Source organism: Flavobacterium sp. NKUCC04_CG (assembly GCF_019345525.1).
GTDB lineage: Bacteria > Bacteroidota > Bacteroidia > Flavobacteriales > Flavobacteriaceae > Flavobacterium.
On the sequence record NZ_JAHKRA010000006.1, the window covers coordinates 115,343 to 173,013 of the forward strand.

The 57,671-nt window shown below is 34.3% G+C and carries 52 protein-coding genes and 1 tRNA gene (2 of these 53 running past the window's edge); 37 read left to right on the forward strand and 16 right to left on the reverse strand.

Annotated elements, in window-relative coordinates; genetic code table 11:
• From KO524_RS06645 to KO524_RS06655, 3 genes are all read left to right on the forward strand, one after another.
• Positions 1 to 252, forward strand: partial view of an FAD-dependent monooxygenase gene (locus KO524_RS06645; protein ID WP_219292106.1) — the final stretch only. It extends 900 nt beyond the left edge of the window; only the last 252 of its 1,152 coding nucleotides appear in the window; its start codon lies off the left edge, out of view; it ends in the stop codon at positions 250 to 252.
• Between the two features lie 53 nt (positions 253 to 305).
• A complete protein-coding gene (locus KO524_RS06650) occupies positions 306 to 1,454 on the forward strand; it encodes a DNA polymerase III subunit delta' (protein WP_219292296.1) in 1,149 nt (382 codons plus the stop codon).
• A gap of 321 nt (positions 1,455 to 1,775) precedes the next feature.
• The gene (locus KO524_RS06655; RefSeq protein WP_255555169.1) at positions 1,776 to 2,165 is read left to right on the forward strand and encodes a DoxX family protein; all 390 of its coding nucleotides are present in this window, start codon (positions 1,776 to 1,778) and stop codon (positions 2,163 to 2,165) included.
• 66 nt (positions 2,166 to 2,231) lie between these two features.
• Here the strand turns inward: KO524_RS06655 and KO524_RS06660 are convergent, their stop codons facing one another.
• The 5 genes from KO524_RS06660 to ybeY all read right to left on the reverse strand — a co-directional run bounded on the left by KO524_RS06660 (position 2,232) and on the right by ybeY (position 9,372).
• A complete protein-coding gene (locus KO524_RS06660) occupies positions 2,232 to 4,502 on the reverse strand; it encodes a helix-turn-helix domain-containing protein (RefSeq protein ID WP_219292109.1) in 2,271 nt (756 codons plus the stop codon).
• A 91-nt stretch (positions 4,503 to 4,593) separates the two neighbouring features.
• A complete protein-coding gene (locus tag KO524_RS06665) occupies positions 4,594 to 5,178 on the reverse strand; it encodes an OmpH family outer membrane protein (RefSeq protein WP_219292112.1) in 585 nt (194 codons plus the stop codon).
• A gap of 924 nt (positions 5,179 to 6,102) precedes the next feature.
• Entirely contained in the window at positions 6,103 to 6,951 is an 849-nt protein-coding gene (locus KO524_RS06670) for a class I SAM-dependent methyltransferase (RefSeq protein WP_219292115.1), read from the reverse strand.
• A gap of 81 nt (positions 6,952 to 7,032) precedes the next feature.
• Positions 7,033 to 8,910 (reverse strand): tRNA uridine-5-carboxymethylaminomethyl(34) synthesis enzyme MnmG, encoded by a 1,878-nt coding sequence (gene mnmG, locus KO524_RS06675; protein ID WP_219292116.1) that lies wholly within the window; start codon positions 8,908 to 8,910, stop codon positions 7,033 to 7,035.
• 42 nt (positions 8,911 to 8,952) lie between these two features.
• Positions 8,953 to 9,372, reverse strand: coding sequence for an rRNA maturation RNase YbeY (ybeY, locus tag KO524_RS06680; RefSeq protein ID WP_219292118.1), 420 nt, complete (start codon positions 9,370 to 9,372; stop codon positions 8,953 to 8,955).
• A gap of 1,244 nt (positions 9,373 to 10,616) precedes the next feature.
• Here ybeY and gltX point away from each other — a divergent pair.
• From gltX to KO524_RS06695, 3 genes are all read left to right on the forward strand, one after another.
• Complete coding sequence (gltX, locus tag KO524_RS06685) at positions 10,617 to 12,128, forward strand: glutamate--tRNA ligase (RefSeq protein ID WP_219292121.1); 1,512 nt, start codon at positions 10,617 to 10,619, stop codon at positions 12,126 to 12,128.
• 59 nt (positions 12,129 to 12,187) lie between these two features.
• Positions 12,188 to 13,144 carry a hypothetical protein gene (locus KO524_RS06690; protein ID WP_219292124.1) on the forward strand — a complete coding sequence of 319 codons (957 nt, stop codon included), beginning with the start codon at positions 12,188 to 12,190 and terminating at the stop codon, positions 13,142 to 13,144.
• Between the two features lie 70 nt (positions 13,145 to 13,214).
• Complete coding sequence (locus KO524_RS06695) at positions 13,215 to 14,153, forward strand: SPFH domain-containing protein (protein WP_219292126.1); 939 nt, start codon at positions 13,215 to 13,217, stop codon at positions 14,151 to 14,153.
• 340 nt (positions 14,154 to 14,493) lie between these two features.
• Here KO524_RS06695 and KO524_RS06700 read toward each other — a convergent pair whose 3' ends face one another.
• The 4 genes from KO524_RS06700 to KO524_RS06715 all read right to left on the reverse strand — a co-directional run bounded on the left by KO524_RS06700 (position 14,494) and on the right by KO524_RS06715 (position 17,263).
• Positions 14,494 to 14,739, reverse strand: coding sequence for a DUF6327 family protein (locus tag KO524_RS06700; protein WP_219292129.1), 246 nt, complete (start codon positions 14,737 to 14,739; stop codon positions 14,494 to 14,496).
• 5 nt (positions 14,740 to 14,744) lie between these two features.
• Positions 14,745 to 15,095 (reverse strand): competence protein, encoded by a 351-nt coding sequence (locus KO524_RS06705; protein ID WP_219292132.1) that lies wholly within the window; start codon positions 15,093 to 15,095, stop codon positions 14,745 to 14,747.
• Positions 15,096 to 15,107: 12 nt separating this feature from the next.
• Positions 15,108 to 15,443, reverse strand: a complete 336-nt coding sequence (locus tag KO524_RS06710; protein ID WP_219292134.1) for a YtxH domain-containing protein — start codon at positions 15,441 to 15,443, stop codon at positions 15,108 to 15,110.
• A gap of 137 nt (positions 15,444 to 15,580) precedes the next feature.
• Complete coding sequence (locus tag KO524_RS06715; protein WP_219292137.1) at positions 15,581 to 17,263, reverse strand: glutamine--tRNA ligase/YqeY domain fusion protein; 1,683 nt, start codon at positions 17,261 to 17,263, stop codon at positions 15,581 to 15,583.
• A gap of 139 nt (positions 17,264 to 17,402) precedes the next feature.
• Here KO524_RS06715 and folB point away from each other — a divergent pair, with 139 nt between their 5' ends.
• Together folB and KO524_RS06725 are read left to right on the forward strand one after the other, a co-directional pair.
• On the forward strand, positions 17,403 to 17,762 hold the full coding sequence (gene folB / locus KO524_RS06720) for a dihydroneopterin aldolase (RefSeq protein ID WP_219292140.1): 360 nt from the start codon (positions 17,403 to 17,405) through the stop codon (positions 17,760 to 17,762).
• An 82-nt stretch (positions 17,763 to 17,844) separates the two neighbouring features.
• Positions 17,845 to 17,915, forward strand: a tRNA-Cys gene (locus tag KO524_RS06725).
• Positions 17,916 to 17,949: 34 nt separating this feature from the next.
• On the opposite strand, the gene KO524_RS06730 is transcribed toward KO524_RS06725, so the two are convergent.
• The 3 genes from KO524_RS06730 to rnr all read right to left on the reverse strand — a co-directional run bounded on the left by KO524_RS06730 (position 17,950) and on the right by rnr (position 21,646).
• Complete coding sequence (locus KO524_RS06730; protein ID WP_219292143.1) at positions 17,950 to 18,630, reverse strand: LysE family translocator; 681 nt, start codon at positions 18,628 to 18,630, stop codon at positions 17,950 to 17,952.
• A gap of 88 nt (positions 18,631 to 18,718) precedes the next feature.
• Complete coding sequence (locus tag KO524_RS06735) at positions 18,719 to 19,387, reverse strand: head GIN domain-containing protein (RefSeq protein WP_219292147.1); 669 nt, start codon at positions 19,385 to 19,387, stop codon at positions 18,719 to 18,721.
• An 81-nt stretch (positions 19,388 to 19,468) separates the two neighbouring features.
• Complete coding sequence (gene rnr, locus KO524_RS06740; protein ID WP_219292149.1) at positions 19,469 to 21,646, reverse strand: ribonuclease R; 2,178 nt, start codon at positions 21,644 to 21,646, stop codon at positions 19,469 to 19,471.
• Positions 21,647 to 22,229: 583 nt separating this feature from the next.
• Between rnr and rpiB the strand changes: the two genes are divergently transcribed.
• Positions 22,230 to 22,661 carry a ribose 5-phosphate isomerase B gene (gene rpiB / locus KO524_RS06745; RefSeq protein WP_219292152.1) on the forward strand — a complete coding sequence of 144 codons (432 nt, stop codon included), beginning with the start codon at positions 22,230 to 22,232 and terminating at the stop codon, positions 22,659 to 22,661.
• Positions 22,662 to 22,687: 26 nt separating this feature from the next.
• Here the strand turns inward: rpiB and KO524_RS06750 are convergent, their stop codons facing one another.
• Complete coding sequence (locus KO524_RS06750) at positions 22,688 to 22,951, reverse strand: DUF1294 domain-containing protein (protein WP_219292155.1); 264 nt, start codon at positions 22,949 to 22,951, stop codon at positions 22,688 to 22,690.
• 209 nt (positions 22,952 to 23,160) lie between these two features.
• On the opposite strand from KO524_RS06750, the gene KO524_RS06755 reads away from it, so the two are divergent.
• Both KO524_RS06755 and KO524_RS06760 read left to right on the forward strand, forming a co-directional pair.
• Positions 23,161 to 25,290: a Tex family protein gene (locus KO524_RS06755; RefSeq protein WP_219292158.1), complete on the forward strand. Its 2,130-nt coding sequence runs from the start codon at positions 23,161 to 23,163 to the stop codon at positions 25,288 to 25,290.
• A gap of 243 nt (positions 25,291 to 25,533) precedes the next feature.
• Positions 25,534 to 25,773: a hypothetical protein gene (locus KO524_RS06760; RefSeq protein ID WP_219292161.1), complete on the forward strand. Its 240-nt coding sequence runs from the start codon at positions 25,534 to 25,536 to the stop codon at positions 25,771 to 25,773.
• Between the two features lie 143 nt (positions 25,774 to 25,916).
• On the opposite strand, the gene KO524_RS06765 is transcribed toward KO524_RS06760, so the two are convergent.
• A complete protein-coding gene (locus tag KO524_RS06765) occupies positions 25,917 to 26,135 on the reverse strand; it encodes a twin-arginine translocase TatA/TatE family subunit (protein WP_219292164.1) in 219 nt (72 codons plus the stop codon).
• A 191-nt stretch (positions 26,136 to 26,326) separates the two neighbouring features.
• On the opposite strand from KO524_RS06765, the gene KO524_RS06770 reads away from it, so the two are divergent.
• The 21 genes from KO524_RS06770 (at position 26,327) to purD (ending at position 50,818) form a co-directional block, all read left to right on the forward strand.
• On the forward strand, positions 26,327 to 27,196 hold the full coding sequence (locus KO524_RS06770) for a murein hydrolase activator EnvC (protein ID WP_219292167.1): 870 nt from the start codon (positions 26,327 to 26,329) through the stop codon (positions 27,194 to 27,196).
• Positions 27,197 to 27,202: 6 nt separating this feature from the next.
• The gene (locus KO524_RS06775; RefSeq protein WP_219292170.1) at positions 27,203 to 28,693 is read left to right on the forward strand and encodes a GH3 auxin-responsive promoter family protein; all 1,491 of its coding nucleotides are present in this window, start codon (positions 27,203 to 27,205) and stop codon (positions 28,691 to 28,693) included.
• 110 nt (positions 28,694 to 28,803) lie between these two features.
• Positions 28,804 to 30,483 (forward strand): hypothetical protein, encoded by a 1,680-nt coding sequence (locus KO524_RS06780; RefSeq protein WP_219292174.1) that lies wholly within the window; start codon positions 28,804 to 28,806, stop codon positions 30,481 to 30,483.
• Between the two features lies 1 nt (position 30,484).
• A complete protein-coding gene (locus tag KO524_RS06785) occupies positions 30,485 to 31,450 on the forward strand; it encodes a hypothetical protein (protein WP_219292177.1) in 966 nt (321 codons plus the stop codon).
• Between the two features lies 1 nt (position 31,451).
• Entirely contained in the window at positions 31,452 to 32,003 is a 552-nt protein-coding gene (rfbC, locus tag KO524_RS06790) for a dTDP-4-dehydrorhamnose 3,5-epimerase (RefSeq protein ID WP_219292180.1), read from the forward strand.
• Positions 31,997 to 32,833: a dTDP-4-dehydrorhamnose reductase gene (gene rfbD, locus KO524_RS06795; RefSeq protein ID WP_219292184.1), complete on the forward strand. Its 837-nt coding sequence runs from the start codon at positions 31,997 to 31,999 to the stop codon at positions 32,831 to 32,833. The genes rfbC and rfbD overlap by 7 nt, the downstream gene beginning before the upstream one ends.
• Positions 32,834 to 32,868: 35 nt before the next feature.
• Complete coding sequence (gene wecB, locus KO524_RS06800; protein WP_219292187.1) at positions 32,869 to 33,987, forward strand: non-hydrolyzing UDP-N-acetylglucosamine 2-epimerase; 1,119 nt, start codon at positions 32,869 to 32,871, stop codon at positions 33,985 to 33,987.
• A 1-nt stretch (position 33,988) separates the two neighbouring features.
• A complete protein-coding gene (gene wecC / locus KO524_RS06805; protein WP_219292190.1) occupies positions 33,989 to 35,188 on the forward strand; it encodes a UDP-N-acetyl-D-mannosamine dehydrogenase in 1,200 nt (399 codons plus the stop codon).
• Complete coding sequence (locus KO524_RS06810; RefSeq protein ID WP_219292193.1) at positions 35,178 to 36,680, forward strand: D-glucuronyl C5-epimerase family protein; 1,503 nt, start codon at positions 35,178 to 35,180, stop codon at positions 36,678 to 36,680. The genes wecC and KO524_RS06810 overlap by 11 nt, the downstream gene beginning before the upstream one ends.
• 18 nt (positions 36,681 to 36,698) lie before the next feature.
• The gene (locus KO524_RS06815; RefSeq protein WP_219292196.1) at positions 36,699 to 37,130 is read left to right on the forward strand and encodes a serine O-acetyltransferase; all 432 of its coding nucleotides are present in this window, start codon (positions 36,699 to 36,701) and stop codon (positions 37,128 to 37,130) included.
• A 22-nt stretch (positions 37,131 to 37,152) separates the two neighbouring features.
• Complete coding sequence (locus tag KO524_RS06820) at positions 37,153 to 38,391, forward strand: lipopolysaccharide biosynthesis protein (protein ID WP_219292198.1); 1,239 nt, start codon at positions 37,153 to 37,155, stop codon at positions 38,389 to 38,391.
• A gap of 3 nt (positions 38,392 to 38,394) precedes the next feature.
• Positions 38,395 to 40,212 (forward strand): asparagine synthase (glutamine-hydrolyzing), encoded by a 1,818-nt coding sequence (gene asnB, locus KO524_RS06825; protein ID WP_219292201.1) that lies wholly within the window; start codon positions 38,395 to 38,397, stop codon positions 40,210 to 40,212.
• A gap of 6 nt (positions 40,213 to 40,218) precedes the next feature.
• Positions 40,219 to 41,349: a glycosyltransferase family 4 protein gene (locus KO524_RS06830; RefSeq protein WP_255555171.1), complete on the forward strand. Its 1,131-nt coding sequence runs from the start codon at positions 40,219 to 40,221 to the stop codon at positions 41,347 to 41,349.
• Between the two features lies 1 nt (position 41,350).
• Positions 41,351 to 42,607 (forward strand): O-antigen ligase family protein, encoded by a 1,257-nt coding sequence (locus tag KO524_RS06835; RefSeq protein WP_219292204.1) that lies wholly within the window; start codon positions 41,351 to 41,353, stop codon positions 42,605 to 42,607.
• Positions 42,583 to 43,827, forward strand: coding sequence for an O-antigen ligase (locus KO524_RS06840; protein ID WP_219292207.1), 1,245 nt, complete (start codon positions 42,583 to 42,585; stop codon positions 43,825 to 43,827). Before KO524_RS06835 ends, KO524_RS06840 begins: the two co-directional genes overlap by 25 nt.
• Positions 43,824 to 45,002, forward strand: a complete 1,179-nt coding sequence (locus tag KO524_RS06845; protein ID WP_219292211.1) for a hypothetical protein — start codon at positions 43,824 to 43,826, stop codon at positions 45,000 to 45,002. Before KO524_RS06840 ends, KO524_RS06845 begins: the two co-directional genes overlap by 4 nt.
• 12 nt (positions 45,003 to 45,014) lie before the next feature.
• Positions 45,015 to 45,764, forward strand: a complete 750-nt coding sequence (locus tag KO524_RS06850) for a WecB/TagA/CpsF family glycosyltransferase (RefSeq protein ID WP_219292214.1) — start codon at positions 45,015 to 45,017, stop codon at positions 45,762 to 45,764.
• Between the two features lie 5 nt (positions 45,765 to 45,769).
• The gene (locus tag KO524_RS06855; protein WP_219292218.1) at positions 45,770 to 46,753 is read left to right on the forward strand and encodes a UDP-glucuronic acid decarboxylase family protein; all 984 of its coding nucleotides are present in this window, start codon (positions 45,770 to 45,772) and stop codon (positions 46,751 to 46,753) included.
• Positions 46,754 to 48,097: an exopolysaccharide biosynthesis polyprenyl glycosylphosphotransferase gene (locus KO524_RS06860; protein WP_219292221.1), complete on the forward strand. Its 1,344-nt coding sequence runs from the start codon at positions 46,754 to 46,756 to the stop codon at positions 48,095 to 48,097.
• Between the two features lie 14 nt (positions 48,098 to 48,111).
• Positions 48,112 to 49,467, forward strand: a complete 1,356-nt coding sequence (locus KO524_RS06865; protein WP_219292224.1) for an exopolysaccharide biosynthesis polyprenyl glycosylphosphotransferase — start codon at positions 48,112 to 48,114, stop codon at positions 49,465 to 49,467.
• Between the two features lie 79 nt (positions 49,468 to 49,546).
• On the forward strand, positions 49,547 to 50,818 hold the full coding sequence (gene purD / locus KO524_RS06870; protein WP_219292227.1) for a phosphoribosylamine--glycine ligase: 1,272 nt from the start codon (positions 49,547 to 49,549) through the stop codon (positions 50,816 to 50,818).
• 1 nt (position 50,819) lies between these two features.
• Here purD and KO524_RS06875 read toward each other — a convergent pair whose 3' ends face one another.
• Positions 50,820 to 51,050: a uracil phosphoribosyltransferase gene (locus KO524_RS06875; RefSeq protein WP_219292230.1), complete on the reverse strand. Its 231-nt coding sequence runs from the start codon at positions 51,048 to 51,050 to the stop codon at positions 50,820 to 50,822.
• A 112-nt stretch (positions 51,051 to 51,162) separates the two neighbouring features.
• Here KO524_RS06875 and KO524_RS06880 point away from each other — a divergent pair, with 112 nt between their 5' ends.
• Positions 51,163 to 52,092, forward strand: coding sequence for a DUF6427 family protein (locus KO524_RS06880; RefSeq protein ID WP_219292234.1), 930 nt, complete (start codon positions 51,163 to 51,165; stop codon positions 52,090 to 52,092).
• Here KO524_RS06880 and upp read toward each other — a convergent pair.
• Positions 52,087 to 52,740, reverse strand: coding sequence for a uracil phosphoribosyltransferase (gene upp / locus KO524_RS06885; RefSeq protein WP_219292237.1), 654 nt, complete (start codon positions 52,738 to 52,740; stop codon positions 52,087 to 52,089). The two genes, KO524_RS06880 and upp, sit on opposite strands and share 6 nt — an antisense overlap.
• A gap of 64 nt (positions 52,741 to 52,804) precedes the next feature.
• On the opposite strand from upp, the gene KO524_RS06890 reads away from it, so the two are divergent.
• The 4 genes from KO524_RS06890 to KO524_RS06905 form a co-directional block, all read left to right on the forward strand.
• Positions 52,805 to 53,410 (forward strand): DUF4254 domain-containing protein, encoded by a 606-nt coding sequence (locus KO524_RS06890; RefSeq protein ID WP_219292239.1) that lies wholly within the window; start codon positions 52,805 to 52,807, stop codon positions 53,408 to 53,410.
• A 75-nt stretch (positions 53,411 to 53,485) separates the two neighbouring features.
• Positions 53,486 to 54,544: a glycosyltransferase family 9 protein gene (locus KO524_RS06895; protein ID WP_219292241.1), complete on the forward strand. Its 1,059-nt coding sequence runs from the start codon at positions 53,486 to 53,488 to the stop codon at positions 54,542 to 54,544.
• Between the two features lie 70 nt (positions 54,545 to 54,614).
• Positions 54,615 to 55,139 (forward strand): adenine phosphoribosyltransferase, encoded by a 525-nt coding sequence (locus KO524_RS06900; protein ID WP_255555173.1) that lies wholly within the window; start codon positions 54,615 to 54,617, stop codon positions 55,137 to 55,139.
• 254 nt (positions 55,140 to 55,393) lie between these two features.
• On the forward strand, positions 55,394 to 57,671 hold the 5' portion of the coding sequence (locus KO524_RS06905; RefSeq protein ID WP_219292246.1) for a DEAD/DEAH box helicase. 1,376 nt of this gene lie beyond the right edge of the window; only the first 2,278 of its 3,654 coding nucleotides appear in the window; the start codon lies at positions 55,394 to 55,396; the stop codon falls past the right edge of the window.

Genomic DNA, 57,671 nt, shown 5'->3' on the forward strand with positions numbered 1-57,671 from the left:
GAAGACGTAGCCGTGTTGATACACGAATTACATCTGGAAAAAAATCCGGTAGTGGCTTTTGTAAATTTTGAGAAAAAACGATTAAACCGAACGAAAAGCGTCATTACAAAATCCAAGCAAATCGGATGGATTGCCCAATTGGAATCGCCGATTTTATGTCGAATTAGAGATTCCTTTTTTAGGTCATTACCCCAGTCCTTTGCAAAACATCAAATGCAAAAACTATTAAATACCGATATTTTTAACCCCTAAAACTTGACTGATTATCGTTTTTCTAAATCGGGTTTTTGGATTATATTTGTGCTATGCAGTTTTCAGAAATAATCGGTCAACAACACCTTAAGAATCATTTGATTCAAAGTGCTTCATCGGGTCGTATTCCACACGCCCAATTGTTTATTGGTCCTGATGGTTCGGGTACTTTACCTATAGCTATAGCTTATGCGCAATATCTATTGTGTAAAAATACCGGTTCCGAAAATGAAGGCGGTTCCGATTCCTGTAATTTAAAGTTTAAATCCTTAGGACATCCCGACTTGCATTTTGTGTTTCCAGTTGCCACAACCGATGCCGTAAAGAAAAATGCTACGAGCGACAGTTTTATAGAAACTTGGCGGAATTTCATTATTGAAAATCCGTATGCCAATTTATTTGATTGGTATAATCATATCGATATTCAAAACAAACAAGGACAAATCGGTGTAGACGAAGCACAGGAAGTGCTTAAAAAATTAGCCTTAAAATCTTACGAAGGGGGATATAAAGTAATGATTATTTGGATGGCGGATAAGTTAAATGTGGAAGCCTCCAATAAATTATTAAAACTCTTAGAAGAACCACCTGCTAAAACGGTCTTTATTTTAATCGCTGAAAACGAAAAAACGATTATTCAAACGATTTTGTCGCGTTGTCAAATTTTAAAATTTCCGGCCTTAACCGCAGTAGACATAGAAACTGCTTTAATAGAAAAACAGCAGTGTTCGCCTTCTTCAGCAACCTTAATTTCTAGACAGGCTCAAGGAAACTTCAACAAAGCTTTGCATCTTTACAAAAACACTAACGATGGTTTGCCTTTTGAAAACTGGTTTGTACAATGGGTACGCGCTGCTTTCCGAGCTAAGGGAAATGCGGCGGTTATTCAAGATTTAATTTTGTGGAGCGAAGAACTATCCGCCTTGGGACGTGAGTCTCAAAAACAATTTTTGGAATTTTGTATAGAACTTTTCAGACAGGCTTTGCTAATCAATTATCAAGCACCCGAATTGGTCTATTACCAAACAACGGTCGAAAAATTTAAATTGGAAAACTTTGCACCTTTTGTAAATAATTCCAACATCAACGAAATTTTTGAAGAGTTATCCGAAGCCATTTACCACATTGAACGCAACGGGAATCCCAAAATGATTTTTACGGATTTATCGATTAAATTGACTCGACTGATTCATCAAAAATAACTTACTTCCCTTAAAAAAATCCGTGTTAGTAAAGAAAACGCCCAACTATAGCGAACTATATTCCTGTTTTTTAAACAGCAAAAGCAGTTGTTTTACTGTTAGCAACCACGTCAATCCTCAAAATACAAGCAATCATTTTTTTATAAAAGCTTCATCCGATGCCATATAGCTTAATGATTTTTCGGTTTTATAATAAAAAACAATCTCTATTTGAATTATTATTAAAAAATATTAATTTTAATAATATATTTAATGGATAAAAGATGCTTCCTTAAGAATCATTTGTAGAGGCTAATTAACTAATTAATTTTAATTCAATTTATGGATAGTACAATGGTTTTTGGGATGTTGATGATGGGTTATTTTGTAGTGGTTTTTGTTCAATCTGGACTCGATAAAATTATGGATTGGAAGGGAAACTTACTGTGGCTTACTCCTCATTTCAATGATACCATTTTTGAAAAACAAGTTCCCCTTGCCTTGGGAATAGTCACTTTTTTAGAATTATTTACCGGTTTAATCAGTCTGATTGGTTTATTGGATATGATTATTTTTTCATCAATTATATTCGCTTTTCTCGCTTCGGTATTGGCTTGTATTACCTTTTTATTTTTACTATTTGGACAACGAATGGCCAAGGATTACGAAGGAGCAAAAACCATAGTGATTTATATGATTCCGGCATTATTGGCTGTCTATTTTTTAACCTAAGCAAGACCCCATCTTTTAATTGTTTAACTAAAATAAAAGTCTTCGCTTTTTTAAGTGGTTGCCTTTTTAAGAAATCGATGCTTTAAACAATCGAAGCTCTTCCCAAGTATATTTATTACCTACTTTTTCTTTGATTTCGGATAAACTCAATTCGGTATTGGCATCCATGATTTTTTTCAATGCAGCTATCCGTTCATTCGGAAGTATATCACTAATTTCAACGCTTTTTTGTGCAATTAGTTTGGCCATATGACCGTATATGGTTTGTACTGTCAATTTTCTAATTTCGGCAATCTCTTCAATTTTCTTAGCTTCTCTCCAGAGTTCTAAAGTGATTTCTGTGGTTTGTTTTTTGGTCGTTTTTTTCTCTTTTTCTGGTCTTTCGTAGTAACCTTCATCCTCATCGTCTTCATCTAAATCCAGGTTTCCCGTGCGCAGTATTTCAGCTATGGCAACCAAATGATTGATACGGTATTCTCCTATCGTAAGGGAAGATAAATTTTCTTTGCTGATTTCCTTGCCTTCTGATAGTGCCTTCATCAATAATTGCGCCTTCATCAATTGCAAAATCGCTTTGATAAAACCATTCTCTAAATCGGATAACTCTTCGAAAAAAGCTTTCATTTTTTTCATCTTCTTTACACGAGTGACCGTAAATAAAATTTCAAAAACCATACGATCTAACTTCGGAAAAAAATAAGCGTAAGCCTTTTCAAACCGCTCTTTTACAAACGCAAAATCATGTGGTTCAGCGTGGAACAATTGATGCAATTGATTGACAAATTTTTCGGAATGAATTAATAATCCATCCATGGTTTGCGATTGTACTTGTGCCCAAGCTTCAAACTGTTTCTTTTTACTGCGATCCGTTTCCGATATATAAGTTTGTAAATGCTGACGCCATTGGGTGGACAATTCAAACCATGAAAAACTTTGAACCAGGTATTTATAAATAAAAAACCGCGTAGAAGTATGTAACTCACTTTCTAATTTTTCCTGATTTGCCTTTTGATTGGCGTACTCCATAACGTCTGCATCATTTTGCAATCCATTCATCTGAATAGGATTTAGCAAAATAAGCCCTTCTAAGGAACGCAAACGCGAAAGAGCCACATAGGCTTGTCCTGGTAAGAAAACGCGCGATACATCTAATACAGCGCGGTCAAACGTCAAGCCTTGACTCTTGTGTACGGTGATTGCCCAAGCGAGTTTTATCGGATACTGCGTATAGGTTCCCAAGATCTGTTCTTGAATTTCCTTAGTATTGTTGTCAACGGTATATTTAATATTCTGCCACTCGTATTTTTCTACTTCGATGGTTTTGTTTTCTTCTGGAAAATGAACAAAAATTTCGTTGGCAGACAAGGACTGTATAACACCCATTTTACCATTGAAAAAATGCTTTTCAAAAGATAAATCGTTTTTAATAAAAATAATTTGAGCACCAACTTTTAGTGTCATTTTTGCCTCCAAAGGAAAAATCTTCTCCGGAAAATCACCTACTAATTCTGGATAATAAGTATAGGCCTTGTTTTTCAATTCTTGAAGGGCTTCTAAATTGATATTATCTGCCTTAGCATTATGCGTAGTTAAAGTAATATAACCCGCTTGTTTTTTTAAATCAAATTCCGGTTGTACAAATTCATTGAGTAAATCGACGTCTTTTTTAGTAACTTGATTGTTTCTTAAATTATTTAAAACACCGATAAAACGATCATCACTTTGACGGTATATTTTATCTAATTCAATGTATAATGGCGGGTTTTTCTGAATAACGTGCGAATGGAAAAAGAAATTTCCTCGATAATAATGCTTTAAAATTTCCCATTCTACTTGCTTAACCACTGGAGGTAATTGCAATAAATCGCCGATAAATAAAACTTGAACGCCACCGTAGGCCTGTTCGTTTTTACGTATCCGACGCAACATAAAATCCATCGCATCCAATACATCTGCACGTACCATACTCACTTCGTCAATAATCAGTAATTCTAAATTTTGAAATAAACTTTTACGGGTATTATTCATCATCAAATGACGACGCAACGATACTTGATTTTCAAACTTAACCGAATCAGAAAAAATAGGAACAGATTGAGAATCGGGTATAAATGCAGCAAACGGCAAATGAAAAAAAGAATGTATAGTAACACCACCTGCATTCAATGCAGCTATACCCGTTGGGGCAACTACTACTGCATTCTTGTGTGTGGTTTCAATGATTTGTTTAAGCAAAGTAGTTTTTCCCGTTCCAGCTTTACCGGTTAAAAAAATCGAACGATTGGTTTGATTGATAAATTGTAACGCATATTTCGCTTCCGTTGATATCCTTTTCATTTTGCCTTGGTATTGAGCCTACAAATTACCCTCTAAAAAAGGTACTAAAAAAATAAAACCTCCAATAATTGGAGGTTTTAAATATAAAAATTTATTTTTTAGTTTCTGTCTTTTTTTCATCTTTTGATTCAGAAGCAGTAGCTGTACCTTTATATTTTGAATTCAATTCTTTGACAATTTTTTCAGTCAAATCATATTCGTCTTTAGCATATAAAATAGTCGATGCATCTTCGGTTCCGTAAATGTATTCATAACCGTTTTTCTTACCGTATTCTTTTACATAGGTTTTGATTTTCTTAACAACCGAATCCATCTCCTTTCCACTCTCCATTTGCAAAGTCTGAACCATTCCTTGTTGTTTAGCTCCTAACTCTTGCTCTCTTCTTTGTAACTCTGCACCTTTTTGTTGAGCCCATGCCATTCCCTTTGCTTGTGCATCTCTTTGGAAACTTTGAGCTTCCGACTGAAATCTAGCTATATCACCTTCTAGTTCCTTACCCATTTCATCGGACTTGATTTTGTATTTCGATTCGATATCTTTAGTCTCTTCATATTCCTTCATCAATTTTTGTGTATCGATATACGCCGTTTTGTGTTCGCTTACGCTAGTCGTTGTTTTATCTGTACATGAAATTAATGTTGCAACCATGCCTAATACTAAAATGCTTTTTTTCATTTCTTTTTTTTTTATTTACTCGGTAAATGTAATAAAAACTTTTAACCTAAGTTAAAAATATTTTTACGCACGAAACCCCTCTATTTTTTAAACATAGATAATTCTAATAGGAAATCTAATTTAAATAGGAAAATTCTATTAAAAATGGATCAAAATAAAGGCTTTTAAGACACGTTTAGCTTTTATCTATATACTTTTACACTTGGCTTAGGAAACATTCAACAAGGTTCTTTAAATTCAATATTTACTTACAAATAGCCTTTTTTTAGTATTTTTATATAGGAACTATTACCATACACCCTAATGTTTTTTAAAAAGTATAATTCTATATAGAAATCCGTAAAATGAACTTTTTGCTTTTTAAATATCGACCAAAATTGTTCAACAACTTAAAAATCGTTTTTCCTTTATTTTTCGATTACTAAGAAATGGTTTCTTTTTTAAATTCAACTTACTTAATTGCGCATTACTTTTTTTACGCTTTTTTTAAAAGCTACCTTAGTTACTTCACTACCTCATACCCTAAAACGAGATTGCTTTAAATTTAAAAAAACTATTGGTTTTGCTTTTCCCTATTTTTGCAACTATAAAAAATCCTTTCAAAATAAAAATAAATACCGCAACACCGTCTCAATCGCATTGGAAAATCAAAATTTTAAAATAAAACTTTTGCCTCGTTTTATACATGTCCTCCATATTTTCAACATAAAAATTCAAACCTAAAAATGACCCATTTAAAAATACTACTGTAATTTCTAATTTTTATTTAGTTACTTCCATTGTAAAAAAGCAAACTGATAAATTTTTTATAACAATCCCATCATTTAAAAATTAGTATTGATAACAGTATTGGTCCATAAAAAAAGTCTGCCAATTTTGAGTTTTTCAAAATTGGCAGACTTTTAATGATGGCTATTTTAATTTCTATTTTTTCTGAATTTGATAAATGATAGATGAATACTGAAAATCTTTTTTTGCTTTTAAATTAGATTTTAATCCTATAAATAAAGCTTTAATAAAATTCATTTTACCGTGCTGATATTTTTCAGATAACAAGGAAACATAAAAACTATCAAAATACATAGGATGTTTCTTTACTATTTTAAAGTTAAAGGCATCCGTTAATTTGAACATGGATGCTTGAGAAAAATGCCACAAATGACGAGGTACATCATAAGCTGCCCAAAATTCTTTATAATGATTAGCGTCAAAAGATTCGTAATTGGGAACCGCAATAATAAGTACACCATCACTTTTTAATATTCTATAAAGGGTTTCCATTTGCATTTCTAAATCATATACATGTTCTAATACATGCCACATCGTAATTACATCCATAGAATTAGTTGCCACATCATCTAAGGAATCTACGAGCTTTATATTCTTTTGAGATAGTATTTTTTGTGCGTTAGAATTGGGCTCAAATCCTAAAGTATCCCAACCTCTTTTTTTAGATTCCAATAAAAAGTCGCCAGTACCTGCCCCTATATCCAATAGTTTCCCAGGCTGTTTCTTATGGCTATTAATCAATTTTATTTTATTGTGAATTGCTTTCTTTTTTACCATTTGGTAAATTTTCTCAAACCAATTCCGCTGACTATCGGTATGTGAAATATAATCTTCACTTTCATAATATCGATTCAAATCCTCTTTTAAGGGTTTCGGAAATGTTTTTAAAAATCCATATTTTTCATCTTGAATCAACTCAAAAGATTCTTTAGAAACGGAATTATCCTTTACAGCTATATAGGTTATAGTCTCTTTTTGCTTCATCTTAAAAAACTTTTTTAAACTCAAAAAGTGTAAAATTATCTTTTACACTTTTTAAAATTGCATATTGTTTCACGTGGAACATTAACGACCCATATGAATTAATAGAATAGATATATCTGTTGGGGTTACCCCACTAATTCTAGACGCTTGAGAAATACTAACCGGTCTAATCTTCTTTAATTTCTCACAAGATTCATAAGATAAAGACTTGATTTTATCATAATCAAAATTCTCAGGAATACGTACATCTTCTAAACGAGTCAGCTTATCTGCATTATTCTTTTCCTTTTCAATATAGCCAGAATACTTCACTTGAATCTCTGCTTGTTCAATAATTTCTTGGTCTAACTCGTGCTCATCAACATAAGCACGTACCTTAGCAAACTTCAACATATCTTCCAATTCCAATTGGGGACGTGAGAAAACCTTAAACATTTTATCCGCTTGAACCATCGGAGCAGAACCTTTTTCTAATAATATAGGGTTGGCCTCTTCCATCTTTACACTGGTTTCCTTAAAGAATTCTACAAAAGCTTCAGAAGCATTCTGTTTGATTTGCATTCTTTTTAAGCGTTCGTCAGAAGCTAAACCTAATGCATGCGACATCGGTGTTAATCTAAAATCAGCATTATCTTGGCGCAACAAAGTACGATATTCCGCTCTTGATGTAAACATTCTATACGGTTCCTCTGTACCTTTTGTAATTAAATCATCAATCAATACTCCAATATATGCCTCATTTCTCTTTAAAATAAATGGCTCACGCTCATTAACTTTTAAGTGTGCATTAATACCGGCCATCAATCCTTGAGAAGCTGCTTCCTCATATCCGGTGGTTCCGTTGATTTGTCCAGCAAAATATAAACCTTCAACCAACTTGGTTTCTAAAGTATGCTTTAATTGTGTAGGCGGAAAGTAATCATATTCGATAGCATAACCCGGTCTAAAAAACTTCACTTTCTCAAAACCAACCACCGAACGCAAAGCTTTAAACTGTACATCTTCTGGCAAAGAAGTTGAAAAACCGTTGATATAATACTCACAGGTTTTCCATCCCTCAGGTTCTACAAATATTTGATGACGATCTTTATCGGCAAATCTATTGATTTTATCTTCTATCGAAGGACAATATCTCGGACCTAAACTTTTGATCCGTCCATTAAACATAGGTGAACGATCAAAACCTTCACGCAACAAATCATGTACTTCTGGCGAAGTATAGGTCATGTGACAATCGCGTTGTTCAACCAAAGGTTTGGTTATATCTAAATAAGAAAATTTAGCTGGATTTACATCTCCAGGTTGTGGTTCCATTCTAGAAAAATCAAGTGAACGACCATCAACACGCGGTGGTGTTCCCGTCTTCATTCTACCAGAAGTGAATCCCATTTTTATCAAATCTTCTGTAATTCCAAATGAAGCACTCTCACCAGCTCTACCTCCTCCAAATTGTTTTTCACCAATATGGATCAAACCATTTAAAAAAGTACCGTTGGTCAATACAACAGATTTTGCTTTAATCACAATTCCAAGAGAAGTTTTTACTCCAACTATTTTGTGATTCTCAACGATAATACCAGAAATCATTTCCTGATAAAAATCTAAATTTTCTGTTCCCTCCAACATCAATCTCCAAGTTTCAGCAAATCGCATACGATCACTTTGAACACGTGGCGACCACATAGCTGGACCTTTTGATTTGTTCAACATCTTAAATTGAATTGCAGTTTGATCAGAAACAATTCCTGAATAACCACCTAGTGCATCAATTTCACGAACGATTTGACCTTTTGCAATTCCTCCCATTGCAGGATTACAAGACATTTGTGCAATGTTTTGTAAACTCATAGTAACCAATAAAGTTTTGGATCCCATGTTCGCCGCTGCTGCTGCTGCTTCCGAACCGGCATGTCCTCCACCTACAACGATTACATCATATATATCTTCAAATAAACTCATTGTTTCACGTGGAACATTTAATTAATAATTAAAAAAAGTGGTCTATTGTTCCACGTGGAACATTGACATTTTTTCATTTTCTTTTTCACGCATAATCATTTCATCTCGATCTGTCTTGTCTTTATAACCGCAATAATGCAAAACACCATGCGCCATCACACGACGTAACTCATCCATAAATAATACCTCGTAATCCGATGCATTATCCCGAACGCGCTCTATAGAAATAAACATATCCCCAGAAATAGAATCTCCTTCCCTATAATCAAAACTGATGATATCCGTTAAGGTATCATGATCCAAATATTGAACATTAATCTGATGCAAATATTCATCACCACAAAAAATATAATTTATGGTACCTACATTTAAATTCTCAGAAGCAATCAGCTTTTCTATCCATGCGGAATAGGCCGATTCATTTTCCAATTTAAAATCACACTCGTAATTAAAAGTAATCATACACAGGGAGTTAAATAATAAACCTAAAGGCGACAAAGTTACGATGAAAAATAAAAATTACAGGAAACCCTAAATAAAAAAAAAACTTAAATTAAAAAACACTTACTTAACTGTTATTCAATCACTTACATATATATAACTAAACTATACTAGATTTACAGCTCAAAATATAATTGCAATTACTTTCACAGCTAGAATTAATCACGAAAAACTAACTGCACTTCAAAATTTTTACCAACATCATGATTTGTTTTTAACAAAACCGAAGTTGATAACTAATCAATCTAACAAATCAAAACAAACAAGGCATTTCAAACTCTTACAATAGAATACGCTTTTAAAACTGCCAAGCATTGCTAAACAAGCTTATACGCAAATTACAAAACGGAATTAAATACATATTACATCTAATACTTCGGTACGAGATTGACTTAAAAAAAGATATTTTTTAAAAGTTAACGGCTTTAATAACTATGAGCTACATATTCACCTAAGTAAAATTATTATAGCGAACTTTGGGTATCGTCTATTATTTTAAAAATCCTATCAATCAGACTAACTGATTTTTTTATTAAACACTACTTATATCTAGTCAGTAGACTTCTTTTAAATTCTGTTTAAAAATTGTTATCAACATCTATATATAATAGAAAAAAAATATTTTTTAAAATTTAAATTTATTTCTTCTTCTAATTGTGTGTTAATAGCTACAATAACTTTTTGATGAAACTAGTAGATACTAACTTGTCATTAGTTATACACATTATTTAAAAAAGTATCTCATTGGTTTTAAATGAAGTGTTGTAGTTATCAACAACTATTGAATTTTTTTTTAGTAATAGAATTTTAATAAGTATTGTTGTGGATAAGTGTTGATAACTTCGAATTTATAACTCATAACAAAACAACAAATTTTAGAAACTAAATTTGGAATTCTAATTCGTGATTTTGATTAGAAAATATTTCCGAATAAACAAAAAACAGTTGTTGAAATCTATCCAAACTTATCAACATTCTATGTTAACATACAATTAACTGATGGTTAAGTAATTACTGATTTGAGTTAACAATGGATTTTAGACTTTTTAGTAGTCTTTATAATGGATTGATTATTAAGTGTTTAATTTTTATAAATGCAACAGAGTCCTTGTATAGGAGTAAATGGGGATTTGCATATTGAAAATTTAAAAATCCATTTATTGTCATGATTCATAATTGTATCTTTGTAAAAAATAATCAAGACCATGTCAAATGATGTTCGTGTGCGTTTTGCACCCAGTCCGACAGGACCTTTACATATAGGTGGTGTAAGAACCGCTTTATTCAATTATTTATTTGCTAAAAAGAATCAGGGCACCTTTTATCTTCGTATTGAAGATACCGATCAAAATAGATTTGTACCTGGAGCAGAAGCATATATATTAGAAGCTCTGGAATGGTTGGGAATACCTCCTGATGAAACCATAGGAAAAAATGAAAAATTTGGTCCATATAGACAAAGTGAACGAAAAGTATTATACAGAGAATATGCCAATCAATTGGTTGAAAAAGGTTGGGCGTATTATGCCTTTGATACCGCTGAAGCTTTAGATCAATTGCGTAAAGAGACAGAAGAGGCAGGCAAGACTTTTATTTATAATCATACCAATAGAGAAGTTTTAGAAACTTCGTTGCGATTGACGCCGGAAGAAGTGTCGTCCAAAATTGCAGCAGGTGATGAATTTGTTATACGTTTTAAAACGCCGACAGATCAAACCTTGCATCTAAATGATTTGATTCGAGGAGACATCAAGTTTGATACTAATTTATTAGACGATAAAGTATTGTTTAAAAGCGATGGTATGCCTACGTACCATTTGGCTAATATAGTAGATGACCATTTGATGGAAACATCACACGTCATTCGCGGTGAAGAATGGTTGCCTTCCCTACCCCTTCATGAATTGTTATATACTGCATTCGGATGGCAAGCTCCAAAATTTGCACACCTACCCTTGATTTTAAAACCGGTTGGTAACGGAAAATTATCCAAGAGAGATGGAGATAAGTTAGGTTTTCCTGTATTTCCTTTAAATTGGACCGATCCTGTTTCTGGGGAAAAATCGTCTGGATATAGAGAAAAGGGATTTTATCCAGAAACCGTCTTAAATTTTTTGGCGCTACTGGGATGGAATGACGGTACAGATCAGGAAATTTTTTCACTAGATGAATTGATTGAAAAATTTGATTTATCTCGCGTTCATAAGGCAGGAGCTAAATTTGATCCAGAAAAAAACAAATGGTTTAACCAACATTATTTGAAATTGCAATCGACCAACAGTTTGGCAGAGGAATTTCAAATTATATTAAAAGAAAAAAACATTGCAGTATCAACAGCATATGTTGAAAAAGTGGTTGATTTGGTTAAGGAGCGTGCGACTTTTGTCAGTGATTTTTATGATTTGTCTGATTTCTTTTTTGTTGCTCCTAAAGAATATGATAGCAAAGCTTTAAAAAATTGGAAAGAAGACACGAGTCAGTTAATGCGTGATACAGCAACTGTTTTGGATAAAATAGAGGATTTTACTTCAATACATATTGAGAACACGGTAAAAGAGTGGTTGGCAGTTGAAGAAATAGGCATGGGCAAAGTAATGCAGCCCTTGCGCTTAAGTCTAGTAGGTGCATTAAAGGGACCTCACTTATTTGATATTATTGAAATGTTAGGAAAAGTGGAAACTTTAGCTAGAATTAGTAAAGCAATTGAGTTAAACTAGTTTTTATTTTTCATATTTATTTATATTTTAGCGGTCATTAACAATTAACAATTATAAATATGAAAAAAATACTTTTATTTTCAATACTGTTTGCGTTGGTATTGGGAGGCTGTAGTAGTGATGATAGTACTCCACCAGTTCCGCCCAAACCAATATTGAAACAACTTGAATTGATTACGGCTCATACGACGGTAAAAGTAAATGACAAAGTAACTTTTACGGTCTTAGAAGACGGTACTGCTATAAATGATGCTGATATTTTTTCCAACGATGTTAAAATTGCTTACGAACACACATTTACGACAGCAGGTGAATATCAAATAATCGCAAAAAAAGCCAATGCCGCTGATAGTAAAATCATTACTATAGTTGTAGTAGAGCATAGTTTGGTATTAAGTGCTAATGTTTCGACTTCAAACATAAATGCTACGGTAACTTTTAAGGTAACAAAAGATGGTGAAACAGTAACGGATGCCGAAATCTTTGCCAACGACGTTAAAATTGATTATACACATGCATTTACAGTTGCGGGAGAATATAGTGTAATCGCTAAGAAGGCGAATCATACCGATAGTAATATACTTATAATAAAAGTAAAAGATGATCAAGTACCGCCTGGAGGAGATAGTAAATATTTAGGAAAATGGACACCTACAACGATTACCGCTACGATTTCTGGATTTCCAGTTCCGGGAGGTAATTTAGTTTATCCACATAAAGCGGGATGTGATCAAGATACGATTGAACTGAAAGTGGGTTATATGGCGGAGTTTATTTTACATGAAGATAATTGCACTGCAACAACAGCTACTGGACCTTGGTCAGAGGATGGAGAAATCCTTACGATGCCTATTTTTGGGGTGCCGGTAGAAGGAAAAGTAAAACTAATTACTGCCAACACGCTAATAGTCGAGATAGATGTTAATCGCTATAGCAATTTAGTAGAACAAATAGATTCAGAATTAGCTGGAATGATACTTCCGGGTATGAAAGCAGATATAAAATTCGTTAAATAAAAAAAAATCCTGCGAAAGCGGGATTTTTTTTATAATTTGCAAGTATTAATATTAATAACCGCCTTAAATTATGTTTTTACCCATTTTAGGATTTTTCCTATTAGTCATCATATTGACTTCATTCTTTACCGTTAAGCAACAATCGTCTGCTTTGGTAGAACGTTTTGGTAAGTTTAAGAGTATCAGACATTCTGGTTTACATTTTAAAATACCGATTATTGACCGTATTGCAGGAAAAGTGAATTTGAGAATTCAACAACTTGATGTAATTATTGAAACAAAAACTAAGGATAACGTATTTGTTAAGCTAAAGGTTTCTGTTCAGTTTAAAGTAATTCAAGAGAAAGTATATGAAGCTTATTACAAGTTAGAATATCCACATGATCAAATTACATCTTATGTATTTGACGTGGTTCGTGCAGAGGTTCCAAAATTAAAACTGGATGATGTTTTTGAACGTAAGGATGATGTTGCTGTAGCTGTAAAGAGGGAATTGAACGAAGCGATGACAACCTATGGTTACGACATTATTAATACTTTAATCACCGATATAGATCCGGATATTCAGGTTAAAAATGCGATGAATAGAATCAATGCTGCCGATCGTGAAAAAACGGCTGCAGAATATGAAGCAGAAGCAAGTAGAATTAGAATTGTTGCTAAGGCTAAAGCTGAGGCAGAATCTAAGAGATTGCAAGGTCAAGGTATAGCCGATCAGCGTCGTGAAATAGCTAGGGGTTTGGTAGAAAGTGTTGACGTTTTAAATAAAGTGGGTATCAACTCACAGGAAGCTTCGGCTTTAATTGTAGTAACCCAACATTACGACACCTTACAAGCCATTGGTGCGGATAATAACTCCAATCTAATCCTATTGCCAAATTCACCACAAGCGGGAAGCGATATGCTAAACAATATGGTGGCTTCTTTTACGGCTAGTAACCAAGTTGGTGAAGCGATGAAAAGAGCTCCTAAAAAGAAGAAAAATACATCTGAAGACGAAGAACTATAAACGAGTTAAGTAGATTTCTTATAACATTTAATACGAAAAACGCCTCAATCTGAGGCGTTTTTTTATATTATTAGTTGGCCATGCCAAAGGCATAGTCAAGCTGTTTCTGGGGAAAAAGCAATTCGTAATGGAAGCTATATTTTTAGAAGCATGTAGTTACGAGTAACCCACCTAAATATAATTAGGTCAATTAAAAGAGAATGAGACTTTTTTAATGGTCATGTATATACTTCATTCAGAATTATATAAAAATCACTTAAATCGCTTTAAAACACAAAAAAACGCCTCGATAATCGAGGCGTTTTATATCTGCAAAAAACTTTTCTATCCAAATGGGATATTAGGCTCTTTTTTTAAAGATAAATTTTAATAGCGTTGTAACTAGGAAAGTTTGTACGCCAGTGGAGTTTTTTAATAGCGAGCTCACCGTTCCAAAAGTATTTTTCAATATTTTAAAAGGTGTAAAACCCTCTTTTAAGTCATCGATTGATTGTACCATTCGGTGAAATTCCAATTCTCTTTGAACATCGAGGATTTCTAGTTCGCGATTGATTTCTTCTATAGAATTAAACTGTCTTTTCATCATAATGGTTAGTCGTTAAAGAAAATATCTGAGAATTTTCTAATCAATGGTTTCTCAATAATCAAATTTTTATAGTAATAAATCACTAAACTCAAAATTAAGTAAATCCCTCCGACGATCAAAAAACCTAGTGTAAAGCTTTCTAAAGATCGGCCAATAGCAAAAGCGGCAGCTATTGAAATAAATAAAAGAGTCAACATAGAGAACAAACTCAATAAAAAGAGTTTAAGCATAAAACTAGTAGCTTTAGTAATAACTTTGAATCCCCACAATTGGTAGAATTCTATATTACTATCAAGATATGCTTTCGCATTGCTCTTAATATCCCTGATATCCTCTTTTACTTCTTCAAATGCCATATCTAATTGTTATTATTTAGCGTTAGCTGCTTTGCTAGCTTCTTTTTTTAATTCAGCTAGTTTTTTCTCTAAAGCCGAAATAACATCTTCTGATTTTTTACCTGTAGTAGAAATCAATTCTTCAAAACCCTCTTCGAAATCGTGTTTTTTTCTTTCAACTACACCTTTAACTTGCTTTTTCAGTTCGTCAATTTTATCAGACAAACCATCTTTAGATTGGCTAAAACCTTTTTTAAGTTTTTTGCGCATTTTTGTTCCTTCTTCAGGAGCAAATAACATTCCTAATCCAGCTCCTACTGCCGCACCAGCTAGTACAGCAATAAATGTATTTCCTAATTGATTTGACATAACAATTTGTTTTTTTGATTAATAATATTATAAATCTAAATAGAATCTTTCAATTTTAGTGTTAACTACTAGTTAAAAAACAAAACATATTGGTTATAGAACAAATTTAATGATAGTAAACTTAACCGTGATTGAACTTATTTACTATCCAGTTTTGCCCAAGTATCTCTAAGTCCGACGGTTTTATTGATTACTAAGTGATTTTCGGTTGAATCCTGATCGACACAGAAATATCCCAAACGTTGAAATTGGAATTTATCACCAGCTTGAGCGCTTGCCAAACTCGGTTCCAAATAACCTTTGATTACGTTTAGTGAATCTGGATTGATATAGTCTTTAAAATCAACTTCCTTATTACCATCTGGGTTTTCATGGGTAAATAAACGATCATAAATTCTGACTTCCGCTTCAATGGCATGCGCAACAGAAACCCAGTGAATCGTTCCTTTTACTTTGCGTTTACTAGCTTCACTTCCACTTCCACTACGTGTTTCCGGATCGTAAGTGGCATGAATTTCAAGAATATTTCCATTGTCATCTTTTACAACGCTTTCGCCTTGTATGATGTAGCCATTTTTTAGACGTACTTCTTTTCCTAAAGTCAATCGGAAGTATTTGCTGTTGGCATTTTCCATAAAATCGTCTCTTTCGATATACAGTTCTCTGGAGAATGGAACTTTTCTAAAAGTCATGATTTCTTCTTCTGGATTGTTTTCAGCTTCTAACCACTCCACTTCATTTTCCGGATAATTGGTAATAATCAGTTTAACCGGATCTAAAACAGCCATAACTCTTGGAGTGATTTTATTGAGGTCTTCCCTTACGCAGAACTCCAATAAAGAGACATCAATAAGATTATCTCGTTTTGCAATACCAATGGTATGGGCAAAATTACGGATTGCATTTGGAGTATATCCCCTTCTTCTCATACCGGATATGGTTGACATTCTTGGATCGTTCCAACCCGTCACGTGACCCTCTTGGACCAATTGTAATAATTTTCTTTTACTTACTACAGTATGCGACAAATTTCGACGCGCAAATTCTCTTTGTTTGGGTCTCACTTTATTTGGATCTACAATTTGGTCTAAAAACCAATCGTATAATTCTCTATGTGGTAAAAATTCAAGGGTACAGAAAGAGTGAGAGATTTGTTCGATATAATCGCTTTCTCCATGTGCCCAGTCATACATCGGAAAGATACACCAATCCGTCCCTGTTCTATGATGTGATTTCTTGATGATTCTATAAATAATAGGATCACGCATCAACATATTGGAAGAGGTCATGTCAATTTTTGCTCTTAAGATATGGGAACCCTCTTCGAATTCGCCATTTTTCATACGCTCAAACAAATCGAGATTCTCTTCGACACTTCTATTTCTATTTGGTCCTTCAACACCGGGTTGGGTTGGAGTCCCTTTTTGTTTGGCCATTTCTTCTGAAGACTGATTGTCTACATAGGCTTTACCATCTTTGATTAAGTTGACTGCCCAATCATATAATTGCTGAAAATAATCTGAGGCATATACTTCTTCGCTCCATTTATAACCCAACCATTCCACATCATTTTTGATGGCATCTACAAATTCTTGTTCTTCTTTTGCAGGATTGGTATCGTCAAAACGCAAGTTTACTGGTGCGTTGTAATCTATACCTAAACCAAAATTTAAACAAATCGAACTCGCATGTCCAATGTGAAGATATCCATTGGGCTCTGGTGGAAAACGAAAATGTAATTTATCATTTGGCAAACCATTTTTTAAATCTTCTTCAATGATTTGTTCAATAAAATTCAATGATTTTTCTTTTGTTGACATAGATATATTATTATATAAGCAAAGGTATCAAAAAGTTAGAGATTCCCTTTACTGCTTTAGGTTTTTATTTGCTTTTGAAAGACTGATGGATACTAAAAATATCGTATTTTTAACTTCTTTTACTAAATAAACAAATGCTATGGGACTTATAAAATTAATAAACATTAGAACATTTTCTTTTCACGGATGTTTGGAAGAAGAAGGAAAAATTGGTTCGGATTACCGGATTGATTTAACGGCAAAGGCCGATTTCTTAAAAGCTGCGGAAACGGACGAACTGGCTATGGCAGTAGATTATGTGCATCTAAATAAAATTGTGGTAGAGGAAATGGCTATACGATCTAAACTTTTGGAGCACGTATGTCAACGAATTCTCAACCGAGTATTGCATGAAATACCGTTAATCGTTCACGTTAGAGTTGGCGTATCAAAAATAAACCCGCCGATTGGTGGTGATGTGGAAATGGTAACGGTTGAAATGGAGGAATTTAGAGCATAATCCCTTATTTATTTTTAAAAAGAAGATTTGATTCGCTTTGATTTTAAAAAATTATTAGTAAGTTTGCAACCCTAACACAGAGGGCATCGTGGCCGAGTGGCTAGGCAGCGGTCTGCAAAACCGTCAACAGCGGTTCGAATCCGCTCGATGCCTCAACAAAAAAGGAGATCTATAAGATCTCCTTTTTTTATTTCTTATTGTGATTGAATATAAAATTATTTTCAAGTAATTTTTCTTCCTTTGGGAAAACGCCTCTCGACATGATTACCAATCCAAATATTATCAGTAAAATACTACTTACTTTTTTGATTTTTAAAATATTTTCGGGTATTAGTTTTTTCCGCAATTGTTTAGCCAATAGAATTTTAAATACATCGGTAATAAAATAAGCGAGAATCACACAACTAAAAAAGAAGAGCATTCGATTGGGCTCCATCTCCATTTCGGGTCCTAAAGTGATAATGATGGCCAACCAAAATCCCAAAACCCCTACATTGATAAAGTTTAACAAAAAACCTTTTACAAAGAGATTAAAATAGTCTTTTTTGATTCTAATAGAATCTAATTTAATAACTTCTATAGATGTTTTTTTGAGTTTAAGAAAGGAAATGACACCATAGGTAATCATGATTACACCTCCAAATAAGTATAATGCCGGTTCGTCTTTAATGCTGTTGATCAGTCTAAAACTGCTGAAATAAGCAATCGCGATAAATACAATATCGGCTAAAATTACTCCAAAATCAAAGGACATCGCAGCTCGAAAACCCTTGGTTATACTTGTTTCAATTAAAATAAAAAAAACAGGTCCGATCATAAAACTCAGGAAAAAACCTAAGGATATACCCGTTAATAAGTTGTCAATCATTGTAGTAAAGTAAAAATGCCAATGTTAAATTGGCATTTATTGAAATGGTTTGCAAGTTAAAAAATAATCAGCCAATATAATAGCTTTATTAATTAACTTTCTTAATGGTTCCTCCTGCAATTATTTTTTCATTGATGGTTTTTGGATTGCCATAAATGCTAATTACTCCTCCTGCCCTGGTTTTAGCCTCTACTAACTTAGTCGCACGTATGTCTGCGGTTCCTCCAGCGTTTACCGTAACATCAGTCTGTTCGGATTCCAACTCTTTGTGATTTACTATTGCTCCAGAATTAGCGATGATATCTTGCATTTTCGTTTTGCCTTTAACGGTAGATACACCACCTGAATTGGCTTTAACATTCAAACGCTCGACATGGACCTTTAAAGTAATTTTTCCCCCTGTCTTAACATTAATATGTAAGGAAACGTCTTCTAGTGTCGCATCCGATTTTATTATAGCCCCTTCATTTGCTTCAATAGCATCTAAATTTTTATAGTAGATGATGGCTTTTACATCATCACCTTGTAAGGTTTTACTCAAAGGCATTTTAATTCGGAGACTCCCGTTTTTATTGACTATCTCTACTAGATCGGAATTGGCTCCGCTGAGCTCTACTTTATAGTCATTGGAAGGAACTAAAGTGGCATTGATTTTATCAAAAACTTTTACCGAAGTAAACTCCCCTACTTGCTTAGTTGTCTGAGCTGTTCCTATTTGAGCAACCAAAAGAAACGCTATTAAGATCATTTTTTTCATTTCGTTTTGTTATTTTGTATGTATTGGCTCATCAACTGTTATTAAAATCAACAGCAGTTGATAAGCATTTTCATCTTTGGTTTAGGTGTTTTTTCTGATATAGTTAAAATCCAATTGCTTTTTAATCAAATCGGCATTTTTTACTGTGATAATTACTTCATCGCCCAACTGAATCACATTTTGAGTTGCTTGTCCAACTAAAGCGTATTGTTTGTCGTCAAAGATGTAATAATCATCTTTAATTTCGCGAATACGAACCATGCCTTCGCATTTATTATCAACGAGTTCAACATAGATTCCCCATTCGGTAACACCAGAGATAACACCAACAAATTCTTTGCCTTTCTGGTCTTGCATAAATTTGACTTGCATGTATTTCACGCTATCTCTTTCTGCATTGGCAGCCAAGCTTTCCATTTGGGAACAATGCAAGCATTTTACTTCCATTTCTTCCTCGTTGACCGACGCACCCTGATCCAAATAACGTTGTAACAAACGATGTGCCATGATATCTGGATATCGACGAATTGGTGAAGTAAAATGAGAATAATAATCAAATGCCAATCCGTAATGCCCGATGTTTTCCGTGGAATAACTCGCTTTACTCATACTTCTAATAGTCAGGGTATCAACTAAATTTTGCTCCTTCTTTCCTTGTACTTGAGAAAGCAAAGTGTTTAATGAAGTGGAAATAGAGGATTTGGATTTGAAGTTAATGGAATATCCAAACTTAGAAATGATTCCTTGTAAATTAAATAATTTATCTTGATCAGGTTCGTCGTGTATTCTATAAATAAAAGTTTTTTTCTGTTTACCGACATACTCAGAAACCTTTTTATTGGCCAACAACATAAATTCTTCAATCAAGTGATTGGCGTCTTTAGACACTTTAAAATAAACCCCTACCGGCTCATCATTTTCATCAAGATGAAATTTAACTTCCACCTTATCAAAGGAAATGGCACCATCGCTCATCCTTTTTTGACGCATTATTTTGGCTAAGGCATTCATTTTTACGACAGCATCTACGATAGGTTGTTCAATTTCTTGTTCTACGCCGCTTATAGAAATGGAGTCTGGAATAAATCCAGCACCGGTTTCTATGATCTGTTGTGCTTCTTCGTAAGCCATTCGCTTGTCGGAATAGGTAACCGTTCTACCAAACCATTGATCGACGATTTCTGCTTTTTCATTGAGTTGGAAAACGGCTGAAAACGTATATTTTTCCTCATTAGGTCGTAGTGAACAAGCAAAATTTGATAAGACTTCTGGTAACATCGGCACTACTCGATCTACCAAATATACCGAAGTAGCTCTTTGGTAGGCCTCTTCGTCCAATATGGTACCTTCTTGTACATAGTGTGAAACATCGGCTATGTGGACTCCTATTTCATAATTGCCGTTGGGCAGTTGTTGAAAAGAAAGCGCATCATCAAAATCTTTAGCGTCTTTTGGATCTATAGTAAAGGTCAAAACTTCTCGCATATCGCGGCGTTTTGCTATTTCTTCTGCTTGAATGGATGTGTCTATTTTTTGAGCATAGGCTTCTACCTCTACTGGAAAATCATTAGGCAAACCGTATTCGGCTAGTATGGCATGCATTTCGGTATTGTGTTCTCCTTGACGTCCTAAGACTTTGAGAATACGTCCAAAGGGACTGTCTGCTTTTTCAGGCCAGTCTTCGATGTTGACCAATACTACATCACCGTCTTTTGCCTTTCCAATTTTGTCTTTGGAAATAAAAATATCGGTATACATTTTGGCGTTTGCACTAGTCACAAAAGCAAAATTCTTCTGAATTTCGATGACTCCTACAAACTCTGTTTTGTGTCTTTTGATAATTTCAACGACTTCACCCTCGGGTTTTTTACCTTTTCGCTTGTTGTAAATATAGACTTTGACCACATCTTTGTCTAAAGCCTTATTCAGATTGTTAGTCGGAATGAAGACATCTTCTTCCAATTCGGCACAAACGAAATATGCAGTTTTACGACTAGTCATGTCTATAGTACCTTCAAAGTAATCCATAGTAGGTATAATTTGAAATTTACCTGCTTCAATTTCCTTGATTTTATCCTTGGACAGTAAGAATTTTAATTCCTTTATAATATCATTTCGCCCTTGGGTATCAGTAATCTCCATCGAAGCCGCAATTTGTTTATAATTATATGTCTTGGATGGATTTTTTGAAAGCAGTTTTAAGATTTTTGCTGAAAAATCTTGAAGTTTATTTTTTTTTGAGTTTATTCTTTTACGCATTATAATCTTGTTTTTAGATTAAATTCTAAGCTATTTTTTTAACGAAATCGTACTTAATTGGTTTAAATGTACAAAATACTAAGAGAAGAGATTTTGTATTTTAAAAAATTAAATAAAATATAACGTTTATAATTATTTCGTAGTTGGAGAAGGATTAATTAAGACTTTTTTAATCAGAAGGTTAAGATTATAAGTCTATGTAATTAGAAACTATTACAAATGTTAATGAAGTAAATTATTAGACAAAGATACTACTTTTCTTGTAAAAATATAAAGAACGCGCTTTTTGCATGCCAATTAGAAATTTTTGGTTCGGTTTTAAGTTTGGTTTTTAGAGCTGTATTAAATAATTTGATGCGGCATTTTGAACGAAATGGTGTCATCGGACTAACTGGCTTTCAAACTAAAGGAATCAATGTCTGTTAGTAATACTTATAACGCGTATTTTTTTATTTTTAATACTTTGTTATACCTTTGTATGGTTACTACCAACAAAAGCAATGGAATGATGGACGCTTTATGGCATAAAGACCAATTTTAGTGAGCATTGTCCTAAACTACGAACCAAAACAAATAATTATTTATGAAAATATCTATTGGCAATGATCATGCAGGTCCAACTTATAAAAAAGCTATTGTTCAATTCTTGACCGAGCAAGGACATGTGGTGACAAATTATGGAACAGATGATTTTAGTTCTGTTGATTATCCCGATTTCGGACACCGTGTCGCTGATGATGTTGAACAGGGTACAGCCGATTTTGGTATATTGATTTGCGGTAGCGGTAATGGAATTGCCATGACGGCCAATAAACATCAAGGAATTCGTTGTGCTTTGTGTTGGACTAAGGAAATAGCTAGTTTATCGCGTCAACACAACAATGCCAATATCATTAGTATTCCCGCTAGATTTACTTCTATAGAACAGGCTGTTGAAATGGTAAAAACCTTTTTAGAAACCGAGTTTGAAGGCGGTAGGCATGCTACACGAGTAGATAAGATCAGTTGTTCATAATTTTAGGCTGCCAGTGGCGGCCTTTTTTATCTCCTAAAAACAAATACCAATATCAATAATTGAACAACAACTATGGCGTAGAATTGCATCTTAAACGACGATTTAGCCGTTTTGTGTCTCAATTTATTCATCGCTATCCATCCTCCAAAACTGCCACCTATAAAGCACAACATCAATAGGTTTTTTTCCGGTACCCTCCTAGCCTTCTTTTGTGCTTTCTCTTTGTCGTAGGCAAATAGTGCAAAGGCAAGATAGTTTACTACAAGCAAATAGAAAAACAGGTATTTCATAAGTATTGAATCGTTGAATTTGTCACAAAGCTAAACACTAAAAGTAGGTTAACGCTGTTTAATTGGAATTTTGATTGTTTTTTTAAATGAACACATCTCGAACAAGGCGGACATTATAAATTTAAGCGAACTCCTAAATCGACCGTTATAACGGTTTTAATATTGCGGTAAAGGTAGTATTTTAGCCTTTCAAATTAAGCCTAATACTTATGACTGCTCTTGAATTTATACAACAGGCCGTTGCAACTTCCTCGAAAAACATTGAAAACACACTTTTACTCTTGTCAGAGGATTGTACTATTCCGTTTATTGCGCGATACCGAAAGGATCAGACGGGCAATTTAGACGAGGTTTTTATAGAGAAAATAGCCAAATACCACGATTTATACCTTCAAATAGTCAAACGTAAAGAATCGATTCTTGCGAGCATTGAATCTCAGGATGCATTAACGGCAGATTTGAAAACGAAAATCACCTCTAGTTTTGATTTGATAGAATTAGAAGATTTGTACTTGCCTTATAAGAAAAAGCGAAAGACCAGAGCTGATACCGCTAGAGAAAATGGTTTGGAACCTTTAGCCAAACAGATTATGGCACAACAAAGCACCAATTTATCCGTAGTGGTTAGTCGTTATCTCAATGATAAAGTAACTACTTCTGAAGAGGCTTTTCAAGGGGCAAGAGATATTATTGCCGAGTGGATTAACGAGAATATGTATATTAGAAAAAGCCTAAGGAGGTGTTTTCAAAGCAAATCGACCTTGGATACCAAGGTTGTGAAAAGTCAAAAAGAAGAAGAAAAAGCTCAAAAATTTGAACAGTATTTCGACTGGTCAGAGCCCTTATACAAGATACCTTCTCATCGTTTATTGGCTATTTTTAGAGCAGTAAATGAAGGATTTATTAAGTTGAATGTTGTTGTGGATAAAGACGAGATTTTGAGTATGATGCAGCGAAATTTGATAAAAAATTCAGGCAGCTGTTCCGAGCATTTAGAAAAAGCGATTGCAGACAGTTATAAAAGATTATTAGAACCTGCCTTGTCCAATGAGGTTCTACAAGAAGCAAAGCTTAAAGCAGACGTGAACTCTATCGGTGTTTTTGCCGATAACTTATCGCAGTTGTTATTGGCAGCTCCTTTAGGTGAAAAGCGCATTTTGGCAATAGATCCAGGATATAAATCGGGTTGTAAGGTGGTTTGTTTAGACGAGAATGGCAACCTTTTATATAATGAAACCATTTATCCACATCCTCCACAAAAAGATGCTGCAATGGCGATGAAAAAAATTCGGTCGATGGTTAATTCGTATAGAATAGACGCTATTTCCATTGGAAATGGTACAGCATCGAGGGAAACGGAATTTTTTATTAAGAAAATAGCTTTTGACAAGCCAATACAAGTTTTTGTAGTAAGTGAAGCAGGTGCCTCAGTGTATTCTGCATCAAAAATAGCCCGTGAAGAGTTTTCGAATTATGATGTTACGGTTCGCGGGGCGGTTTCTATAGGAAGAAGGCTGTCTGATCCTTTAGCCGAATTAGTAAAAATTGATCCCAAATCTATTGGTGTAGGGCAATATCAACATGATGTTGATCAGACTTTATTAAAAACGGAATTGGATAACGTAGTGATGCGCTGCGTTAACTCTGTTGGCATTAACTTGAATACAGCTAGTAAATCACTGTTGAGTTATGTTTCTGGAATCGGTGAAAAACTCGCTGAAAACATAGTGAATTATCGTGCTGAAAACGGCACTTTTACCGATAGAAAACAATTGAAAAAAGTGCCTCGTTTTGGAGAAAAGGCGTATCAACAGGCGGTTGCATTTGTTCGTATTCAACAAGCATCTAATCCTTTAGATAATTCGGCTGTTCACCCAGAGGCTTATAAATTGGTGGAACGTATGGCTAAGGATTTAAACATTTCTGTATCCGATCTTATTTCTAATAAGGAAAGCATTCAAAAGATAAATCTAGATAATTATATCAGTGACGAGATCGGTATATTCAGTCTACAAGACATATTAAAAGAATTGGAAAAGCCGGGTTTAGATCCAAGAAAGTCAGCAAAGGTTTTTGAGTTCGACCCTACTGTTTTTTCTATTAACGACTTAAGCGTTGGAAAAATACTTACTGGAATTGTCAATAATATCACGAATTTCGGATGTTTTGTCGATTTGGGTATAAAGGAAAGTGGCTTGGTTCACATTTCACAGCTCAAGGCAGGGTTTGTTTCAGATGTTAATGAAGTCGTTAAACTGCATCAACATGTGGAAGTACGAGTCGTAGAGATCGATAGTGCTAAAAAGAGAATCCAATTATCGATGATACTGGAAGGATAAGTTAATTCTATTGGGGAATTCTACAGTTTTATTGGGGATTTTTACGGAATTCCCCGTTTTATACAAATCTTATTGGTTTTTGAATGTCTTTTTTTAAAATTACAAATCACTTACAATCAATGTATTATAATTTGTATTAAAATTAGTTTCATCAAGTTTATAGTTTGGCGTTGATTTTGAATATTTCTATAGTGTAGTCAAAAGATTATTCTTGGCAGTATTTAGAAACCAAAAGAAAAAAATATGAAGAAAGTATTGATAGCTGCATTTCTACTTATTGCTATGGTAAGTTTTGCACAAGAACCGCAGAAGAATAAAAAAGAAACTCGGGATACGACTAAGCAAACGGAAGAACCAGTTAAGATTACGCCTCAGCAAATGGATGTCGAGCCGCTAGAAAAACCAAAGGTTTCCAAGGATGATCAAACCAAGAAAGAAATCCCTGCGGAAGGAACTAAAAAAGAAGAGACTAAAAAGAAATAATCCCCATTTATTAAAAGAAAAAGTAGTGTTTTTTATTATGTTTTATGAGGGAAAATGCCTGTTTGATATCAAACAGGTATTTTTTTGCATAAAAAAATGCACTAATTTTAGTTAGTGCATGAATATGTTAGATTTACAAAAACTTATTCTGTTTTAGAATCGTCTTCTTTAGAAGTGTTTTTCTTAGAAGTTGATTTGTCTTCGTTTTCTTTAGTAGCATCTTTAAATTCCTTAATTCCAGTTCCTAAACCCTTCATTAATTCTGGAATTTTTTTACCGCCAAACATCAATAGAACAATGGCTACAATTAATACAATCTGCCACGGTCCAACTAATCCTAGAAACACTGATAATGAATACATAATATAAATTTATTTTCAATATATAGAGCAAAGATATAATAAAATAAGCGATAACAGAACAATACAAAAGAATTATTTGTCTATAAGATATAAACATTAACATTCAGGCTTAAACGCAAGTTAATAAAAGCGGAATTGAATTACGGACTTTGGTTTAATTGCTATATTTGTACGAGAAAAATTTTCAAATTATGTCTAAGAAAAGGCTGAAACGCGAGCATTTGAAAAAGAGATTTCTAAATAAAAATAGAATTGTGTTGTTTAACGAACACACCTTTGAAGAAATCTTTTCGATAAAATTAAATCTGATTAATGTAATTGGAGCCGGTCTTTCATTGTTTTTATTTTTAATTATTTCTACTGTTTTGTTGATTGTTTTTACCCCTTTAAAAGAGCTGATTCCGGGTTATTCTTCTGCAGAGTTAAAGCGGCAAGCTATTGAATTAACCTTGAAAACAGATTCTTTAGAACAATTGGCAATTAACAATGAAGCATATATAGAGTCGGTCAAAAAGGTTTTAAAAGGAGAAATCGAATTGTCCAAAGTCAATTTGGATTCGGTAGTTAAAAATGAAATACCGCTTTTGGAAAGTAAAGATTTACAAGTAAGTGAAAGCGATAAAAAATTGAGGGAATTGGTTTTAGCGGAAGATAAGTATAATCTTTTCCAAGAGGCAAAACCTAAGGTGAGTATGGTTTTATTTCCGCCAGTCAAGGGTACTTTAGTAGAGCGGTATGACCCTAAACAAAGACATTATTCGGTAGTTGTGGCGGTTCCGAAGAATACACCAATAAAAGCTATTGCAGCTGGTATTGTAGTTTTAGCGGAATGGACTCCTCAAAGTGGGTACGTTCTTATATTACGCCATGCAGAAGGAATTATTTCCGTTTATAAAAGAGCCACATCCTTAACCAAGGCTCAAGGAGACCAAGTAAAAACGGGTGAAGCCTTAGGTCTTGTGGGAGAGGGAATAGACGGTAGTGCTCCCAATTACTTACAATTTGAATTGTGGAAAGACAGTTATCCAATTGATCCTACCATGTTTATAGATTTTGATTAGAAAAATATGTCCATAAAATCCTTAGCAGCAAAGATTTTTGCTAATATCGTTCATCACAAAACTCAGAAATGGGCGTTGAACCCTGTTGACACCCAAGAACGGGTGTTTAAAGAACTACTTTTAAAAGCCCAAAACACGGCTTTTGGACAAGAACATCATTTTAAGGATATACAAAATCACAGTGATTTTATATCTCGGGTTCCCGTTCGGGATTACGAAGGTTTAAAAGCTTATGTTGATCGTATCATTGGTGGAGAACAGGATGTTTTATGGCCTGGAAAACCCTTGTATTTTGCCAAAACATCGGGTACTACTTCGGGTGCCAAATACATTCCTTTGACCAAGGATTCCTTACCTTATCACATTAAAGCTGCGAGAAACGCCATCTTGGAATACATTTATGAAACCGGGCAAGCTGATTTTGTTGACGGTAAAATGATATTTTTACAAGGTAGCCCTGTATTAGAACAGAAAAACCAAATTAATTTCGGAAGACTCTCCGGTATTGTGGCTCATTATGTACCTCAATATTTACAAAAAAACCGATTGCCCAGTTGGAAAACCAATTGTATAGAGGATTGGGAAGCCAAGGTCGATTTGATAGTAGAAGAGACCGTTGATCAAGATTTAACTGTGATTTCAGGAATACCAAGTTGGGTTCAAATGTATTTCGAAAAATTACAAAAAAGAGAAGGCAAACCCGTAGGTGATATTTTTAAGAATTTTAATCTTTTTATTTATGGCGGAGTCAATTATGAGCCTTATCGCGCCAAATTTGAGCAGTTAATAGGAAGAAGTGTTCCTTCTATAGAATTGTTTCCAGCTTCGGAAGGTTTTTTTGCCTATCAAGATAGTCAGAAAGAAAAGGGGTTATTATTGTTATTAGATGGTGGAATTTTTTATGAATTTATTCCGACAACAAGCTTCTTTGACGCTGTGCCCATTCGATTAACTATAGGCGAAGTTGAAATAGGAGTTAATTATGTATTGGTTGTTTCTACCAATGCGGGACTGTGGGGATATAATATGGGCGATACCGTTCAATTTACATGCTTAAAACCATATAGAGTCATTGTTTCAGGACGTATAAAACATTTTATTTCCGCTTTCGGTGAACACGTTATCGGAAAAGAAGTGGAATTGGCGCTACAGTTAGCTATGCGAGGAACCAAGATTCAAGTTAATGAGTTTAGTGTTGCACCACAGATTGCGCCAGAATCTGGATTACCCTATCATGAATGGTTTATCGAATTTGGTGAAGAACCGGAAGATTTGGAAATGTTTGCCTTAAAAATTGATCATGCAATGCGTGAGCAAAATGTATATTATGACGACTTAATTACAGGGAAGGTCTTGCAAACTTTGAAAATAACAAAGGTTGTTCCAGAAGGGTTTCAAAATTATATGAAATCCATAGGCAAGTTGGGAGGTCAAAATAAATTGCCCCGATTGAGTAACGATCGGGTTATTGTAGACAAATTAATTACAAAGAAATAACCTATATTTGCGGGTTAAATAAGAAGTATTAAACCAAAATGGTTCAATTGTTTATTTATTGTAAACAGTAGTCACTATCCGGTTTCAGTGTTAAAATAATATAGCCAATTATGAAAGAGATAAAAAACATATCTAGAACGAGAGCCCAGGTTTCATCTGCGGCTGTTGAACGTATGTATATTACGATGCGCCATTTGTTTAACAGAGGTTTTTATAAACCAATGGGAATTTCTGGCGACACCTTGAGAGAAGCTTTATTGGAATTACGCCCAGAAATATATGGTTCTATAGCAGAAGAAAAAGTAGAGTTAAACGGTTTGTTATATGTAATTGAACGTTTACCGATAGGAATAGAGGAATGTAGATATATTAATTTAACTTCTGATGAAGGTTATTCCTTTTCCCATTTTCAGGCTATAGTTCCTCCTAAAAGAAGGCGAAATTGTTACCGTATCGACGAAGAACAGATGAATATTGAAATCACTAGAGGTCGATCGGATATCTATGATGTTTTAACGCATTTGACTTTTATTTTTGTAGAATCTCATAAGATAAAAAATAGGGTATTAATTGGAGAGGACGGAAAGGTAACTCGCGATTGGCTTAAAATTGAACATGCTGTTAAAACGGAGGAACCCTTGTCATTAATAGACAAAGAAATAGCCATTTCGCATTTATCCAATGTTTTAGGACGCTCTTTTTCAGAGGTTTTGACTGTCTATGATGGATTTGCCATTCCTGAAAATCCCGATCGTTTTTTAGATGTGATTTATTGGTTGGGGAAATTAGCCATTGAAGAAGAAGTGGATAACAATAAGAGAACCATCACTTTTAGTCCCATTTTACGTGAGCGATTGGGACACCATATCTATGGAGAGATGTGGTCTGATAATATCAAAAACCACCTTAAAAAACAGGGTTTATTAGAGAGACCGATACACATTATCAGTGCCAATATGCATAGTGTGATGAATTCTATTTTCGCGCCTATGGTTTTGAAAAAGCATTTGAAGGGACAATCGGAATTGGAAATATATGAGGAGTTGAGTAAATCGGAAAACGGCGATTTGAGAAAATTGGTTGAGGACCGAGCTGTTAAAGAGGGAATGAGCTTTTTACCAGATACATCAGGAACCAATATAGACGTCCAAATTTTTGATACGGCATTAATTGATTTTCCTAATACGGCTTTTGCTGCGCAAAAAATAGGGGAAGACAAACCGGTTATCATAGTGATGGATTATGCCTTTGGAGAACAAGCCTATGAAACAATAGACGAATTATTAAAACCGTTTCACAAACATACTTTTTTGAATGTAGTTTCCGTTTCTATTATGGGAAAAGCAGGGATACTAGTAGGTGGAAAAGGGGATATTATGATTCCTTTTGCGCATATTAACGAGGGTACGGGCGATAACTATCCCTTAGACAATGAATTGACCACTGCCATGTTTGAAGGAAACGACATTGCTGTAGTAGGCGGAACCATGGTAACGGTTTTGGGAACCTCACTTCAAAATAAGGATTTGTTAAAATTCTTCCACGACTCAACTTGGGGAGTTATTGGTTTAGAGATGGAAGGAGCGCATTATCAAAAGGCGATACAATCAGCTTCTAAAATTAGAAAGAGCATTCCGCCAAATGTAAAAGTTAGGTATGCGTATTATGCTTCGGATAATCCATTGGAGACTGGAAGCACTTTAGCATCGGGGGGATTGGGTTCTACTGGTGTAAAACCCACCTATTTAATTACTATAAAAATTTTAGAACAAATATTCAATATTATCTAATATGGAGAAGCATTCAGACCAAGCCAATCAAGAAATTGATTTAAAATATGTCTATAGTACTTTAGGAAGTTTCTCGACAAATATCGGTTTAAAGTTTTATCGGTTTTTGATGTTTATTAAAAAGTATTATTTAGTAATACTAGCTTTAATTATAGTAGGGACCGGATTGGGATATTTTATGGATGATATGCGTCCAAAATTGTTGAGACATGATTTTATCGTTGTTCCCAATTTTGGGAGTGTAGATTTCTTATATCAATCCCTACCTAAAAGGTCCTTTGTTGAAGGGAAAATAAGCATGGATGAGATGAATGGCTTTGAAGAAATTAAAAATATCAAGATTGAACCTATTAATGATATTTATCAATTTTTAACGGATAAATATGAAAACTTAGAACCCTTCCGAATTATTAGTGAACGCGGAGGCGATATAAATAAAATGTTGCTAAATCCGATTACGGCAAAGAACTATAAATTTCACTTAATCAGTGTTTACACCAAGGGCAAGATAAATCCTGTTGAGATAACGAATAATCTATTTAAACAACTAAATGCTCAGAAATACTATTTGCAAAAGCAGCAAACGGCTTTGGTAAATAATCAAATTAAGAAACAAGAAATTCTTAATTCGTTAAAGCAAATTAACGATGTAATTAATAGTATGGGTAATATGGATCGCACTATTAACCCACAGGGATTGGCCATAAAAAACTATATGGACATCGATGATCTTTTCACTAGAAAAGAGCGTATACTCGATAATATTTCTAAAATAGAATCCGATATAGTAGAACAATCTAAAGTGGTTTATGTTGTTGATTCGATGATGGGTAGTAAGGCTGGTGGTTTTCTTGAAAATAGAATAGTGTTGTTTCCTTTGTTGTTGGTAATGTTGTTCTTAACGGTAGTTGGGGGTAAAAACTTTATTAAAAAATATAAAGTAATAAGCGAAAGCAAATTGAACTAAGATGAATTGGAATTCAACAAATTTGGAGGGATGTATTGTTCTTGAACCCAGAGTTTTTTTGGATTCGAGGGGGTATTTTATGGAGAGTTTTAATCAGAAAACTTTTGATGAAATCACTCAGCAACCCATTCGATTTGTACAAGATAATCAGTCGCTATCCTCCAAGGGGGTATTAAGAGGACTGCATTATCAGACCGGAGAGTTCAGTCAGTCGAAATTGGTTCGTGTACTACAGGGAAGTGTATTGGATATAGCTGTAGATATAAGGCCAGATTCTAAAACCTATGGACAGTATCATTCCGAAATATTGACAGCAGAAAACCAGAAGCAAGTATTTATACCCAAGGGATTTGCCCATGGTTTTTTGGTATTGAGCGATACGGCCTTATTTTCATATAAATGCGATCAATATTATAACGCAGCATCAGAAGGTGGAATTATTTTTAACGACTCTTTTTTAAATATAGATTGGCAGTTTTTAATAAGTGATTGTATTATCTCTGACAAAGATTTAAAACTCCCCGAATTTAGTAAAGCAAAAGCGGTATGGTAGTTTTGGTAACCGGTGCGGGAGGACAGCTAGGACAAGCGATACAATCAATTTCAGTAAAACACACAGAAATTGATTTTGTTTTTTGTGATTCTTCGATGCTGGATATTACTGATAAAGAAAAATGCCAAAGGGTATTTGAAAAATACCGTCCAAAATACTGTATTAATACAGCTGCATATACGGCTGTTGACCTTGCGGAAATGGAACCAGAGAGGGCTTTTGAAGTCAATGTAAATGGGGTTGAAAATTTGGTAAGCAGCTGTTTAGAAATGGAAACGGTTTTGATTCATCTTTCAACGGATTTTGTTTTTGATGGATTGCAGAAACGGCCCTATTCAGAAGATGACTTACCCAATCCTCAAACCGTTTATGGAAAAACGAAGTGGGAAGGTGAAAACGTAATCAGCAAGCGTTTGAAAAAATATTATATTGTTCGTACCTCTTGGGTATATTCTGATTTTGGACATAATTTTATGAAAACGATGCAGAAATTGGCTAAGACTCAGCAAGAAATAAACATAGTAAATGATCAAATAGGCACGCCTACACACGCTGTTGATTTAGCTGGTGCGATTATTGAAATGATTAGTAAAGATGATGGAAGTTATGGAATCTATAACTATAGTAGTGCTGGGGCATGTAGTTGGTATGAATTTGTTTTGGAAATTTTTAAGGTTCAAAACATCAAAACAACCGTACATCCAATCAGCAGTTTGTCCTATCCAACATTGGCTATAAGGCCTAAATATAGTGTGTTAGACAAAAAAAAAATAAACAACAAATTCGGAGTAGTGCCACCTTTATGGCAAGCTTCAATACCTAAGTTGTAAGCGGTTTTTAGAGCCTTTACAAGATTACGATAATTATGAATAAGAAAGTACTATTTGTTTTCGGAACACGTCCAGAAGCCATTAAAATGGCACCTCTGGTAAAAGCTTTTCAAGCCGTGTCTGAGTTTGAAACCAAAGTTTGTGTTACGGCACAGCACAGAGAAATGTTGGATCAGGTTTTGGAATTTTTTGGGATTATCCCCGATTTTGATTTGGACATCATGGAGCCAAGCCAGACATTAAATAGTATAACTGCCAAGATTTTATTGGAAATGAAATCGGTTTTGGATGTTTTTAAACCGGATTTAGTTTTTGTGCATGGGGATACTACAACCACAATGGCAGCTAGTATTGCAGCCTTTTATTCCGGGGCAAAAGTCGGACATATAGAAGCGGGTTTACGTACTTTTAATAAGCATTTGCCCTTCCCAGAAGAAACCAATAGACGAATAACGAGTGTGGTTGCCGATTATCATTTTGCGCCTACTCAGACGTCTAAAGAAAATTTGATTCGAGAACGTATAGCAGAAGACACCATATTGATTACGGGAAATACCGTAATAGATGCCTTACTTGAAAGCGTTGCCAAAGTACAGCAAATAACACATCCAGAAATTGAACGACTAAAGGAGTTGATAAACCCAGAACAACAAGTCATTTTGATTACTGGACATCGCAGAGAAAATCACGGTGCAGGTTTTATTAATATTTGTGAAGCTTTAAAAGAAATCGCACTTCGTAATCCAGAGATGTTATTGGTATATCCGGTTCATCTCAATCCGAATGTTCAAGAACCGGTCAACAGAATATTGGGAGGAATTTCCAATATCAAATTGATACATCCGTTGTCGTATCCGGCATTTATTTGGTTGATGAATCGATCAAAAATTATTATAACAGATAGTGGGGGCGTTCAGGAAGAAGCGCCAAGTTTGGGCAAACCCGTATTGGTTATGAGAGACAGTACAGAAAGACCTGAAGCGGTACTTGCGGGAACGGTTATATTGGTAGGAACAGACAAAGACAAAATAATTAAAGAAACACAAGACCTTATTGATAATCCTTCCAAGATGGAACGAATGAGTCAGCTCCACAATCCGTATGGAGACGGGAAAGCTTGTGAAAGAATTGTAGAATTTATAAAAACAACATAAGATGAATCAACCCACTGTTTCCATGATTGGTTTAGGGTATATCGGTTTACCAACCGCTGGATTGATGGCGAGTAAAGGCCTTTTAGTCAAAGGCGTTGATGTGAATACCAAAGTAGTAGATACCATTAATCAAGGTAAAATTCATATCGTTGAGCCGTTGCTAGACGACATTATTTTTAAAGTTGTTCAAGATAAAAAATTAGTAGCATCGACAGAAGTGACCCATTCAGAGGTCTATTTAATTGCAGTTCCAACACCTTTTAAAGCTGCTTTTGAGCCGGATTTAAAATATGTTGAAATGGCTACTCGAATGATCATTCCCGTTTTAAAAGCGCAGGATTTGGTTATTATCGAATCGACCAGCCCTGTAGGAACTACTGAAAAAATGCAAGCCTTGATCCACCAAGAACGACCGGAATTAAAAGGTGAATTTTTTATGGCCTATTGCCCAGAACGCGTTTTACCGGGCAATGTGATTTATGAGTTGGAGCACAATGATCGCGTGATAGGTGGTGTCGATCCAGATTCGACTGATAAGGGGATTGCATTTTACCGTCAATTTGTAAAGGGAACTTTACATCCTACAAACGCTAGAACAGCGGAGATGTGTAAACTCGTTGAAAACTCGTCGAGAGATGTACAAATAGCTTTTGCCAATGAATTGTCTATGATTTGTGACCGCGCAGCAATCAATGTATGGGAGTTAATAGCTTTGGCCAATAAACATCCTCGTGTAAATATCCTACAACCCGGAACGGGAGTTGGCGGACACTGTATTGCCGTAGACCCTTGGTTTATAGTTTCTGCATACCCTGAAGAGTCTAAAATTATTAGATCGGCTCGTGAAATCAATAATTTTAAAACGGAATGGGTAATTGAAAAAGTTAAAAATGCCGCTTTAAAATTTGAATTGGATAATCAAAGAAAACCAATCATAGGCTGTATGGGATTGGCTTTTAAACCAGATATTGATGATTTAAGAGAAAGCCCTGCTGTACATGTGGTCAAAGCCCTGAAAGCCGAAAATTTAGAATTGTTAATTGTAGAGCCAAATGTGGAGCAGAGTGATGAGTTTGAATTAACAGACATAGCAAATGTTATAGAGAAAGCAGATTTGGCTGTTTTCTTAGTTGCCCATAAGGAATTCAAAGGACTTAAATTAAATCAAATAATATTAAATTTCTGTAATTATGATAAATAAATACAACCAACTGCTTGCATTCTTGTTTATTATCATTTGTGTAAGTTGTAATAAAAAGGAGGACAAAAAATTGATTTCAAAAGAGATTATTTCCCCAGAAATAGTGACGTCTTTCGACATACCACTCACAGATTCTATATATGACGTAAAACAAGAATATAAAGATAATGTACCCGTATTTCCTTGGACCAACGGAAATATAGAGAAATATGATCATTTCGTTCTAGATAAAAATGGGATTCCCTTATTTGAATATGAAGGTAAATTGGATTATTTTCCAGGAAGCTATATACAAGTAGCCTCAACTTATTATGCTAGTTATAAGGAAACTAAGAGTGAAGATAGCAAGAATAAATTTATGAATATCGCTAATTTTTGTTATAACAACCTAACAGAAATTAAAGATTTCTCTGTCTTAAATACAAAAACTTTGGTAAACGGATATGATCTGAAATCGCCATGGCCTTCGGCTTTGGTGAACGGATTTGCAATAAGCGTCATGTTGCAAGCATATGATATTACAAAAGACAAAAAATACTTAATAGCTTCTCAAAAGATGGTTCGTGCTTATAACACGACTATTGAAGAGGGAGGAGTGCTATCGTATTGGGATAAAGTTCCTTATTATGAAGAATATGCCGATCCAAAATCACATGTTTTAAACGGGTTTATGTTTTCGCTAGCGGGTTTATATTACAGTTATAAAGTAACGGGAAATCTTGAAGCAAAAGCATTGTTTTATCAAGGAATGGGCTCTTTAGCTTCAAAATTACGTGAGTTTGATGCTGGTTTTACATCAAATTATAATAAACTAAAAGTCAATACAAAAGAAGAGGTTATGGAAACCTACGCTTCGGCACTTAATGAAGATCCAGATCATTATTTAGAATTGGAAATATATCAATTATTAAGCCTTTACAATTGGACAGGCCAATACTTTTTAAGAGATTATGCCCATAGATTTTTGAAGTATGATACGGGTATTGTCGATGGTATGTATGATAAACCGAAATATGAAAGCATTACAGCTAGTCATACTATAGATCCGGTTAATTATGGTATCGAACATCTAAATAATGAATTGTGGAGTTGGGGTAACTATTGGAGTACTGATAAAGTAGGTACAGAAATTGTTGTTGAATTTGGTAAAGAACGTCAAAATATAGAAGCAGTCGTTTTTTATGCCGCTGGTGAAGATTTTATGCCCGACAATTTTGATGTTTATGTATTTCAAAAGGAATGGGTTAAAGTGGCTTCGTCTTTACAGATTAGAAAAACCCTTAGCAATTCTATTTTAGCAGACAATGGTGATAAAACCAATGTTAAAGTATATTACTTAAACAAAAAACAAACAGGAACAGCTTTAAAAGTGGTGTTTAATAATCTAGGGAAAAACAAAGCAATCGCATTAAGAGAGTTTAATATACTTTTCGATAGATGGGAAGAATTGGAGATTATTAGAGCTGCTTTAGATAAGTACACTATAAATTAAATACATTTAGCTATGTTGATGAGATTGCACAGAACCGCAAATTTTTTATATAGAAAAAGAATTCCTTTTTTACCTAGAGCAATATATGTTTTACAATATTTGGTTTCTAATTCGGCAATACCGGCTTCGGTCCAAATTGGAAAACGAACCAAGTTTGCCTATAGAGGCATTGGACTAGTAATTCACAAAGAAGCAGTAATTGGTGACGATTGTATGATCGGTCAAGGAATGACCATTGGCGGTAGGAGCAAGCACATAGCAGTACCTATTATAGGAAACAATGTCTATATGGGAGCGGGATGTAGAGTACTTGGACCTATTACTATTGGAGACAATGTTATTATTGGTCCCAATTCGGTCGTACTAGAAGATATACCTTCGAATTGTATTGTTGTAGGAATTCCAGCAAGAATTATCAAGACAGGGATCAAGGTAGAAGATTTTGTATAGTGCGTAAAGCAATAAAAGTAATATGCTTCAAAAAAAAGTTGTAAAGGATTTAATCGTTAATAATTTATCGCAAGGGTTACAATTCGGGTCTAGATGGTTTTTAAACATCGTATTGTTATCTATTTTGGGAGGGCAATTGTTTGGAGAATTCTCATTTCTATACTCTATATCAAATATTTTAGTACCTATTTTGCCTTTTGGTAGTTATGTGTTTTTGATGAAAGAAACCTATAATACAGAAGGCGGAATGGGGTCCTTTATAATGTCATTACAAATTCAATTTGTCTTTTTCATTATATTGGTTTTGTTTGCAAGTTTGATACTTGTGTTTATAGACTATAGTCCGGCTTATCGCATATATGTAGCTCTTTTGTTGGGGTATATATTTAGTTTTAATACCTTGTTTTTCTATTATTTAAAAGGTTTTGGAAATTTTCTGTTTGAGTTAAAGATCAATATCTTTTTAACAGCACTTTTGGTAGTATTGATTGGAGTGGTTTATTATTACCCACAGATTGACATTGATTTTTTATTTGTAATACTTATATTGATTAATTTATTAACCAGTATAGTATCGGTTTGTTTCTCTAAGGTCATCAACTTTAAAGAGTTAAAAGCGGTTTTAGATTTTGATGTTTCAAAAGTAATAGAAGGTTTTAAAGAAAGAAAATTTTTTGGTTTCCAAGATGTCGTTACCGCTTCTTTTTCTCAAGGAGGAATGTTGTTATTACCTATTTTAATAACAGATGTAATGTATGGAGGATATAGGGCTTTTTTACTAATTGCCACGCCATTTTCGTTGCTGAATTTGGCATTTTCTCAAGTTTTATTAAATCAAATTAAAGGGAAAACAACCGAATTGATTGGAAAAACATTTCATCAACTACAATTGATTTTTGTAAGTTTATTATTGATCATTTTAGGATTGATGTATTTTTTTAGAGAGTATATACTGTTGTACTTGGTTAAACAAGAAATGACATCCGAAAACAATTTGAGTTTTATACTGATTTGTGTTTTAATATTGAGTAGTTTCTTATATTCGGGTTACGAGATGGTACTGGTTGCATTAGATAAACAAAAAGTTCGCTTCTCAATTATGATTTTGGGAGCAATCACCAATCTAGCAGCTATTTTCTTATTATTGCCTAAATATGGACTCACAGGAGCTGTCTTTACGACAACAGTTTCTGCTTTAGTCGTTTTTATAATTATATGTTTAGTGTCTGAAGTTTATTTATCAAAAAATAAAATAAAGTAAAATATGTGCGGAATTTTAGGAACCATTAATTTACCGTTTGATCAGGTTGTTTTAGACACCATAAAACACCGCGGTCCAGATAGTGGGGAGATTAAAAAGATTGAATTTGACAAGGATACCGTTTTATTGGGACACAGAAGATTGGCCATAGTTGATTTATCGATTACAGGACATCAACCGATGAGTACTGTTGATGAACGTTTTACCATAATCTTTAACGGAGAGATTTACAATCATCTCGATTTGCGAAATAAATTGCCTGAAGTTGTCTTTAAGGGGACTTCAGATACGGAGACCATCCTTTACTATATGGCTACCTTTGGAATTGAATCGGTTTGCGATTTCAACGGAATCTTTAGTTTTTCGCTAGTGGATCGACAATTAAAAAAAATGTATTTAGTTCGTGATTTATATGGTGTTAAACCGCTTTATTATCATTTAGACGGGCATAAATTAATTTTTTCATCAGAGCTAAGACCTTTTAAAAAATTGATTAAAAGCGAGCTGGATAAGGATAACTTGGCAGAGCTGCTCAAGTTGAGATACAGCCCAGCTCCAGATACCTTATACGATAATGTAAAAAAGTTAAGACCCGGTCATATATTGGAATTCGAACTTGATTCGCATACGCATAAGGTTTATACTTATATAAAAACCATACAAATTCAACGCAACTACGGCTTTAACAAGGCTTTGGATCAATATGGAGTATTGTTTGAAAAGGCGGTACAACGTCAACTGATGTCGGATGTAGAGGTAGGGGCTTTATTGAGTGGCGGTATTGATTCTGCCTTAGTTACTTATTTCGCACAGAAACACAGTGTGAAAAAAATAAAAACCTTTACGGTTGGTTTTGAAGAACAGAGTTATAGTAATGAAATTGAAGAAGCCACTGATACGGCCAACTATTTAAATACGGAGCATCAAAATATTATAATTAATGCAGCTAACTTTAAAGAGGTATTCGAAGAGACTTGTAGCATAGTTGAAGAGCCTTTAGGAACCACGTCTATATTACCGATGTATTACTTAAATAAAGAGGTAAGCAAGCATTTAAAGGTGGTATTAACCGGACAAGGAGCAGATGAACCGCTAGGAGGATATACCAAGTATAAAGGGGAATTACTACGTGAACGGGTTCCTTCTTTTTTGTTTGATATGGCCAAACCTGTAGCAACGATTTTAAAAAAGGAACAGTGGATACGTGCGGCTAATTCACTTTCTGAAAAAGATACTAAAAAGCGATTCGAAAAGATTTATGCCCTTTTTTCAGATAAGGAAATAGCGCAGTTAATCCGTGTCAAAGATTATAAAAGTGCACAGAACATTGCGTATTTCTACGATTTAATCGACGGGAAAAACAAAAGGGATGTGGAGGCGATGATGAGCCTGGATATGAGGATGAATTTAGCCGATGATTTGTTGATGTATACCGATAAGGTATCTATGAACTTTTCCATTGAGACACGTGTTCCTATATTAGATGTCGAATTGATGAATTTTGTAGAATCATTGCCCTTTGATTATAAAATCAAAAATGGTGAAGGAAAATTTATTCACAAGGAATTTGCAAAGACGGTTTTACCTCAAGAGATAATATACCGTCCCAAGAAAGGATTTATGTCTCCTACTGAAAAATGGTTTAGAGAAGATCTGGGTAGTTATTATTGCGAACTTTTTCGCCAAGATGAATCGCCCTTTTTTGAAGTATTCAATAAAAATGAAGTATTAAATATATTTAAGCAGCACCGATTAGGCTTTAATAGGGAGAAACAAATATTTACCATTTTATCTCTTTATTACTGGTTTAAAAACAACTAAATGCTAATGATGAATCTTGCTATAATCACTTCGCGTTATCCAAAAGAAAATGATCCCTACAGACATATGTTTGTCCATGTACGGGCGTTGTATTTTATAGAACAAGGAGTCAGCCTGACTATATTTGTGCCTTCAAAAAGTGTAGAACATTATAATTACCAAGGTGTTGATGTGGTCTGTGATAGTTCTGAAAACATCAGTAAAGCGCTACACCGCTACGATGTGTCATACTTGCATTTGCTTAATTTTTATCCAAAAGTGGATGGTGGTTATGCCATTTATAAAGAAATTGTCCGGAGCCGTTTAAAAGTGGCACTTTTTATACACGGTACCGATGTACTTAAATACCCAGAATACTTAAACGACTTCCGTTTTTCACCTTTGGGAATTGCTAAATATTTGTATGTAAATTATTGGAATCATTATTGGATGAAATTTTTTCTAAATAAGATTACTACGCGGAATAAATATTTAATCTTAACTCCTTCAAAATGGATGAAAGAACATACGGAATCTATTTTTAAAAGAAAATTCCCGTTTTTTTATAATCTTCCCAATGGAATTGATACCGATTTATTTGACCTTCCATCAAATTTTGAAAACCGATTTAAAGCTGTAACGATTAGGCCCCTATCAGACCCAAAATACGGTGTTGATATCGCCATTGAGGTAATGAAGCAACTGCCTAAAGCCTTTACTTTGGATATTTATGGAAAAGGTTTTCTCAGTAAAAAGTACCAAAAGATGATAGACGATTATGGTTTGCAAGATCGTGTTCATATTATCGATACATTTATCGAAAGAGATGCAATTAATGATTTGTTTTCCCGTTATGGAATTTTCTTTGCTTTCACTACTTTTGATTCTCAAGGAGTAATCATGTGTGAAGCCATGGCAAGTCGGTTACTAACAGTTAGCAATCCTATAGCTGCAATTCCGGAGTTTATACATGATGGTGTAAACGGATTGTTGGGGAACGATTTTGTAGAAATTGCAGAAAAAATCGTAGCAGTAACTAGTGATAAAGTAATATACGAAGAAATAACCCAAAATGCAAGAATTTCTATGGAACAAATTCATTGGAGAATTACGGGTAAAAAAGAACTAAAACTTTTAAGGGAACTTGTAGAGAAATGAAATGGTAATAAAAATAAAAGTCTTAAACTACCTTATTTTAATAATGCTTATTCCGGTATTGATTGTTGATATGCTCAACGGATTTCTATTAGGAAAGCAAATTAATTTACCTATTTCTGTCAGTCAGTTGTATAAAATAGTTATTATAGGCTTGATGCTTTGTCGCTTTTTAGTCGATTTTGCCGTTTTAAGATTAATAGGAGCATTGTTTTTTATATTGTTATTAGGTAGCCTCGTCAGATTTACATTTTATGACGATTCATTTTCGATACTTTTTGACGATTCAATAAAAATTTTTAAGTACTTAACTCCCTTAATTTCCTTTGTCTATTTTAGGGAAATAATGTATTTAAATGATAGTATCCTACTAGATAAATATATCAAATGGATTAAAATTTCTTATGCGATATTAGCGGTTAACCTCTTACTTAAAATAGTGGGCCTAGGCTATCCAATGTATGAGGAAGGTACTATTGGAACTAGGGGATACTTTTATGCTGGAAATGAGATATCTGCGTTGTTATTGGTCTTATCGGTTATTTTAGGTTATTATTATTGGGAGATTAAAATCAATAAGTTGAAATTTATCTTTTGTTTGATTTCGAGTCTGATACTGGGCTTTTTAATTAGTTCTAAAACGGGTATGGTAGGAATTGTATTGGTCTTCGTTTTAATTGCTTTTAATCCGAGGAAGATAAACTTTGCCCATAAAAATTTTAGAAAATCATTAATAATCGCTGCAAGTTTATTTCCCATTTTTATATGGAGCGCCTATAACTTTGTTGTAAACTCTGCTATAATTACCCGTTTTACTCATTTCTGGACAAGAATGGATTTTCTGACCTTTATATTATCGAGTAGAAATACTTATTTTGAAATGATGATTCCGATTTATCAAGAGCAATATTCCTGGATAGAAAAAGTAATCGGAGGAGGACAAACTTATTATGAAGAGTTGTTAGGTAAGATTATTGAAATAGATCTTTTAGATATCTTCTTTGCTTATGGGTATGTCGGTGCTATCCTTTTTATACTCTTAATAGGAATACTTTTAATATTTGCTAAGGGATTGATTAATAAAAAAGAATATCCCTATGCCCGATTGAGTTATTTTATGATTATCGTCTTAGTTTTGATTTCGTGTTTGTCAGGACATGTGTTCAATTCGGGTATAGCTGGAATTTTTATTGGTTTTTTATTTTCATTAATGTTTTTTAAAAAAAGTAATGTTACATGTACAGAAAGGCAATTGGATTAGTAGCGTTTATTTTTGGCGCAGCACTACCATTATCTACTAAAATGGGTAATGTTGCTTTAGGAGTATTGATGGGATTACTCCTGATTTTGGTAGTCAAAGAACGAGCTGGTTTTGAAAGAAAATCTTTTAAGAAGCAGCTTTTTTTATCTACAGTTATTGTTTTTTTTATGGTTATTTATGGTCTGCTCTTTACAAGCGATTTACCTAAGGGTATGACCATAATTGGTAGAAGTATATCCTATTTAGCTGTACCTGCTATATTGTTTTTTGTTTCTAGAAATTTGCTAAAAAACTTAAAAAATTCCGCCTTAAAAGGAATTATTTACGGAACTACTGTTGCAGCAATCATACTGTTGTCCAATAATTTCATTAAATACTTCAGTTTTAAGAAAGCAGTTGTCATCGATAGTGATTTATTTAATTATTACTATACTTACTTAGAATTTGCTTCTATTTTAAAAATGCATCCGACCTATTTGGGCATGTACTTTTTAACAGCGCTCTCGGCCTTGTTATTTGTGAAACTCTCGATTGACAAAAGCCTTAAAATTGCTTTAGGTTTATTGTTTTTACTAACCATAGTTTTTCTTAATTCCCGTACGGTTTTGCTGTTTACAATAGTTCTATTATTTCTAATTCTAATACGAGTTCTAAAGGGTTTATACACTCAAAAGAAATTGTTTTTTTATGGATTAATTGTATTGGTCAGCTTTGTTGCTGTGGGCAGCTATCAATTATTTAAGGGCACCTATGTGTATTCTAGAATAACAACGGAATTGAGTTGGGAACTCTCTACAAATGTAAATAGTAAATACAACAATAAACACTCGGCAGATTCTCGCTGGTCTCGCTGGATAGTCACGCGTGACTTGATAAAGGAGAAACCCATTTTCGGCTATGGAACAGGCTCTAGTGAAACCCTATTGAAAGAACTTTATGTAAGGAAAGGTTTAACAAATTCTGCCCAAAGCAATTACGATACTCATAATCAGTATTTACATATTACCATAGAATTCGGTGTAGTTGGATTATTGCTTTTTCTATTTTATTTGGTTGGCAATGTGGTTAGGGCGATTAAATTACGAAATTGGATTTCCGTTAGTTTCTTTGCGATGATTTTGATTTGTAGCGCATTTGAAAATATTTTTAAATTTAATGAAGGTGTTATCTTTATCGCGTTTTTTTCTAATATTTATATGTTTTTAAATACGAGAGAATGAAAGGAGTACTGAAGTACCAGTTGGTAATTTTATTCGTAATCGTTCAGTTTTTTTTAGATTTACTAACGAAGATTTACGACAACCAAAACACATCTTTAGTTTTGGGAATAAAACTGGCTAAATTGGTTTTTTTATTTTTATTTTTAGGAATCCTTTGGAAGGAAAAGAGTCTTGTTCAGGTAAAATTATACGTATTTTTAATAAGCGCTTTCCTGATTGGTCAGGGGCTACTTTTCTATCATAAAACCGTCGATTTATCTCAAGTATTACTGGCTACTAAGGAACTTGTCTTATTGCTTTTTCCTTTTATTTTTTGGAATTTTCTATTAAAACTACCCAAGGATGATAAGAGCTACAAACAGTTGCAAACAGTTTTTGAAATATTTATTTTAATTATCGTGATTTCGACAGTTGTGGGAATTTTCTTTCCAACCCCCTTTTTAAAAACCTATGGCGGTACGATTCGATTTGGCACTATGGGATTAGTCAACAAATCGGTTACAGCAAGTTATTTTTATATCACGGCCTTATCTTATTTTTATCAAAAGCAGCCCAAGGGAACCAAATACAAAATAGGATTTGCGCTAACGTTAATATCCAGCTTATTTGTAGGCACTAAGGCCATTTATTTATTCGTGTTTTTATTAGGCATTTATCATATCGTAAATCGGAAATATTATACACGTAAAATATTTTACAGCGCACTATTAGGGGGTATAGCGATAGGGGTCTTTTATTATGAGTATTTGCTAAATCAGTTTAAATATGTATTTGATGTACTTTATAATGTATATATCGATGTAGGTTTTTTGAGTGCCATCACATCGATTAGAGACCAGCGATTTGTAGAGAACACTTCGTTTTATTCGGAGCATTGGACGTTTTTAAATTATTTATTTGGCGGTAGAATAGTTGGTCAAGCTCTTTTTGAGCTCAGTATATTCGATATTTTTGTGTTTTTTGGAATTTTAGGAGGTCTGTATTACCTGTTTACAGCATATAAACTCATTTTAAATGCCAAAAAAGATCAAAAAAAATGTTTTTTCAAGATTTCGTTAGCTACTGTCTTTTTTGTTTCTATTTTTGCAGGGCAATTTTTTATAAATATATCCGCGATTACTATCGTATTATTAGGCTTCTTTTTTATTCTTAATGAGAAGGAAGAGAACCTCTAATTTCAACTATTAATGAATAAATATTCCGCGCGAATTCAAATACTCGGTTCTAATATCGATAATTTAAGTATGGTTGAAACCATGGCTGTTATTGATAATTCGATAGAAAATAAAACCCCCATTTTACATACGGTAGTCAATGCAGCTAAGATTGTTGCGATGAAAACAAATCCGGAACTTAGGCAAAGTGTAAACGAAGCAGATTTGATTAATGCTGATGGGATGGCGGTGGTTTGGGCTTCAAAATTTTTAAAAAAACCGCTCAAAGAAAGAGTATCTGGTATTGATCTTTTTATTAACTTAGTAGAAAGAGCGGCAAAAAAACAGCGTTCGGTTTATCTATTAGGAGCTAAAGAAGAGGTAGTTACTGCAGTGGCGCATAAATTTCAAAGTATTTATGGAACTGCTACAGTGGCTGGCTATCAGCACGGTTATTTTAGTAAAGAAGATGAACTTCAAGTAGTACAACAAATAGTAGATAGCAAAGCGAGTTACTTATTTGTTGCAATGAGCTCTCCCAAAAAGGAATTGTTCTTACATCGTTATAAAGAGCTGCTTTCAAGTGTTGGATTTATTATGGGTGTAGGAGGAAGTTTTGATGTGGTTTCAGGAAAGGTTAAACGCGCTCCGTCTTGGATGCAGAAACTGGGATTGGAATGGTTTTACAGATTTCTTCAAGAACCCAAAAGAATGTGGAAACGCAGTTTTATTGAAAACGGGAAATTTGTTATTATGGTTGTTAAAGAAAAATTCTCAAACTGATCAGTATGAAGAGAATACTAATTACGGGAGCAGCTGGTTTTCTGGGTTCGCATTTATGCGACCGATTTATCATGGAAGGATACCACGTGATTGGTATGGACAATTTAATTACTGGTGATTTAAAAAATATAGAACACCTTTTTAAATACGAGCATTTTGAGTTTTATCATCATGATGTAACCAAGTTTGTTTTCGTAGTTGGAGAATTGGATTATATACTGCATTTTGCTTCACCTGCTAGTCCGATTGATTACCTCAGAATTCCGATTCAAACTTTAAAAGTAGGATCTTTAGGAACTCATAATTTATTGGGATTAGCACGAGTAAAGAAAGCGCGAATTCTGATTGCTTCGACCTCTGAAGTTTATGGCGACCCGCTGGTTCATCCTCAGACTGAAGAATATTATGGCAATGTCAATACTATTGGACCAAGAGGAGTTTATGATGAAGCCAAACGTTTTCAAGAGTCGATGACTATGGCATACCATACCTTTCACGGTCTCGAGACTAGAATTGTCCGTATTTTTAATACTTATGGTCCTCGTATGCGACTTAACGACGGTCGGGTAATTCCCGCTTTTATCGGACAAGCCCTAAGAGGCGAAAACTTGACCATTTTTGGAGACGGTATGCAAACCAGATCCTTTTGTTATATAGACGATCAAGTAGAGGGAATTTTTAGACTTTTGCATTCCGACTATCCATATCCGGTAAATATTGGTAATCCAGATGAAATCAGCATTTTGGATTTTGCTAAGGAAATTTTAAAACTGACCGGAACTGATCAGCAATTGACGTTTAAAGAGCTTCCGCTGAATGACCCATTGCAAAGACAACCCGATATTACTAAGGCGAGAAATATCTTGAATTGGTCTCCAACTATAGGAAGGGAAGAAGGAATGAAACGAACCTATGCCTACTTTAAGTCTTTTACGCCAGAAGAACTACTTAAAGAGGAACATAAAGATTTTTCAAAATATATTAGTTAAGTGAAAAAAAGAAGAGGAAGGTATTCCAAATTTATTAGACCAATTACACTTATAATAGACTTAAGTATTTTAAATCTATTAGCCTTTTTCCTTTTGCCTGAATTTTTCGGCAAAGGATGGTTTTATCTGTTTATATCCACCAGTTGGTTGTTGAGTTCTTGGGTTACCATGTATTACGATGTATTTCGTTTTACTAGAATCGTAAAAATATTTGAAAAAATATTTAAACAGTTTGTTTTACAGTTTGTTCTATATTTCGCGTATAACGGTTTTTCTTCGCGTTTTTCTGAGCCCAAACAATTGATAGTATATGGTGTAGTAACCATGATTGTCATTTCCATTATTAAAATAGGTATTTTTTATTCTCTTAAGGTTTTTCGTAGTCAATATGGAGGTAATTATAGAAAAGTAGTTATTATAGGCAAGGGTAAAGAAGTCAAACAACTACAAGATTTTTTTAACGAAAAAACAGAATATGGATATAATCTCGTAGAAACTTTTAAAGATGAAACGGTCGATATTCAAGATGTACTCGATTATATTGAGCAGGAGAAAATTGATGAAATCTATATTAGTTTGTATTTGGTTAATACAAAATCATTTGCTAAAATCGTTGATTTTGCGGATAATAACCTCAAAGTTTTAAAATACATACCCAAGGACGATGAGTTGATTGGGGATAATTATAATACGGAATATTATGACTTAATCCCGATTATTCCAAGACGCAAAATACCTTTGGACAATGAATATAATCGTTTGGTAAAACGCACCTTTGATTTGGTTTTTTCAACTTTTGTAATCGTGTTTTTACTATCCTGGTTAATTCCTTTAATTTCTATTTTAATAAAGCTAGAATCTAAGGGGCCTATCTTTTTTAAACAGCTGCGAAATGGAATTAATAATGCGGAATTTGTATGTTATAAATTTCGTTCGATGTATATAGCTGAAACTTGTGATGGACAACAAGCCTCTAAAGGCGATGCGCGTATAACCCGCATAGGGAAATTCATTAGAAAAACCAGTATTGATGAATTACCTCAGTTTTTTAATGTATTTTTGGGAGATATGTCCGTAGTTGGGCCTCGCCCACACATGGTTGTTCACACCAAAATGTACGCCAAAAAGATAAATAAATTTATGGTGAGGCATTTGATTAAACCCGGGATTACCGGTATGGCTCAAACCCATGGTTATAGGGGAGAGGTTGAAAGTGATCGCGACATTATCAATCGTGTGAAATACGACATTTTTTATATTGAAAATTGGTCGGTTTTCTTAGATTTAAAAATTATTTATCTTACGATATACAACGTTTTTAAAGGGGAAGACAAGGCATATTAAGCGTAAAAAACTAGATGAATAAAAAAATAGGTAGATACTCACATCTGATAAAATATATTGTTATTGGAATTGATCTATTAACAATGCTTTTATTCTCTACATGGATATTACGATTGAGTATTACGAGTTATTTGTCTTTATGGCTAGTGGGAAGTTGGTTTCTTATTGCTTTTTATAACGAGTTTTATAAAGTCTATCGATTTACCAGTATTGTTACCATAGTACAGAAGTTTCTCAAACAATTGGTAATCTATTTTCTGTGTTTCTTTGCCTCATTAGGATTTTTAGAAATGCACTTAAATCGATGGGATATTGTCTCTTATTTTGTTATGTTAAGTATAACCCTTTTCGGTATTAAAATATTTATTTTTAATATTCTAAAACAGTACCGACTTAGCTACGGAGGAAATAAAAGGTATGTAATGGTATTGGGAAATTCTAAAACAACCCAAGATCTGGTCAATTTCTTTAATTTTAACCCCGAGTATGGATATTACCTACAAGAAATTATTGAACCGGATCCCCTTACTAATCGAATTGATATTGAGCAAGTAAACAACTATATTAAGCATCATGGTATTGATGAAATTTATTGTTCCTTAAAGAGTATTGATTCCGATCAAGTATCCACTTTGTTTAATTTGGCTAAAAACAATTTTAAAACCATTAAGTTTATACCGGATAACCACGAATTATTAATGCGTAAGATGGAGTTACAATACTACGGCATCCATCCTTTATTAATGATCAATCAATCCCCACTAGGCGTTTTTTCTAATGCCTTAGTAAAACGGGTTTTTGATTTAATTTTCTCCATTCTAATTATTGTCTTTGTATTGAGTTGGTTGGTTCCGATTATAGGATTGTGTATTCGCATCGACTCTAAGGGACCCATCTTTTTTCGACAAAAGAGAAATGGATTAAACTATAGAGAATTTAACTGTTATAAATTCCGCTCTCTTTATATGGAAAATACTAAGGAGGAATACAAACCCATAACCAAGAGAGATTGTCGGGCTACTGCAGTCGGCGCTTTTCTAAGACGTACTAGCTTGGATGAGCTTCCCCAGTTTTTCAATGTGCTAACCGGTGATATGTCGGTAGTAGGACCGCGTCCTCATCCATTAGTCCACAATTTAGAATATACCAAAAGCGTGGACAACTTTATGATGCGTCATTTGATCAAACCCGGAATTACGGGTATGGCTCAAACACATGGATACAGAGGAGAAGTAGAGCATAAACGCGATATAGTGAATCGGGTGAAATACGATATCTTTTATATAGAAAATTGGTCTTTACTTTTAGATCTTAAAATTGTCTTTATCACCATGTGGAATGCTTTTTCTGGCGATAAAAAAGCATATTAATACATATACTCAGTGGGAACACTAGTTGATTTCCCTAATTTATACTTATTTTTGAACGCTAATTACAAACAACACTACAATGAATATTTTACTATTAGGATCAGGAGGTCGCGAACATGCGTTAGCATGGAAAATGCTTCAGAGCAAGGATTGTACAAACTTATTCGTAGCACCGGGTAATGCAGGTACTGCGGCGATTGCCCACAATCTTGATTTAAACCCAAATGATTTTTCTGCTCTAAAAACAGCGGTATTGGAAAAGGCAATCAATATGGTTGTCGTAGGTCCAGAAGATCCGTTGGTAAATGGTATTTACGATTTTTTTAAAAACGACCCACTCTTAAAAGACATTCCGGTAATTGGACCTTCTCAAAAGGGTGCTCAGTTAGAGGGAAGTAAAGAGTTTGCCAAAGAATTTTTAATCAGACATCAAATTCCAACGGCAGCCTATCAAAGCTTCACCAAAGAAAATGTTGAAGCGGGTTATGCTTTTTTGGAAACCTTAAAGGCGCCCTATGTTTTAAAAGCAGATGGACTAGCTGCGGGTAAAGGAGTGTTGATTCTAAACCATTTGGAAGAGGCCAAACTAGAGTTAAAGAATATGTTGGTAGATGCCAAATTTGGCTCGGCAAGCACTAAAGTCGTTATAGAAGAGTTTTTGGACGGTATTGAATTGAGTTGCTTTGTTTTGACCGACGGTAAGTCATATAAGATTTTACCGACAGCAAAAGATTATAAACGCATAGGTGAAGGTGATGCAGGTCTAAATACCGGCGGTATGGGGGCTATTTCGCCCGTTCCCTTTGCAGATGAAGTGTTGATGGCAAAAATTGAAGAGCGCATCGTAAAACCGACGATTGCAGGTTTTGCCAAAGACGCTATAGATTACAAAGGTTTTGTATTTATAGGCTTAATCAATGTAAACAACGAACCTTTTGTAATTGAATATAATGTCAGAATGGGAGATCCAGAGACGGAAGTGGTATTGCCGCGTATCGAATCGGATTTAGTAAAACTGTTTCAAGCAGTGGCCAATCAAACTTTAGACACGACTACTTTAGAAATCGATCCTCGTTCGGCAACAACCGTAATGATCGTTTCAGGAGGATATCCAGAAGAATACCAAAAGGGAATGATTATTTCGGGTTTAGACCAAGTAAAAGACTCTTTGGTTTTTCACGCGGGAACAGCATTAAAGGGTACTGAAGTAGTGAGTAATGGAGGAAGGGTATTGGCGGTAACTTCTTTCGGAGCAGACTTTAACCAAGCACTAAAAACATCTTACCAAAACATAGACAAGCTACATTTTGATAAAATGTATTATAGAAAAGATATCGGATTCGATCTCTAGTTTATTTTAAGAAAGAGTGGGCTGTAGTATCTTGTTCGTCTTCTTTTGTTTTTTGGAACAAGTTTAATTGTTTGATCCAGAAAATAAAAGCTCCTGTACAAATAAGGATAAACATCCAAGTAATGATATTTGCAGTCCACCAATTGGTTAACTCTAATTCTCTAAAAAAATCCATAGGGATAAAAAGAATTTTTTCAAATAAATAAGCGATTCCGTTGAAAAATGAGGTCATTTTTATTTCGTTTAAATTAAATATATGTTCTTCGAGTTTCTAAAAATTGTAATTTTGGTTTGAAATGGACTTCAATTACAAAATGTAAAGTACAAAAATATAAAATATCCACATGTTAGCAAGCCTTTTTAGCAAAACAAAACCAATTAATTATTTTATAATTGCTGTCTTATTGATTCTCTTCTATATTTTGTTCCAAAAAACAACAGCAACTGTGGTTTGGACTGGATATGAGTATGTTAAAAAAATAGGTTTACTCGGATTGCTAATGCTATCGACTTTTTGGGTTCATTTCGTAACTCAAAAAAACAGGCTTACTAAGGATAATAATTATGCACCGCTCTTATTTGTATTGTTTTTGGTGCTTTTTCCTTCGGTTTTGGTCAATACCAAATTGATTATAGCCAACTACTGCATCATATTAGCGTTAAGGCGACTCTTCTCTTTACACTCCTTAAAAGATCCGAAGATTAAGATTTTCGATGCATCACTTTGGATTTTTATCGCTTCTATATTCCATTTCTGGAGTATTTTATATGTCATTTTATTAGCCTTTGCCATACTTTTCTTCGTTTCAAACGATTATAGAAATTGGATTATTCCCATCATTGCGTTTATAACAGTAGCTATTTTCTTCAGCATTTATATCTTGGCCACCGATACCGATATTTTAAGGTTTATCGATCAAAGCACGGAAATCAATTTTGACTTCACCGTTTTTGACAATGTTTATCAAAATATTGCCGTAGCTGTATTTAGTTCTATTGCTCTATTATTTTTTGTTTCCCAAGCCTTAGACTTGTCAAACAAACCCTTCAATATGCAGACTTCTTACAAAAAAATATTGGTTTCTTTTTTAATCGCTGTGGCTATTTATGTTTTATCTGCAGATAAGAATCATGGCGTCTTGCTCTTTACCTTTTTTCCCTTATCTATTTTAGGGGCAAACTATATTGAAAGTATTCCAAACCGCTGGTTTAAAGAAGTGGTCTTATCGAGTATAGTGGCGCTGGCATTCTTTTTCTATTTTACCCAGTTATAATTTTTGTCCATAAGCCAAGTCTCCAGCATCGCCTAGACCGGGAACAATATAATTGTTTTGATCCAAACTATCATCTAGAGTAGCCACCCATAAATGACAGTGATCGGGTAGGTTTTCTTCTAAAAAGGCAATTCCTTCTGGAGCTGCTATAACCACAGCAATATGAATTTCTTTTGGAGTTTGTTCTGTAAGCAGTTTGTTGTAAACAGCGACCAACGATTGACCGGTGGCCAACATGGGATCGATTAAAATCAAAATCTTATCTTGAAAAGAAGGAGCAGCCTGATATTCTACTAGAATTTCACTGGACTCTCCAGGGTTTCCATGTTTGCGGTAAGCAGAAACAAATCCGTTTTCTGCATCGTCAAAAAAGTTCATAAAACCGGTATGCAAAGCCAATCCTGCTCTTAGTATAGAACATAAAACCACATTGTCTTCTACGCAAGTGGTGTGTTTGATTCCCAACGGTGTTTGAATGGCAATCTCTTTATAAGGCAAGGTCTTACTCAATTCATAAGCCGTAATTTCACCAATACGTTCAATGTTTTTACGAAAGCGCATACTGTCTTTTTGTGTTTCCACATCTCTTAATTGACCTAAAAAATGATTTAAAAGACTGTTTTCTTCTGAGATGTAGTGAATTTTCATAACTTTAAAAATGTATTAGTTCGATAAAAGTATAAAAACTATATTTGTAAATAAAATAATTAGTATGTTTTCAGAATTAGCGTTTCCAATTTTCGAAGAAAGTATCCGTGATTATCACCAGTTCGACAATGTAGATCAACCGATTAACAATCCTTATCCCAAAGATAAAATTGAACATCTTTTGTATTTAAAAAACTGGATAGATACCGTTCAATGGCATTTTGAAGACATTATTAGAGATCCCAATATCGACCCTGTAGCTGCTTTGGCGTTAAAGCGTAGAATAGACGCATCCAATCAAGAACGAACGGATATGGTTGAATATATCGATAGTTATTTCTTACAAAAATTCAAAGATGTAAAAATCAGTGAAAATGCAAAAATCAATTCAGAGAGTCCGGCTTGGGCTTTAGATAGACTTTCGATTTTAGCTTTGAAGATTTACCATATGAACGAAGAAGCTACCAGAAAAGAGGCCTCAGAAGAACATAGAGCAAAGTGTCAAGAAAAATTAAATATCCTTTTAGAACAAAAAAGCGATTTAACTACAGCCATTGACGATTTGTTACATGATATTGAAACAGGAGCCAAATACATGAAGGTGTACAAACAAATGAAAATGTATAACGATGAGGAGTTGAATCCGGTGTTATATCAAAATAAAAAATAAAATTACAGTAGTAATCAAACCATCAAAGCGTGATTTAACTTCACGCTTTTCTTTTTTGAAATAAAGATCAAAACCATGACTTTAAAGAAAAAATCTCATTTACTTATTTTTAGGTTATCTGCCATGGGCGATGTTGCCATGACCGTTCCCGTGATTCGCGCTTTAGTAGGTCAATATCCGGAGGTAAGGGTAACCGTAGTGTCAAGACCTTTTTTTAAACCTTTCTTTAAAGGGATTCCACGGGTTGATTTCTTTGCTGTTGACGTTAAAAAAAACCATAAAGGCTTTTTGGGTTTGTTGCGTTTATACACCGATTTGAAGGCTTTAGAACCCGATTATTTTGCCGATTTTCACAATGTACTGCGGTCGCAAATCGTGCGAAACCTCTTCGCGTTTAGTGGAGTTAAAAGAGCTGTTTTAGATAAGGGAAGGGCTGCAAAGAAAGCTTTAACTCGACTGGAAAACAAGGTTTTCGCCCCGGTTCCTACCATGTTTGAAAATCATGTAGCGACCTTGAAGAAACTCGGGTTTACAGTTGACTTAAGTCAACCTAAATTTCCGACTATAGAAAACATGAGCCCGGTTTTAAAAGCGATTACAGGGCCCAAACAAGAACATTGGATTGGTATTGCGCCATTTGCACAATACGCGACTAAAGTGTATCCGTTGGACTTGATGCAGCAGGTTATCGATGGTTTGGCGGAGAAGGAAGATAACAAAATCTTCTTATTTGGTGGAGGTGACCAAGAGCAAGCCTTGCTAAACCAACTAAAAAGAGATAATCCTCAGGTTATTGTTATGGTGGGTAAGGTGAAACTTCAAGACGAATTGATCCTGATTCAACATTTAGACGTCATGCTTTCTATGGATTCTGGAAATGCACATTTGGCAGCCATGTTGGGTAAAAAGGTTATAACCCTATGGGGAGCTACACATCCGTATGCCGGTTTTGCTCCATTCAATCAACCTCCAGATTATGCCATTACCGCCGATCGAAAACAATATCCACTCTTACCGCTTTCGGTATATGGAAATAAAGTAATTCCCGGCTATGAAGACGTTATGAGAACCATAGCACCTGAAACGGTTATAGATAAAGTCAATAGCCTTCTAGGAGTGGCTAATCCATCATAGGGACTAGCTCAAAAGTGTACTTTTTATTAGATTTAATTGGTCGGTGAATTTTGTGTAATCCTAGATGCAAATGAATAATAGTATGAATTTAGAAAAATATATTAGAGATATAGCAGACTTTCCAAAAGCAGGAGTCGTTTTTAAAGACATTACGCCTTTGTTAAACGATGCAACAGCAGCGCGCTATGCCACGCAAAAATTATTGGAATTGATCGGCGATCAAAGAATCGATAAAGTAGTGGGTATGGAAAGTCGCGGCTTTTTCTTTGGAACAATTATTGCGCGTGAATTGAATGCCGGTTTTGTACCTGTTCGTAAACCTGGGAAATTGCCGTTTGATAAGATTACTCAAGAATACGCTTTGGAATACGGTTCAGATACTTTAGAAATGCATGCCGATGCCATTAAGCGAGGTGATAAAGTATTGATACACGATGACGTATTAGCAACTGGAGGTACAGCAGAAGCCGTTTGCAAAATGGTCGAAAGTTTAGGAGGAGTTATTGTTCAAGTCAATTTTTTGATGGAACTGACTTTTTTAAATGGAAGGGATAAATTAAAAGAATTCGAAGTTAAAAGCCTTTTGAGTTACTAAGATTTACTGCGAATCTAAAAAGGGATAGTTTGTCAATAAGAATGCGTTATTGCATCGAGAGAATCAAAGCGTATGGAGTGTGAGTACCCCCTATAGAATAAAGATAGTTTTTCTTGCTCAAGCTATACTAAATTGTAAGTGTCTGTAGCAGCTTTAAAGTAATGAATTGTTTTATCCGTTTTATAACCATTATTAGGGTGGTTTAACTATATTAAGGGTTGTAAAGTTATAGCCGTTAGATATTTATATAAAAAATGAATTTAGAAAGTTTTGATTCGTATGTTAAGAATAATAGTACAGTTACCTCAAGAGATCGAGCCCGTTTTTTAGAAACGGAATTGATTACCAATACCAAAGATTACTTTGAATTTGGCTGTAAGGGTTCTTATGAGAACCGCTATATTGTAAGCATCGAGTTGGTTAGAGAAAAGATTGCGAATGTTTCGTGTAATTGTCCGTTCGAATACAATGGGCTTTGTAAACACATCATCGCCGTAATTCGCGACTTAAAAATAGGTTTAGACAACAAGGAAATACTCCGGATCGATGGAGGAAAAGTTGGAGTTGAAATTGTAGCTAACAACCGAAATATTTTTAGTTTACCCAAAGGAGTTATGGATTGGGAAGCGATAAAAAAATCGGGCCCCCAGGGAGATACTTTTTATACGGTTAAGATTCTGGCTATTTCTGAAACTGAAATTAGTACTCAGGTATCGATTTGGCAATCGCATCGACAACATTTTACCTACGATGCAAAAACCTCGGTATTAACTACGGAATGCAGTTGTAGTATTGCCAATAAAATGTGTGAACATCGTATCAATGCCCTTAAAAAAATCATAGGTGTTTTTGGACCCAATTATTTTGCTAAAAACTTTTTAGAAAGTAAAATAAGCGAGCATTTGACTCAATTTAATTTGACTTTAAAAGACGATTATCTATCTATTTTTCAATATGAAATTACCGTTGAAGGAATTAAAATCACCTCTAAATATAAAAATATAAAATCTGCAGAAACCATTGGTGAAACCCTGTATGATGATGAGGTTACCGAATTTCAAGCGCAAATTCCCTATAGAAATACAGTAGCTTCCGAACAAGGTTTGGGTTTTTGTTTTGTGGCACGGAAAAATGATTTCGAAAGTTTTATTCCCGTTAGGGCAAAAATGAATAAAGCCCGTACCGATTTATCGTCGTCTTTTGAGAGGATCGATACGATGGATATGGACAAAATCTGGTTAAATTTTTCGGAAGAGAAAATCCAAAATATAGTGGTTAAAACGCTTCAGATTGATCTTTTGATTCAAGAGCATTTTATAGAATCGAGTGTACCTAATTTAGGTCGTGCTTTGGAACTTCAAAAATCAATTATTCCGCATTTAAAAGACGCTTTTCTCTACTTTTCAGACAGCAGACGTACCTTGGTTCGCAAGAACTTAGAACCTCTAAGTATAGTAGAAAAACCGATTAAACTCTTTTTTAAATTAACTGAAAGTGAGTGGTTTTACAATCTTAAAGCGATGATAGAAGTCGAGGATAAGAAATATAATATCAATGCCTCAAAGGTGATTTTAGCTCCAACTTTTGTCAAAATAGCCGACAAACTCTACCCTATTGAACAGGCCGATTTGTCCTTGGCATTACAACATTATTCAGAAAATGCAGAGGCCAATTATTTTAAAAAAGATTGGATTCAGGTTTCTAAAAATATCATTCAGCCCTTATCTAAAAAATACGAAATTCAGACCACTCTTTTTAAACGCGATAAGACTGCTGTTGAAGAACAAATTTTAGAACGACAAGTATATATTACCGATTTGGGTGGGCAACACATCGTTTTTAAACCTGTAGTAAAATATGGAGAACAACTGATCCCCATTTATAGCCCTGAATTGCTTTGGAGCAGTGAGGATGTGGAAAACCGATCTTACAAAGATAGAAACCAGGCTTTTGAAGACAATTTCCGCGAAGATTTTATCGGTCTGCATCCGGCTTTTGCTACACAAGAAGGCCCCTATTACCTAGAACCCGAGCAGTTGTTTGAAAATTATTGGATGTTGCATGCTATTGATCGTATGAAACAACACGGCGCTGAGGTTTTTGGTGCCAATCAATTGTCGTCTTTTAAGTTTAATATTCATAAACCGGCCATATCCATCAGCTTAAAATCGGATATTGATTGGTTTGATATGGAGATTAAAATCTCTTTTGGAGATCAAAAAGTCGATCTAAAAGAACTGCAAAAAGCCTTTGTCAAAAACACGAATTATGTGCTTTTAGGTGATGGAACCTTAGGCGTATTACCAGAAGAATGGATGAAGAAATTCGCCATCTATTTTAAAGCGGGTGACGTGAAGAAAAACAGCATACAAATGTCTAATTTCCAATTTGGAATTATAGATGAATTGTATGAGGAAATGCATGCTAAACCCGAGTTTTTGGAAGAATTATATCGCAAAAAACAACGTTTACAGCATATCGAATCTATAGAAACCATACCGGTGCCTAAGACCATTAAAGCATCCTTAAGAG

Excerpts from the sequence above, each read along its gene's own strand:
- wecC (WP_219292190.1), top strand. The coding sequence starts at position 33,989 with ATGAATCAACCCACTGTTTCCATGATTGGTTTAGGGTATATCGGTTTA.
- KO524_RS06695 (WP_219292126.1), top strand. The coding sequence starts at position 13,215 with ATGTTTTTACCCATTTTAGGATTTTTCCTATTAGTCATCATATTGACT.
- upp (WP_219292237.1), bottom strand. The coding sequence starts at position 52,740 with ATGAAAATTCACTACATCTCAGAAGAAAACAGTCTTTTAAATCATTTT.
- KO524_RS06835 (WP_219292204.1), top strand. The coding sequence starts at position 41,351 with ATGGTAATAAAAATAAAAGTCTTAAACTACCTTATTTTAATAATGCTT.
- KO524_RS06670 (WP_219292115.1), bottom strand. The coding sequence starts at position 6,951 with ATGAAGCAAAAAGAGACTATAACCTATATAGCTGTAAAGGATAATTCC.
- KO524_RS06735 (WP_219292147.1), bottom strand. The coding sequence starts at position 19,387 with ATGAAAAAAATGATCTTAATAGCGTTTCTTTTGGTTGCTCAAATAGGA.
- rfbD (WP_219292184.1), top strand. The coding sequence starts at position 31,997 with ATGGTAGTTTTGGTAACCGGTGCGGGAGGACAGCTAGGACAAGCGATA.
- rpiB (WP_219292152.1), top strand. The coding sequence starts at position 22,230 with ATGAAAATATCTATTGGCAATGATCATGCAGGTCCAACTTATAAAAAA.
- KO524_RS06845 (WP_219292211.1), top strand. The coding sequence starts at position 43,824 with ATGAAAGGAGTACTGAAGTACCAGTTGGTAATTTTATTCGTAATCGTT.
- KO524_RS06730 (WP_219292143.1), bottom strand. The coding sequence starts at position 18,630 with ATGATTGACAACTTATTAACGGGTATATCCTTAGGTTTTTTCCTGAGT.
- mnmG (WP_219292116.1), bottom strand. The coding sequence starts at position 8,910 with ATGAGTTTATTTGAAGATATATATGATGTAATCGTTGTAGGTGGAGGA.
- KO524_RS06850 (WP_219292214.1), top strand. The coding sequence starts at position 45,015 with ATGAATAAATATTCCGCGCGAATTCAAATACTCGGTTCTAATATCGAT.
- KO524_RS06715 (WP_219292137.1), bottom strand. The coding sequence starts at position 17,263 with ATGTCAACAAAAGAAAAATCATTGAATTTTATTGAACAAATCATTGAA.
- folB (WP_219292140.1), top strand. The coding sequence starts at position 17,403 with ATGGGACTTATAAAATTAATAAACATTAGAACATTTTCTTTTCACGGA.
- KO524_RS06770 (WP_219292167.1), top strand. The coding sequence starts at position 26,327 with ATGTCTAAGAAAAGGCTGAAACGCGAGCATTTGAAAAAGAGATTTCTA.
- KO524_RS06840 (WP_219292207.1), top strand. The coding sequence starts at position 42,583 with ATGTACAGAAAGGCAATTGGATTAGTAGCGTTTATTTTTGGCGCAGCA.
- KO524_RS06710 (WP_219292134.1), bottom strand. The coding sequence starts at position 15,443 with ATGTCAAATCAATTAGGAAATACATTTATTGCTGTACTAGCTGGTGCG.
- KO524_RS06895 (WP_219292241.1), top strand. The coding sequence starts at position 53,486 with ATGACTTTAAAGAAAAAATCTCATTTACTTATTTTTAGGTTATCTGCC.
- ybeY (WP_219292118.1), bottom strand. The coding sequence starts at position 9,372 with ATGATTACTTTTAATTACGAGTGTGATTTTAAATTGGAAAATGAATCG.
- KO524_RS06815 (WP_219292196.1), top strand. The coding sequence starts at position 36,699 with ATGAGATTGCACAGAACCGCAAATTTTTTATATAGAAAAAGAATTCCT.
- KO524_RS06820 (WP_219292198.1), top strand. The coding sequence starts at position 37,153 with ATGCTTCAAAAAAAAGTTGTAAAGGATTTAATCGTTAATAATTTATCG.
- KO524_RS06690 (WP_219292124.1), top strand. The coding sequence starts at position 12,188 with ATGAAAAAAATACTTTTATTTTCAATACTGTTTGCGTTGGTATTGGGA.
- KO524_RS06705 (WP_219292132.1), bottom strand. The coding sequence starts at position 15,095 with ATGGCATTTGAAGAAGTAAAAGAGGATATCAGGGATATTAAGAGCAAT.
- KO524_RS06700 (WP_219292129.1), bottom strand. The coding sequence starts at position 14,739 with ATGATGAAAAGACAGTTTAATTCTATAGAAGAAATCAATCGCGAACTA.
- purD (WP_219292227.1), top strand. The coding sequence starts at position 49,547 with ATGAATATTTTACTATTAGGATCAGGAGGTCGCGAACATGCGTTAGCA.
- KO524_RS06780 (WP_219292174.1), top strand. The coding sequence starts at position 28,804 with ATGAAAGAGATAAAAAACATATCTAGAACGAGAGCCCAGGTTTCATCT.
- KO524_RS06890 (WP_219292239.1), top strand. The coding sequence starts at position 52,805 with ATGTTTTCAGAATTAGCGTTTCCAATTTTCGAAGAAAGTATCCGTGAT.
- asnB (WP_219292201.1), top strand. The coding sequence starts at position 38,395 with ATGTGCGGAATTTTAGGAACCATTAATTTACCGTTTGATCAGGTTGTT.
- gltX (WP_219292121.1), top strand. The coding sequence starts at position 10,617 with ATGTCAAATGATGTTCGTGTGCGTTTTGCACCCAGTCCGACAGGACCT.
- wecB (WP_219292187.1), top strand. The coding sequence starts at position 32,869 with ATGAATAAGAAAGTACTATTTGTTTTCGGAACACGTCCAGAAGCCATT.
- KO524_RS06665 (WP_219292112.1), bottom strand. The coding sequence starts at position 5,178 with ATGAAAAAAAGCATTTTAGTATTAGGCATGGTTGCAACATTAATTTCA.
- KO524_RS06775 (WP_219292170.1), top strand. The coding sequence starts at position 27,203 with ATGTCCATAAAATCCTTAGCAGCAAAGATTTTTGCTAATATCGTTCAT.
- KO524_RS06765 (WP_219292164.1), bottom strand. The coding sequence starts at position 26,135 with ATGTATTCATTATCAGTGTTTCTAGGATTAGTTGGACCGTGGCAGATT.
- rnr (WP_219292149.1), bottom strand. The coding sequence starts at position 21,646 with ATGCGTAAAAGAATAAACTCAAAAAAAAATAAACTTCAAGATTTTTCA.
- KO524_RS06755 (WP_219292158.1), top strand. The coding sequence starts at position 23,161 with ATGACTGCTCTTGAATTTATACAACAGGCCGTTGCAACTTCCTCGAAA.
- KO524_RS06830 (WP_255555171.1), top strand. The coding sequence starts at position 40,219 with ATGATGAATCTTGCTATAATCACTTCGCGTTATCCAAAAGAAAATGAT.
- KO524_RS06650 (WP_219292296.1), top strand. The coding sequence starts at position 306 with ATGCAGTTTTCAGAAATAATCGGTCAACAACACCTTAAGAATCATTTG.
- KO524_RS06660 (WP_219292109.1), bottom strand. The coding sequence starts at position 4,502 with ATGAAAAGGATATCAACGGAAGCGAAATATGCGTTACAATTTATCAAT.
- KO524_RS06750 (WP_219292155.1), bottom strand. The coding sequence starts at position 22,951 with ATGAAATACCTGTTTTTCTATTTGCTTGTAGTAAACTATCTTGCCTTT.
- KO524_RS06880 (WP_219292234.1), top strand. The coding sequence starts at position 51,163 with ATGTTAGCAAGCCTTTTTAGCAAAACAAAACCAATTAATTATTTTATA.
- KO524_RS06760 (WP_219292161.1), top strand. The coding sequence starts at position 25,534 with ATGAAGAAAGTATTGATAGCTGCATTTCTACTTATTGCTATGGTAAGT.
- KO524_RS06810 (WP_219292193.1), top strand. The coding sequence starts at position 35,178 with ATGATAAATAAATACAACCAACTGCTTGCATTCTTGTTTATTATCATT.
- KO524_RS06855 (WP_219292218.1), top strand. The coding sequence starts at position 45,770 with ATGAAGAGAATACTAATTACGGGAGCAGCTGGTTTTCTGGGTTCGCAT.
- KO524_RS06875 (WP_219292230.1), bottom strand. The coding sequence starts at position 51,050 with ATGACCTCATTTTTCAACGGAATCGCTTATTTATTTGAAAAAATTCTT.
- KO524_RS06785 (WP_219292177.1), top strand. The coding sequence starts at position 30,485 with ATGGAGAAGCATTCAGACCAAGCCAATCAAGAAATTGATTTAAAATAT.
- KO524_RS06655 (WP_255555169.1), top strand. The coding sequence starts at position 1,776 with ATGGATAGTACAATGGTTTTTGGGATGTTGATGATGGGTTATTTTGTA.
- KO524_RS06900 (WP_255555173.1), top strand. The coding sequence starts at position 54,615 with ATGAATAATAGTATGAATTTAGAAAAATATATTAGAGATATAGCAGAC.
- rfbC (WP_219292180.1), top strand. The coding sequence starts at position 31,452 with ATGAATTGGAATTCAACAAATTTGGAGGGATGTATTGTTCTTGAACCC.
- KO524_RS06865 (WP_219292224.1), top strand. The coding sequence starts at position 48,112 with ATGAATAAAAAAATAGGTAGATACTCACATCTGATAAAATATATTGTT.